Annotated in this window: 43 protein-coding genes and 1 pseudogene (1 of these 44 running past the window's edge); 27 read left to right on the top strand and 17 right to left on the bottom strand. The window is 67.2% G+C overall.

Features of this window, described 5'->3' with window-relative positions; genetic code table 11:
* Positions 1-1676, top strand: the 3' portion of a protein-coding gene (locus E0T84_RS24380; protein WP_138745765.1) for an AfsR/SARP family transcriptional regulator. Its footprint begins 1657 nt before the window's first position; the window shows 1676 of its 3333 coding nt (coding positions 1658-3333); the start codon falls outside the window, past its left edge; it ends in the stop codon at positions 1674-1676.
* A gap of 16 nt (positions 1677-1692) precedes the next feature.
* On the opposite strand, the gene E0T84_RS24375 is transcribed toward E0T84_RS24380, so the two are convergent.
* The gene (locus tag E0T84_RS24375) at positions 1693-2382 is read right to left on the bottom strand and encodes a hemerythrin domain-containing protein (RefSeq protein ID WP_070186649.1); all 690 of its coding nucleotides are present in this window, start codon (positions 2380-2382) and stop codon (positions 1693-1695) included.
* A gap of 125 nt (positions 2383-2507) precedes the next feature.
* On the opposite strand from E0T84_RS24375, the gene E0T84_RS24370 reads away from it, so the two are divergent.
* Positions 2508-3332 (top strand): DUF5718 family protein, encoded by an 825-nt coding sequence (locus E0T84_RS24370; protein WP_070186650.1) that lies wholly within the window; start codon positions 2508-2510, stop codon positions 3330-3332.
* Here the strand turns inward: E0T84_RS24370 and E0T84_RS24365 are convergent.
* Both E0T84_RS24365 and E0T84_RS24360 read right to left on the bottom strand, forming a co-directional pair.
* On the bottom strand, positions 3329-3664 hold the full coding sequence (locus E0T84_RS24365) for a hypothetical protein (protein ID WP_070186651.1): 336 nt from the start codon (positions 3662-3664) through the stop codon (positions 3329-3331). The two genes, E0T84_RS24370 and E0T84_RS24365, sit on opposite strands and share 4 nt — an antisense overlap.
* Positions 3661-5217 carry an MBL fold metallo-hydrolase gene (locus E0T84_RS24360; RefSeq protein WP_138745764.1) on the bottom strand — a complete coding sequence of 519 codons (1557 nt, stop codon included), beginning with the start codon at positions 5215-5217 and terminating at the stop codon, positions 3661-3663. Before E0T84_RS24360 ends, E0T84_RS24365 begins: the two co-directional genes overlap by 4 nt.
* Positions 5218-5307: 90 nt before the next feature.
* Between E0T84_RS24360 and E0T84_RS24355 the strand changes: the two genes are divergently transcribed.
* Genes E0T84_RS24355 through E0T84_RS24345 form a run of 3 tightly spaced genes read left to right on the top strand, consistent with a single transcriptional unit; the run spans position 5308 to position 7689 of the window.
* Positions 5308-6099 (top strand): 1-acyl-sn-glycerol-3-phosphate acyltransferase, encoded by a 792-nt coding sequence (locus E0T84_RS24355; RefSeq protein WP_138745763.1) that lies wholly within the window; start codon positions 5308-5310, stop codon positions 6097-6099.
* A gap of 7 nt (positions 6100-6106) precedes the next feature.
* Positions 6107-6868 carry a 1-acyl-sn-glycerol-3-phosphate acyltransferase gene (locus E0T84_RS24350; RefSeq protein ID WP_138745762.1) on the top strand — a complete coding sequence of 254 codons (762 nt, stop codon included), beginning with the start codon at positions 6107-6109 and terminating at the stop codon, positions 6866-6868.
* Positions 6865-7689, top strand: coding sequence for an HAD family hydrolase (locus tag E0T84_RS24345; RefSeq protein WP_138745761.1), 825 nt, complete (start codon positions 6865-6867; stop codon positions 7687-7689). Before E0T84_RS24350 ends, E0T84_RS24345 begins: the two co-directional genes overlap by 4 nt.
* Before the next feature lie 12 nt (positions 7690-7701).
* Here the strand turns inward: E0T84_RS24345 and E0T84_RS24340 are convergent, their stop codons facing one another.
* Positions 7702-9309 carry an N-acetylmuramoyl-L-alanine amidase gene (locus E0T84_RS24340; protein ID WP_138745760.1) on the bottom strand — a complete coding sequence of 536 codons (1608 nt, stop codon included), beginning with the start codon at positions 9307-9309 and terminating at the stop codon, positions 7702-7704.
* A gap of 110 nt (positions 9310-9419) precedes the next feature.
* Positions 9420-10373: a hypothetical protein gene (locus E0T84_RS24335; RefSeq protein ID WP_138745759.1), complete on the bottom strand. Its 954-nt coding sequence runs from the start codon at positions 10371-10373 to the stop codon at positions 9420-9422.
* Positions 10374-10612: 239 nt separating this feature from the next.
* Between E0T84_RS24335 and glf the strand changes: the two genes are divergently transcribed.
* The 13 genes from glf to E0T84_RS24270 all read left to right on the top strand — a co-directional run bounded on the left by glf (position 10613) and on the right by E0T84_RS24270 (position 32001).
* A complete protein-coding gene (gene glf, locus E0T84_RS24330) occupies positions 10613-11851 on the top strand; it encodes a UDP-galactopyranose mutase (protein WP_138745758.1) in 1239 nt (412 codons plus the stop codon).
* Positions 11848-13785 (top strand): glycosyltransferase, encoded by a 1938-nt coding sequence (locus E0T84_RS24325; RefSeq protein ID WP_138745757.1) that lies wholly within the window; start codon positions 11848-11850, stop codon positions 13783-13785. Before glf ends, E0T84_RS24325 begins: the two co-directional genes overlap by 4 nt.
* A 1-nt stretch (position 13786) precedes the next feature.
* A complete protein-coding gene (locus tag E0T84_RS24320) occupies positions 13787-14320 on the top strand; it encodes a phosphatase PAP2 family protein (RefSeq protein ID WP_138745756.1) in 534 nt (177 codons plus the stop codon).
* On the top strand, positions 14317-15255 hold the full coding sequence (locus E0T84_RS24315; protein ID WP_138745755.1) for a decaprenyl-phosphate phosphoribosyltransferase: 939 nt from the start codon (positions 14317-14319) through the stop codon (positions 15253-15255). Before E0T84_RS24320 ends, E0T84_RS24315 begins: the two co-directional genes overlap by 4 nt.
* Positions 15233-17242, top strand: coding sequence for a flagellar motor control protein ZomB (gene zomB / locus E0T84_RS24310; RefSeq protein ID WP_371726303.1), 2010 nt, complete (start codon positions 15233-15235; stop codon positions 17240-17242). Before E0T84_RS24315 ends, zomB begins: the two co-directional genes overlap by 23 nt.
* A 332-nt stretch (positions 17243-17574) precedes the next feature.
* A complete protein-coding gene (locus E0T84_RS24305) occupies positions 17575-18582 on the top strand; it encodes an esterase family protein (protein ID WP_138745754.1) in 1008 nt (335 codons plus the stop codon).
* A gap of 167 nt (positions 18583-18749) precedes the next feature.
* Complete coding sequence (locus tag E0T84_RS24300) at positions 18750-19661, top strand: alpha/beta hydrolase-fold protein (RefSeq protein ID WP_070186663.1); 912 nt, start codon at positions 18750-18752, stop codon at positions 19659-19661.
* 75 nt (positions 19662-19736) lie between these two features.
* Entirely contained in the window at positions 19737-20186 is a 450-nt protein-coding gene (locus E0T84_RS24295) for a hypothetical protein (protein WP_138745753.1), read from the top strand.
* Between the two features lie 44 nt (positions 20187-20230).
* Positions 20231-21244, top strand: coding sequence for a cutinase family protein (locus E0T84_RS24290; RefSeq protein WP_138745752.1), 1014 nt, complete (start codon positions 20231-20233; stop codon positions 21242-21244).
* 231 nt (positions 21245-21475) lie between these two features.
* Entirely contained in the window at positions 21476-23365 is a 1890-nt protein-coding gene (fadD32, locus tag E0T84_RS24285; protein ID WP_138745751.1) for a long-chain-fatty-acid--AMP ligase FadD32, read from the top strand.
* A 56-nt stretch (positions 23366-23421) separates the two neighbouring features.
* Positions 23422-28866, top strand: coding sequence for a polyketide synthase Pks13 (gene pks13, locus E0T84_RS24280; RefSeq protein ID WP_171055154.1), 5445 nt, complete (start codon positions 23422-23424; stop codon positions 28864-28866).
* A complete protein-coding gene (locus E0T84_RS24275; RefSeq protein ID WP_070186667.1) occupies positions 28863-30416 on the top strand; it encodes an acyl-CoA carboxylase subunit beta in 1554 nt (517 codons plus the stop codon). Before pks13 ends, E0T84_RS24275 begins: the two co-directional genes overlap by 4 nt.
* A 172-nt stretch (positions 30417-30588) precedes the next feature.
* The gene (locus tag E0T84_RS24270) at positions 30589-32001 is read left to right on the top strand and encodes an NAD(P)/FAD-dependent oxidoreductase (RefSeq protein WP_070946584.1); all 1413 of its coding nucleotides are present in this window, start codon (positions 30589-30591) and stop codon (positions 31999-32001) included.
* Positions 32002-32006: 5 nt separating this feature from the next.
* Here E0T84_RS24270 and E0T84_RS24265 read toward each other — a convergent pair whose 3' ends face one another.
* Positions 32007-32615: a TetR family transcriptional regulator gene (locus E0T84_RS24265; protein ID WP_070946585.1), complete on the bottom strand. Its 609-nt coding sequence runs from the start codon at positions 32613-32615 to the stop codon at positions 32007-32009.
* A 40-nt stretch (positions 32616-32655) separates the two neighbouring features.
* On the opposite strand from E0T84_RS24265, the gene E0T84_RS24260 reads away from it, so the two are divergent.
* Entirely contained in the window at positions 32656-33102 is a 447-nt protein-coding gene (locus E0T84_RS24260) for an SRPBCC family protein (protein WP_138745750.1), read from the top strand.
* A gap of 74 nt (positions 33103-33176) precedes the next feature.
* Here the strand turns inward: E0T84_RS24260 and E0T84_RS24255 are convergent, their stop codons facing one another.
* The 5 genes from E0T84_RS24255 to E0T84_RS24235 all read right to left on the bottom strand — a co-directional run bounded on the left by E0T84_RS24255 (position 33177) and on the right by E0T84_RS24235 (position 45659).
* Entirely contained in the window at positions 33177-36371 is a 3195-nt protein-coding gene (locus E0T84_RS24255) for an arabinosyltransferase domain-containing protein (protein ID WP_070946587.1), read from the bottom strand.
* Entirely contained in the window at positions 36368-39664 is a 3297-nt protein-coding gene (locus E0T84_RS24250; RefSeq protein ID WP_070186672.1) for an arabinosyltransferase domain-containing protein, read from the bottom strand. The genes E0T84_RS24255 and E0T84_RS24250 overlap by 4 nt, the downstream gene beginning before the upstream one ends.
* 79 nt (positions 39665-39743) lie before the next feature.
* Positions 39744-43022 (bottom strand): arabinosyltransferase domain-containing protein, encoded by a 3279-nt coding sequence (locus E0T84_RS24245; RefSeq protein ID WP_371726297.1) that lies wholly within the window; start codon positions 43020-43022, stop codon positions 39744-39746.
* A complete protein-coding gene (locus E0T84_RS24240; RefSeq protein WP_070946589.1) occupies positions 43012-44895 on the bottom strand; it encodes a galactan 5-O-arabinofuranosyltransferase in 1884 nt (627 codons plus the stop codon). Before E0T84_RS24240 ends, E0T84_RS24245 begins: the two co-directional genes overlap by 11 nt.
* Complete coding sequence (locus tag E0T84_RS24235) at positions 44895-45659, bottom strand: decaprenylphospho-beta-D-erythro-pentofuranosid-2-ulose 2-reductase (RefSeq protein ID WP_138745748.1); 765 nt, start codon at positions 45657-45659, stop codon at positions 44895-44897. Before E0T84_RS24235 ends, E0T84_RS24240 begins: the two co-directional genes overlap by 1 nt.
* A 136-nt stretch (positions 45660-45795) precedes the next feature.
* On the opposite strand from E0T84_RS24235, the gene E0T84_RS24230 reads away from it, so the two are divergent.
* Positions 45796-46878, top strand: coding sequence for an oxygenase MpaB family protein (locus E0T84_RS24230; protein ID WP_070186676.1), 1083 nt, complete (start codon positions 45796-45798; stop codon positions 46876-46878).
* A gap of 1 nt (position 46879) precedes the next feature.
* The gene (locus tag E0T84_RS24225; protein ID WP_138745747.1) at positions 46880-47509 is read left to right on the top strand and encodes a TetR/AcrR family transcriptional regulator; all 630 of its coding nucleotides are present in this window, start codon (positions 46880-46882) and stop codon (positions 47507-47509) included.
* Positions 47510-47590: 81 nt separating this feature from the next.
* Here the strand turns inward: E0T84_RS24225 and katG are convergent, their stop codons facing one another.
* The 4 genes from katG to E0T84_RS24205 all read right to left on the bottom strand — a co-directional run bounded on the left by katG (position 47591) and on the right by E0T84_RS24205 (position 52251).
* On the bottom strand, positions 47591-49798 hold the full coding sequence (gene katG, locus E0T84_RS24220; RefSeq protein ID WP_138745746.1) for a catalase/peroxidase HPI: 2208 nt from the start codon (positions 49796-49798) through the stop codon (positions 47591-47593).
* A 33-nt stretch (positions 49799-49831) separates the two neighbouring features.
* Complete coding sequence (locus tag E0T84_RS24215) at positions 49832-50236, bottom strand: Fur family transcriptional regulator (protein ID WP_070186686.1); 405 nt, start codon at positions 50234-50236, stop codon at positions 49832-49834.
* Between the two features lie 104 nt (positions 50237-50340).
* A complete protein-coding gene (locus tag E0T84_RS24210; protein ID WP_070186679.1) occupies positions 50341-51723 on the bottom strand; it encodes an FAD-binding oxidoreductase in 1383 nt (460 codons plus the stop codon).
* Between the two features lie 129 nt (positions 51724-51852).
* Positions 51853-52251: a GtrA family protein gene (locus E0T84_RS24205; protein ID WP_070186687.1), complete on the bottom strand. Its 399-nt coding sequence runs from the start codon at positions 52249-52251 to the stop codon at positions 51853-51855.
* Between the two features lie 48 nt (positions 52252-52299).
* Here E0T84_RS24205 and E0T84_RS24200 point away from each other — a divergent pair, with 48 nt between their 5' ends.
* The 3 genes from E0T84_RS24200 (at position 52300) to E0T84_RS24195 (ending at position 53814) form a co-directional block, all read left to right on the top strand.
* Entirely contained in the window at positions 52300-52926 is a 627-nt protein-coding gene (locus E0T84_RS24200; RefSeq protein WP_070186680.1) for a trimeric intracellular cation channel family protein, read from the top strand.
* 65 nt (positions 52927-52991) lie between these two features.
* Entirely contained in the window at positions 52992-53156 is a 165-nt protein-coding gene (locus E0T84_RS32780; protein ID WP_371726294.1) for a DUF5993 family protein, read from the top strand.
* A gap of 4 nt (positions 53157-53160) precedes the next feature.
* Positions 53161-53814: a disulfide bond formation protein B gene (locus E0T84_RS24195; RefSeq protein WP_138745745.1), complete on the top strand. Its 654-nt coding sequence runs from the start codon at positions 53161-53163 to the stop codon at positions 53812-53814.
* 4 nt (positions 53815-53818) lie between these two features.
* Here the strand turns inward: E0T84_RS24195 and E0T84_RS24190 are convergent, their stop codons facing one another.
* Positions 53819-55231 (bottom strand): PLP-dependent aminotransferase family protein, encoded by a 1413-nt coding sequence (locus tag E0T84_RS24190; protein ID WP_110765016.1) that lies wholly within the window; start codon positions 55229-55231, stop codon positions 53819-53821.
* A gap of 49 nt (positions 55232-55280) precedes the next feature.
* On the opposite strand from E0T84_RS24190, the gene E0T84_RS24185 reads away from it, so the two are divergent.
* Together E0T84_RS24185 and E0T84_RS24180 are read left to right on the top strand one after the other, a co-directional pair.
* Entirely contained in the window at positions 55281-55751 is a 471-nt protein-coding gene (locus E0T84_RS24185; RefSeq protein WP_070186682.1) for a carboxymuconolactone decarboxylase family protein, read from the top strand.
* The gene (locus tag E0T84_RS24180; RefSeq protein ID WP_255740846.1) at positions 55703-56551 is read left to right on the top strand and encodes a phosphotransferase family protein; all 849 of its coding nucleotides are present in this window, start codon (positions 55703-55705) and stop codon (positions 56549-56551) included. The genes E0T84_RS24185 and E0T84_RS24180 overlap by 49 nt, the downstream gene beginning before the upstream one ends.
* Here the strand turns inward: E0T84_RS24180 and E0T84_RS24175 are convergent.
* On the bottom strand, positions 56509-56844 hold the full coding sequence (locus tag E0T84_RS24175) for a zf-TFIIB domain-containing protein (RefSeq protein ID WP_083284203.1): 336 nt from the start codon (positions 56842-56844) through the stop codon (positions 56509-56511). The genes E0T84_RS24180 and E0T84_RS24175 overlap by 43 nt on opposite strands.
* Before the next feature lie 631 nt (positions 56845-57475).
* On the opposite strand from E0T84_RS24175, the pseudogene E0T84_RS24170 reads away from it, so the two are divergent.
* Positions 57476-57671: pseudogene (locus E0T84_RS24170) on the top strand (porin); the annotation flags it as partial.

The following is a 57671-nucleotide window of genomic DNA, read 5'->3' as shown; positions in this document are numbered from 1 at the left end:
TGGGCCGCGACATCGACGTCGACCTGCTCTCCGAACTCGGCCGCATCGACCCCGACGACCTGCTCGACGCGCTGGAGCCGGCCGTCCTGCTGGGTCTGCTCGACGAGCCCGAACCCGGCCGGTTACGGTTTGCCCACGCACTGGTCCGCGACACCCTCTACGAGGACACCTCGAAGCTGCGCCGGACCCGTTTGCACGCGGCCGCGTTGGAACTGCTGCGCGCACCGGCGAGGTCGGTCGATCCGGCTGCCCTGGCGCACCACGCTGTTGCCGCCGCGACAGCCGAAACCTCTTTGACCGCTGCCGCTTTCGCCACCGAGGCGGCGCGCGAGGCGGATTCGGTCGGCGCGTACACCGAAGCCGCCCGGCAGTGGCGGGCCGCCGTGCAGATGCTCGAGCTGGCGGCCGGTCGGCGGTTGGCGCCCTTGGCCGACGGCCTCGAGCGCGAGATCGACGCCCGGTGCGGGCTGATCTCCGCGCTCGCGCAGTCCGGTGACGCGGTCGCGGCGCGCATCGAGATGAAGGCCGCGCTGCAACTGCTGACCGGGAAGTCGCGCGACGACCTGATGGTCCGGGTGCTCACCGCCTGGGACACCCCGTTGGTGTGGCGGGACCGCGAATACGACGAATCCGACACCCACATGATCGGGCTGCTGCGCCGGGTGCTGGCCGAGGGAAACGGACAGCCCACCGAACTCGCGGTGGCCGACCGGATCCGGCTGCTCAAGGCGCTGTACGTGGAACTGGAGGGCACCGACCCGGACGGGGCGCTGGCCGCCAGCACCGAACTGCTGGAGCTGGCGCGGCAGGCCTACGCCGCGGACCCGGCAGCGTCGGGCCGGCTGCTGTGCACTGCGCTGAACGTCCGTGCCTATTGCGCGTTGGGACCCGACCTCGACGCCGAACGGGATTCGACCGCAGCTGAACTGCTGCGGACCGCGGAGGCCACCGAGCAGGCCGACTATCAAGCGGTGGCGCACTGGCTGCTGTCACTGGCGGCCGGTCACCGCTGCGATCTGGCGACGGCGAAACGACACGTGGACATCGCGGTGGCCCGCGCCGGCACCGGGCAACTCGTGCACCTTCTCGGCGTGCTCGGGCTGTTCCGGGCCCGGATGCACCTGCTGGCGGGACGCTTGGACGACGCGGTGAGCGCCTACACCGACCTGGCCGCGCGCATGGTGGAGAACGGTGCCGCGAACGGGGCCAAGCTGGCGATGGTCGGACGCGTGACGGGTGAGTTCTGTCTCGGAGATCTGGGCCTGCTGGCCGACGAACTGGTGTTCTTCTACCGGGAGGTGTCGGTCGCCGCGCTGGACGCCGCGGTGCTGGCGCTGATCGCACGCGGTCGTGACGCTGAAGCTCGGGAACTGTGGCAGGCCCGCCAACCGATCGAGCGAGCGTATTTCTGGCTTCCGTTCACCGTGCTGCGCGTCAACGCGGCGGTGGCACTCGGCGACCTCGACGAGGCCCGGGCGCGGGCAGCCGATCTGGGTGCGTACTCCGGCCGGATCGCCGGGCTCGGCGTCGACGGGCTGATGGTGGGCCCGGTGGACGAGGCGCTGGCCGCCGCCGCCGACGCGCTGGGACGTCCTGAGGTGGCGCGAGGCTACCGCCAGGCCGCTGCGGCGTTGCGGGACCGGCTGGCCGAACAGGCCAGGGCCTTCATCGACTGACTCCGGCGGTGCCGGATCATCGGCTCACGCCGAACACTGCCCGTTCCCGCCGCCGGTGCACCAGCTGCAACACCGACAGCAGGATCCGCAGCCCGATCCCGACGTGCTGTGCCAGTGTCGAACGTTCCTCGTCGGTCATCGCCGCCAGTGAGCGTGGACCGTCGAACGACATGCGGCTGCCGTCACGGGCGGCCCGCTCCACCGACTCCCAGTCCGCAACCGAGACGTGCTCGGCGATCAAGGGGAACACCTCCAGCTCCTCGTCGTTGATGTGCTCGGTCAGCGATGCCGAGAGTTCGGCCAGCTCAAGGGCCATCACGCCGGCGATCTGGCGGTCACCCATCGACAGCCGGAACGCCGCGGCGCGGGCCCGCAGCTGGTCCAGCCTCGGGTCGAGGGCGGCATGGTCGTCGGTCAGCTCGCTCAAGTCGACATGACTGCCCACGCTGGCCTGGATCACCGGCCACAACACGGTGTCCTCGACGGTGTGGTGATGGTGAATGGAATCGCACAGCCATTCCAGGTATCGCGAAATCGCCCGGGCACGGCCGGGAGTGCAGATCACATCCCGGTCCCGCACCGCCGTGGCGAGCTCGGTCAGGCGGGTCAGATCGGTCAGCATCGCGCGGTGCGCGAGGGTGATACCCAGCAGGTCGGGCGCGGGATCGCCGGATTTGCGGGGTTCGACTGTGACGGTGGTGGACACGGCGGTGCTCCTCGGGTTCTGCGGATCCGGGGTTGGCGGATCGGATGTCTTGGTGCACAGCCTGGGCGCGCCGACTTAAGTGCGACTTGTTTCCGGCTTGTCGCGGCCACAGTAGGGTTGCAGCCATGATCGATATCGACCTCGGCGAGGTGCGTAATTGGTTCGGCTTCGGTGTGGCCGGAAATTTCGCGGGCCATCTCGAACAGGCCGGAGAGGCCGGGGATTTCGTCAAGGTGGTCACCGAAGGGTATGCCCCCAAGGGCATCTTCCCGTGGTACGCGCCCGGCCGCGACGATTTCCTGGGCGAGTTCCCGCTGTCCAGCGATGCCATCTTGATTCCAGACGTCGGCGAGGACCCAGATTTTCAAGGCCCGCTCAACTTGCAGATCGAGCCCGAGGTCGGGGTGGCCTGCCAGGTGGTGTGGAACGGCGACACCGTGGTGCGGCTGGAGCCGTTCGCACTCGGCGCCTTCAACGACTGCTCGATCCGCCGACCGGGTGCACCGAAGATCAGCCACAAGAAGAACTGGGGCCCCGCGTCCAAAGGTGTTGCGCCGCAATTCTTCGAGATCAGCGATTTGACCCCGGACGGCCCTACCGCGACGATGCGGCTGGTCTGCTACCTGAGCGAGAACGACGGCGAGCAGCACGCATACGGCGTGGATTCACCGCTGGTGGGTTACTCGTACTACGGCGAGGTGCTGCTGGACTGGATCGTCGAGCGGCTGGCCAATCAGAAGGGTTCGGCGGACACACCTTTGGAGGATGTCGGTGCCTTGATGGTGGCCAGCGGGCATCCGGAGAACGTGCTGATCGGTATCGGCGCCACCCGCTACACGCCGCTCGGTGAGTCCACCTTCCTCAAGCCTGGAGATGAGGCGATCGTCCGGGTGTACGACAGTGCGTCCAGTGCGGCTTCTGAACTGCGGCAGGTGGTTTCCGCGCGTTAACTGCCGAGCAGTTCGTCGAGTAGCGCGATCAACTCGGCGGGGCGCTGTGGGGTGAACGCCGGATCGGGGCGAGTCCCGTTGACTTTCAAGGTGATCAGCGTCGACTTGATCGGCCGCCACACGTCCAGTGGCATCCAGCGGCGCAGGTCCGAACTGCCCCAGATGCGGAACCGGTTGAGGGCCAGGCCGAGTGACTCGGCCCGGTACGAGCGGATGTCCCGCAACGGGATCACCTTCGAGGTTCCCGACGGGAAATGGTAGCGCCGCAACGTGATCGCCTCGCGATCCAGCTGGATCAGGCCGTCGTCGTAGTACTGGCGCGGGGCACTCATGCGCGTGAGCACCGCAACTCGTGGCCCTTGGTGGTCAGGCATTTGCCGTTCTCCAGGTTCCACTGCCAGCCGTGCAGATTGCAGGTGAGTGTCTTGCCTTCCACCACACCGAACTTCGACAGATCGGCCTTGAGATGCGGGCACCGGCGCTGGATTTCGAAGCCGTCCAGGGTGATCGACGAAGAATCGTCGTGCGCCTCGGCGAACCAGCCGTCGGCGTAGGCGATGCGCTCGTCGGTCAGGCACTTGAAGAACGTGTAGAGGTACTCGTTGTACCCGCCCACGCGCCAGGCCGCGAAGCGGGTGGACAGGAAGATCGTGTTGACCCAGTCCGGCTCGTTGTCGCGCAGCACGGTGCGCACCAGCGCGGGTGGGATGGCGAAACCGTAGCGGAACTTCTCATCCGCGATAGGTTCGCGCACAAGACGTTTCGGGAAATCCAGCACCACGGTCTCGTTGTGGCCGGGGCCCGACAGGCGCAGTTCCACCGGGTAGCCGATGCCGTCGCAGATCTGGTCGGTCTGGCTCATGATCGGCTCGAACAGTGCCCGCAGCCCGGGCAGTAGGGGCTCTCCGGCTGCCGGGGCCCAGGAGGCCTTTTCCGCGGCCAGCACCGGGGCCATCCGTTGTGCGTAGTCCTCGATGTACGCGGCTTTTCCGGTGGTGAAGATCGTCTCGGGATCCTCGACCGGGTGGGTCAGCGAGTTCAGTTGGGATCCCGCGAAATCCGCGGTGCTGCCGGGGAGCATCAGCAGGCCGCCGTCGTGGCCGTGGCGGCGCATCTGGTCCAGGAACACCACCTGGTCGGGGAAAATGTTCGCCGGATCGCCGTGATCGTCGTTGAGATCGCGCAGCTCGGCATCCAGGAAACAGGGCGGCCCGGCCGAGGGGATCACCCACGTTGCCCCGACCTGTGCGATGTATTGGCGGCACCGGTCCATCTGGCGCTGGCGCTTCTGGATACCGAAGGCTTCCTTGGCGCGCGCGGGCATGTCGTAGACCATCGGGTACCAGATGGCGCCCGAATACTGCAGCATGTGCACGTCGACCTGACCGAAGTCGGCATGCAACATCTCGAGATCCACCGGACGTGCGTCGTTCATGTTGAATGCGACGGTCTCGCCGTCGTCGACCACCAGACCTGAGTCACCGATCGGGCCGTCGGCGGGTGCGCGCAGCGCGATGATCATCACATCGAGGTCGCCCTTGGGGCCGCTGACGGTGTGCTTCACCGAATCGGTGGTCTCGAAGAACCGGTGGAAGCCCAGCGCCTGGAGTTCGCGTTGCAGGTCGGGCACCGGGAAGTCGGGCAGCAACACCACCGCGTCCTTGTTGACGTGGCGGCGCAGGTTCTCCGGGTCGAAGTGGTCCTTGTGCAGGTGCGACACGTAGAGGTAGTCCACGTCGCCAAGCGCTGCCCAGTCCAATTGGCTGTTGTCCGGGAACGGGAACCACGAGGCGAAGTAGGCGGGATTGACCCAGGGGTCGCACAAAATGCTGCCAGCCTTGGTCTCGATCAGGAAGCCGGCATGCCCGACGCTGGTGACCTGCACAAACGGCCTTTCGATGGAGTACTTCGATGCCCGCCCAGCCTAGCCCGAGTTGGGTGACGCGCAGATACGGGCTGGGATTAGGCTGGCTACGTGGAACCGGTGTACGGGACTGTCATACAACTCGCTCGAATGGCCTGGCGGCTGCAGGGGCTGAAGTTCACCGTGACCGGGGTGGAGAACCTCCCGGTCACCGGCGGCGCGGTGGTGGCCATCAACCACACCAGCTACTTCGACTTCACGTTCGCCGGCTTGCCGGCCTACTTGCAGAAGCGGGGCCGCAAGGTGCGGTTCATGGCAAAGAAGGAAGTCTTCGACAACAAGGTCACCGGCCCGATCATGCGCAGCCTGCGGCATATCGAGGTCGACCGGGACAGTGGTGCGGCGTCATTTGAGGCAGCGGTGGACTACCTCAAGGCCGGGGAACTGGTCGGGGTGTACCCGGAGGCGACGATCAGCCGCAGCTTCGAGATCAAGGATTTCAAGTCCGGCGCGGCCCGGATGGCGATCGAAGCCGGGGTGCCGATCGTGCCGCACATCGTGTGGGGTGCCCAGCGCATCTGGACCAAGGGCCATCCGAAGAACCTGTATCGGCCGAAGGTGCCGATCTCGATCGCGGTCGGCGAGCCGATTCAGCCGACCCTGCCCGCAATCGAGCTGACCGCGCTGCTGCATTCACGCATGCAGCACCTGCTGGCTGAGGTTCAGGACACCTATGGTCCGTATCCTCCCGGCGAATTCTGGGTACCGCACCGCCTGGGCGGTTCGGCGCCGACGTTGGCCGAGGCCAATCGGATGGATGCCGAGGAAGCGGCCGCGAAGGCGGCCAGGCGCGCGTTGGACGGCCCTTCTGGGCCTTCTGGACCCACCGGGGCCTCGGGGTAAGACGCGTATGGAACCGGTTTTCCGAAGTTTGGAGATCGCCGCCAGGCTCGCGGTACGGGCCACCGGGACTCGGATCACCTTCGGTGGGTTGGAGAATCTGCCCGCCAAGGGTGGTGCCGTAGTGGCCATCAACCACACGAGCTACGTGGATTTCCTTCCGGCCGGCCTGGCGGCCACCGAGCGTGGCCGGCGGTTGCGGTTCATGATCAAGGCGGAGATGGACCAGGTGAAGGTGGTCCACTATTTGATCAGGCACACCGGGACGATCCCGGTGGACCGTAGGGCAGGCGCCGGGGCCTACGCCGTGGCGGTGGAGGCATTGCGCCGTGGCGAGTTGGTCGGGGTGTATCCGGAGGCGACGATCAGCCGTAGCTTCGAACTCAAGGACTTCAAGACGGGTGCGGCCCGGATGGCGTTGGAAGCCGGCGTGCCGATCGTTCCGCTGATCGTCTGGGGTGCGCACCGCATCTGGACCAAAGATCATCCGAAAGCATTGGGGCGCAAGAAAATTCCTGTCACTGTTCAGATCGGCCCACGTATTGTGCCTACGGGTACCGTTGCCCAGCTCGATGAGTCGCTCCGGGCAGGGATGTCCTCGCTGCTGACCCGGGCCCAGCAGGACTACCCGGCCCCGACCGGGGCGCATTGGGTGCCGCGCCGGCTGGGTGGGACGGCTCCGACGCTCCAGGAGGCCAAGCGGCTCGACGAGGCCGAGTTGGCCGAACGCGCGCGCAAGCGTGCCGAACGTGAAGCGAAGAGCAGCAGGTGAGCGTCGAGTGGGCGCCGGGGTTGATCGCCACCGACGTGGACGGAACGCTGCTCGACGAGGACGAGAAGGTCACGCCGCGCACCCGGGCAGCGGTACAGGCCGCGGTCGAGGCGGGGGCGAATTTCGTGCTGGCCACCGGGCGCCCGCCGCGGTGGATCGCGCCGGTGGTCGACGGTCTGGGGCTGGCGCCGATGGCGGTGTGCGCCAACGGGGCCGTGATCTACGACCCGTCGACCGACCGCATCATCTCGGCCCACACGCTGTCGGCCGAGGTGCTCGGCGAGCTCGCCGAGATCGCCACCCGGGTCATTCCCGGCGCGGGCTTGGCGGTGGAGCGGGTGGGCTCGTCCGCGCATGATGCCGCGACCCCGCAGTTCGTCAGTTCACCGGGCTACGAGCATGCCTGGCTCAACCCGGACAACACCGAGGTGTCGGTCGAGGATCTGCTGAGCGCACCGGCGGTCAAACTGCTCATCCGCAAGGCCGGTGCGCGCAGTGCTGACATGGCCGCTGAACTCCTCGAACACGTTGGGCTCCAAGGTGACATCACCTACTCGACCAACAACGGGCTGATCGAGGTGGTGCCGCTGGGCATCAGCAAGGCCACCGGCGTCGAAGAGCTGGCCGCTCCGCTGGGGCTCACTGCCGCCGACATCGTGACCTTCGGCGACATGCCCAACGACATCCCGATGCTGAGCTGGGCGCAGCGCGGGGTGGCGATGGGCAATGCCCATCCTGCCGCGGTGGACGCGGCCGACGAGGTGACCGTGACCAACCGCGAGGACGGGGTGGCCCGGGTGCTGGAACGCTGGTGGTCCTGACGCCTCGGGCGCTCAGGTGATGGGGGTGAAGCGCTCCAGCTGCACGGGCTGCTGATCGGGTGACGGCGGGGGCAGTTCCACGGGCACACCGTCGACCACGCGGGTCACAGTGCCTTTCTCGCGGTCGAAGTTCAGTGTGCCGTGCTGGAAGTTCTGCACGATCCACTGGGGCTCGGGGATTTCGGCGCTGGTCGGCAGGCCCAGCACACCGCGCTCGAAGCCCAGTGTTCCCCAGGCCTCGTAGATGGCCCCGGTGACGGGTTGGGCGCCGCTGGCGGGTGACCAGTAGACGGCGCCGCGCTCGAATGTCGCGTACCGGGCACCCCCTTTGCCTACGGTCTCGGGTGAGGTCGGGTTGCCCAGCAGGCCGGCCGCCCCGCCTTCGGCCTGCCAGCGGTTGTAGATCGCGCCGCCGCGCATCTGGTCGGCCAGGTCCGCGGGCCCGGGCGGCTGATTGAACCGGGCCGCGATGTCGCGGATGTGGTCCATCTGGGCGTACGCGGCGTTGCCGGGGCAATCGGTGATGCCGACGTCGCGGTGGGTGAAGATCGTCGGCAGGGTCGGGGTGGCTCCGCGTGGGAAGTGGGTGAAAGACCCGCCTGCGGAGGTGAGCACGACGGTGCCGTGCGGATCGACGTGATTGAGCCCGAGCCGCCAGCCCAGGAGGCGGCCGGTGTTGCGCACCTGGATCTCGGTGGGCGGTACGACGTCGAAGTCGCCCATCATCGCCACGCCCCAGGTGTCGATGTTGAAGCCGCCGGTGTGGGACCCTTCGACGGGCTTGTCCATTCCGCCGGCGCGGCCCTCGAAAACCTGCCCGTACTTGTCCACCATGGCGTTGTAGGCGATGTCGCACCAGCCCAGCTCACGGGTGTGGTACTCGTAGATCGACCGGACGATGCCTGCTGAATCCTCGGGGGCATACTCGTTGCTGCCCGCCGTGTGGTGCACGATGCCGGCGCGAATACCCTTGTCGTACACGGTGTTTCCGCACCGCATCGACTCGTTGGCGCCCCACTGGGCGCGGCTGATGATGGTCGGCGGTTGGCCGGGGTTGATGGCGGCGGTCGGCAGTGGCCGGACGTCGGCGGGTGCCTGCGGCGGGGTGATCAGTACCGCGGTCACGTTCTGACCGATGGGTGCCTGGACGTTGGCGGGGATATAGCCGAGTGCGGGTTGTGCCGCGCCGGGTTTCCCGGGCGGTGCCGCGGGTGCCCGCGGTGCGCGGGTGACGGCGATCTGCACGGTGTTGGTGCGGCCGACGAACACCGGTTCGGTGCCGCGTGGGCCTGCGGTGTCGGCGCCGACGCCGTCGAGATTCTCGGCCTGGTACCAGGGGCCCCAGCCGCCGTCGTCCTTGCGGGCACGGACCCGGGCGGACGTGCCGCGCAGGTCCGGCGAGGTGAGCGCGACCATCGAGAACGGGGTGTCCTGATGGATCTCGCGGATGCTCTCGCCGACGGCAAGGTTTTCGAGAGATTGCTGTGTGAGTATTGGTGCAGTGTCAGCGGCGGTGGACTGTTTGCCGGAATCGGTGCCGCTGATCGCCCATGGCACGATCACGACCGTCGCCGCAAGGGCGGTGAAGAGTATCGACGGAGCGGAACGGCGGGACTGCACGGACTGATGTTACGTATGAGCCTGGTGTTACGGATGGTTCGACACGCTCCACGCAACGGCACCGCAGAGCCAGATGGCTTCTGCGGTGCCGTTCTTCTAACCGGGTCCTGTTATGCGGGCGGCGGCACGGGCGCCGGGGCGGGTGCCGGCACCGGCGGCTTCATCGCCGAGGTGATCGCCGGCATCACCATGCCCTTGAGCAGGTCGATCGCCTGGCCTGCGCCGAGCTGATTGGCGGCGCTCGACAGGTCGCCGAACAGGCCGCCGCCACCGCTGCTGGTGGCGGGCATCGCCGACAGCGACGGATCGGCGCCCAGTAGCGGGTAGGTGCCCGCGGCTGGGTCGAGCCCGATCGGGGCCGAGATCGGCACCTCACCCGGGGCGGGCAGGCCGCCCGAAAGTGACGGGTCGAGGCCCACCGGGGAGGTGGTCAGGCCGGTGCCGCCCAATGAGGTGGGCGACGTCGTCAGCCCGCCGGTGGCCGGCGGGGTGAGCGCCGGGTTGGTCAGCGAGCCTGCCGGGTCGGTCAGCCCGCCGGTGGCCGGCGGGGTGAGCGCCGGGTCGGTCAGTGACCCTGCGCCCGCCGGGGTGAGCGCGGGATCGGTGAGGGACCCGGTTGCCGAGGGCAATGCCCCTGTCGGCGAGCCCGCGGTAGGGGCGAGTCCGTTGGGGCTGGTCAGTGCCGCGTCGGGGGACGCCAGTCCGGGCGCGGTCAAGCCCTGGCTCGGCATACCCGGCGCGGTCAGGCCCGGCGCGGTCAAGCCTGGGGAGGCCAGGCCCGGCGAGGTCAGGGTGGGTGAGCCCAGCGTCGGCGTCGGCGACGAGCCGGTCAGCAGACCGGTCGGCATCGGCGGCAGGTTGATGCCGAACTGGGACAGCCCCTGTGACAGGGCGGACATCAGCTCGCCGGGGAGGTCGGTGACCAGTGCGGCCTGGGTGAACTCGCGTTCTTGGGGCGCGGGGGAAAGCTGCGATACGGCAACTAGGGCGACTGGACTTGCGACTGCCACTGCGGCGACTGCGCTCATGGCTGTCGAGAGCTTGCGTCGACGACGGTTCGGCACGGAAGTCTCCTCAATATGTTTACTGCAAGGACTGCACTTCGGGTTGCAGGGTGGTGCTTTCCTCTTGCTGCGTCGGCATCCGGAATCCGATGCGGTGAAGTCCATGAGTGCCAACGAGATCGATGTTAAAGCTGTGACTCATGGGTCTAAAGTGACGATATTGAATCGTGAGCGAATTGCGACCTGGCTCCTTCGCCGAATTCGGGGCAGGGGGGCGCGGTCGGATACCCTGGCTGCCGATGACGTCCTTATCTCCCCGGGTCGCTGCAGACCAGTCCAGCGGACATTTCGACTTATTCGTCGTCGGCTCCGGTTTCTTCGGTCTGACGATCGCTGAGCGCGTGGCGACGCAACTCGGCAAGCGCGTGCTCGTTATAGAACGCCGCCCGCATATCGGTGGTAACGCCTTCTCGGAAGCCGAACCGCAGACGGGTATCGAAGTCCACAAGTACGGCGCCCACCTGTTCCACACCTCCAATCAGCGGGTGTGGGATTACGTGCGGCAGTTCACCGACTTCACGGGCTATCAGCACCGGGTCTTCGCGATGCACAACGGCCAGGCCTACCAGTTCCCGATGGGCCTCGGTCTGGTCGCTCAGTTCTTCGGCCGTTACTTCACCCCGGATGAGGCTCGCGCCCTGATCGCCGACCAGGCCAGCGAGATCGCCGGCCATGAGGCGGCCAACTTCGAGGAGAAGGCCATCTCGCTGATCGGGCGCCCGCTCTACGAGGCGTTCGTGAAGGACTACACGGCCAAGCAGTGGCAGACCGACCCGAAGGAACTGCCCGCTGCCAACATCACCCGGCTGCCGGTGCGCTACACGTTCGACAACCGCTACTTCAACGACACGTACGAGGGCCTGCCGGTCGACGGATACACCGCCTGGCTGGAGAACATGGCCGCCGACGATCGCATCGAGGTGCGGTTGGACACCGATTGGTTCGACGTCCGCGACGGCCTGCGCGCGGCCAATCCGGACGCGCCGGTGGTCTACACCGGCCCGCTCGACCGCTACTTCGACTATTCCGAAGGCAGGTTGGGCTGGCGCACACTGGATTTCGAACTCGAGGTGCTTAGCACCGGAGACTTTCAGGGCACCCCGGTGATGAACTACAACGACGCCGACGTGGACTACACCCGGATCCACGAGTTCCGCCATTTCCACCCGGAGCGGGAATACCCGGCCGACAAGACCGTGATCATGCGGGAATACTCGCGGTTCGCCAAAGAGGACGACGAGCCGTACTACCCGATCAACACCGAAGCCGATCGCGCCCTGCTGGCCTCCTACCGGGCCCGCGCCAAGGCCGAGACCGCCACGGCGAAGGTGCTTTTCGGTGGCAGGCTGGGCACCTACCAGTACCTTGACATGCACATGGCCATCGCCAGCGCACTCAACATGTACGACAACACCCTGGCACCGCACCTGTCCGACGGTGCGCCGCTGGCTACCGAAGAGGAAAGCAGCAAAGCATGAGTGACATCCCATCCGGCGCACTCGACGCCGGAGAGTCGCGGGCCGTCAGTCTGCTGGCCCGCGTCATCCTGCCGCGACCGGGCGAGCCGCTCGACGTCCGCAAGCTCTACCTCGTCGACGACCCGACCAATGCCCGCCGGGCACATGCGCCCACCCGCACCACCCTTGAGATCGCCACCGAGTCCGCGATCTCGTTTGCCACCTACTTCAACGCGTTCCCGGCCAGCTACTGGCGCCGGTGGTCGACATTGAAGTCGGTGGTCCTGCGCGTCGAGCTGACGGGCACGGCCCGCGTCGACGTCTACCGCTCCAAGGCCACGGGTGCGCGCATCACCGTCGGCGGCGCCCCCGTCTCCAGCGGTGACTCCTCCGAACCCGCTGTGGTCGAATTCGAGATCGACCTGACCCCCTTCGAAGACGGCGGCTGGATCTGGTTCGACATCACCTCCGACACCGCAGTGCGGGTGCACAGCGCCGGTTGGTACGCCCCGACGCCCGCGCCGGGCCGGGCCAATGTGGCCGTCGGCATCCCGACCTTCAACCGGCCCTCCGACTGTGTCAACGCCCTGGCCGCGCTGACCTCGGATCCGCTGGTAGACGAGGTGGTCAGCGCGGTCATCGTCTCCGACCAGGGCACGAGCAAGGCGAAGGACCATCCCGGTTTCCAGGCCGCCGCGGCGGGCTTGGGCGACCGCCTCTCCATTCACAACCAGCCCAACCTCGGCGGTTCCGGCGGCTACAGCCGGGTGATGTACGAGGCGCTGAAGAACACCGACTGTGAACAGATCCTGTTCATGGACGACGACATCCGCATCGAACCCGATTCGATCCTGCGCGCCCTGGCTATGAACCGGTTCGCCAAGGAACCGATCCTGGTGGGTGGCCAGATGCTCAACCTGCAGGAACCCTCGCACCTGCACATCATGGGCGAGATGGTCGACCGCACGAACTTCATGTGGTCGGCCGCCCCCAACGCCGAGTACGACCACGACTTCGCCAAGCACGCCCTCGATGACACCGATTCGGACCGCAGCAAGCTGCTGCACCGCCGTATCGACGTGGACTTCAACGGCTGGTGGATGTGCATGATCCCCCGTCAGGTGGCCGAGGAACTCGGCCAGCCGCTGCCGCTGTTCATCAAGTGGGACGACGTCGAATACGGCTTGCGCGCCGCCGAGCACGGCTATCGCACGGTCACCCTGCCCGGTGCGGCGATCTGGCACATGGCCTGGAGCGACAAGGACGACGCCATCGACTGGCAGGCCTACTTCCACCTGCGCAACCGGCTGGTGGTCTCTGCTGTGCACTGGGACGGCGACGCGCGCGGACTGCTGGCCAGCCACCTCAAGGCCACGTTCAAACACCTGCTGTGCCTTGAATATTCGACGGTCGCCATCCAGAACCGGGCCATGGAGGACTTCCTGGCCGGCCCGGAACACATCTTCTCCATCCTGGAATCGGCGCTGCCCGACATCCGCGCGATGCGCCAGCAGTTCCCTGACGCCGTGGTGTTGGGCGGCGCCACCGAGCTGCCGCCGGCCTCGGATCTCAAGCGCAAGAGGATCCGCATCCCGGTGTCCAAGCCGGCCATCTTGGTGAACCTGGCCCGCGGCGTCGTCCATCAGATGCGCCGGCACGATCCGGAAACCCATGTCCGGCCACAGATCAACGTGGCGACCCAGGACGCGCGCTGGTTCTCGCTGTGCCGGGCCGACGGGGTCACCGTCACCACCGCGGATGGCCGAGGTGTGGTGTACCGGCAGCGCGACCGCGCCAAGATGTTCGCGCTGTTGCGCGCCTCGCTGCGCCAGCAATTACGTGTGGTCCGTCAGTTCGACCGGATGCGCAAGGTCTATCGTGAGGCGCTGCCGGTGCTGACCAGCACCCAGAAGTGGGAGACGGTGTTGCTGACAGAGTCGGCGGAGAAAAACTGACATGACCGATGCCCCGCGCGGCGAGGACGCCGTGTTGGTTGCCGTGCAGGCTGCTCTGGCCACCCGGCCGGGCGTGCTGACCGGTGCGCGTGCACTGTCGCATTTCGGCGAGCACAGTTTGGGTTGGCTGGGGCTCGCGGCCGCCGGCGCGCTGGCCCAGCCGGCCAAGCGCAAGTCATGGTTGGCGGTTGGCATCGGTGCCTTTGCCGCTCATGCCGCCGCGGTTCTGATCAAACGGGTGGTGCGCCGGGAGCGGCCACATCATCCCGACATCGCCGTGAACGTCGGGACGCCGAGCCGGCTGAGTTTCCCGTCGGCGCATGCCACCTCGACCGCCGCGGCCGCCGTGTTGCTGGCCCGGACGACGGGGCTGCCGGTGCGGGCGGCGCTGGTGGTGCCGATGGCGCTGTCACGCCTGGTGTTGGGTGTGCACTATCCCTCCGACGTGCTGACCGGCGTGGCCGTCGGGACGGTGGTGGGTTCTGTGGTCGGAAAAACTGCCGGTGTTGGGCCGAAGGAGACCGTGGCCAAATGAGTGAGGAAGCGCAGCCGGAGGGTGCTCCGCCGAAGAACCTGGCCGTCGGGCTGGTCAAGGCAGTTCGGCCACGGCAGTGGATCAAGAACCTGCTGGTGCTCACGGCCCCGGTGGCCGCGGTCGGCAGCGGGATCCAGTACGACTACGCCGATCTCGCGTTCAAGGTGTCGATCGCGTTCGTGGTGTTCTGTCTGGCCGCGTCGTCGATCTACCTGGTCAACGACGCGCGTGACGTCGAGGCCGACCGGGCGCACCCCACGAAGCGGTTCCGGCCCATCGCCGCCGGAGTGGTCCCGGAATCGCTGGCCTACGCGCTGGCGGTCGTGCTCGGGGTGGCCTCGATCGGCATCTCGTGGTTGCTGACCCCGAATCTCGCGCTGGTGATGATTGTGTACATCGCCATGCAGCTGGCGTACTGCTTCGGGCTCAAACACCAGGCCGTGCTGGACATCTGCATCGTGTCGCTGGGGTTCTTGATCCGGGCGATCGCCGGTGGTGTGGCCGCCGACATCCCGTTGTCGCAATGGTTCCTGCTGGTGATGGCGTTCGGCGCGCTGTTCATGGCGGCCGGAAAACGTTATGCCGAGCTGCAATTGGCCGAGCGCACCGGCGCCAAGATCCGCAAGTCGCTGGAGCGGTACACGAGTAGCTACCTGCGGTTCGTGTGGACGTTGTCGGCCACCGCGGTGGTGGTCTGCTACGGCCTGTGGGCCTTCGGACGCGACAGCGCCAGCGGCGGCTACGGCGCGGACGGGAATGCCTCGTGGTACGCGATCACGATCGTTCCCTGGACGGTCGCGATCCTCCGCTATGCGGTGGACATCGATGGTGGCATCGCCGGTGAGCCAGAGGAGATCGCACTGAAAGACCGAGTTCTGCAGATCCTGTTCCTGGCGTGGATCGGAACCATCGGTGCTGCCATCTACTTCAGCTGACCGGATCACGCTGCGCCGCCTGGCAGGTGGCGTGGGTGACCGGTTGGCGGCGCGCTGGCCGGTGTTTCCGTACGACGCCACGGTGCGGATCAGCCTGTGGGTGAGCGTGGTGGTGACGGCCGCGCTGTTCGGCTGGGGCGCCTGGCAGCGCCGCTGGATTGCCGACGACGGACTCATCGTGCTGCGGACGGTGCGAAACCTGTTGGCGGGCAACGGCCCGGTCTTCAATGCGGGTGAGCGGATCGAAGCCAACACCTCCACGGTGTGGACCTACCTGGTGACACTGGGCGCCTGGCTGGGCGGCCCGGTCCGGATGGAGTACGTGGCCCTGGCACTGGCGCTGACGCTGAGCGTGCTCGGCATCGTGCTGGCGATGCTCGGCACCGGCCGGTTGTACGCACCGAGCCTGCAGGGCCGCCGCGCCCTGCTGCTGCCCGCAGGCGCACTGGTCTACATCGCGGTCCCCCCGGCGCGCGACTTCGCCACCTCGGGACTTGAAAACGGTTTGGTGCTGGCCTATTTGGGCTTGCTGTGGTGGATGATGGTGTGCTGGTCGCAGGCTCTGCGGCGACCGAAACCCGTGTCCGGCAGGTACTTCGAAGGGGCTCTGGCCGCCGTCGCCGGGCTCAGCGTGCTGGTCCGGCCCGAGCTCGCGCTGATCGGTGTGGGCGCGCTGGTGATGATGCTGGTCGCGGCACGTGGGTGGCGCCGCCGGGTCCTGATCGTGGTGGCCGGTGGGCTGCTGCCGGTCGCCTACCAGATCTTCCGGATGGGTTACTACGGACTGCTGGTGCCGGGCACCGCGGTGGCCAAGGACGCCTCGGGCTCCAAGTGGGCCCAGGGCCTGACCTACCTGACCAATTTCAACCAGCCGTACCTGCTGTGGGTGCCGGTGATGCTGCTGGCCGCACTCGGGGTGGTCCTGCTGGCCACCAGGACCCGGCCGTGGTGGGTGCGCCACCAGGTGCCCCGCGGCTACGGCTGGCTGGCCCGGACTGTCCAAAGTCCGGCTGCCGTGGTGCTTTTCATGTTCGTCAGCGGGGTGCTGCAAGCGCTCTACTGGGTGCGCCAGGGCGGCGATTTCATGCACGGCCGGGTGTTGCTGACGCCGCTGTTCTGCATGCTGATGCCCGTCGCGGTGATCCCCGTGGTGCTGCCCGACGGTACGAAGTTCACCAGGGAGACGGGTTATCTGCTGGCCGCGGCCACCAGCGTGCTGTGGGCCGCGGTGGTGGGTTGGTCGATCTGGGCCGCGAACTCGCCCGGTCTGGGTGCCGACGGGACGCGGGTCACCTACTCGGGCATCGTCGACGAACGGCGGTTCTACTCGCAGGCCACGGGACACGCGCACCCGTTGACCGCCGCCGACTACCTGGATTACCCGCGCATGCGGGCGGTGCTGACCGCGATCGAGAACACCCCTGACGGGGCACTGCTGCTGCCGTCGGGCAACTACGACGTATGGGACGTCGTACCGGCCTACCCGCCGCCTCCCGGTCTGTCCGAGTCGGAGCGTCGGGCACTGAAAACTCCGCACACCGTGTTCTTCACCAACATGGGCATGCTGGGCATGAACGTCGGGTTGGACGTCCGGGTCATCGACCAGATCGGCTTGACGAATCCGCTGGCCATGCACACCCAGCGGTTGACCGATGGCCGAATCGGCCACGACAAGAACCTTTTTCCGGATTGGGCGGTGGCCGAGGGGCCGTTCCTCAAGACCCGGCCCTACATCCCGGCCTATCTGGACGAGGAATGGATCGCCCAGGCGGAGGCCGCGCTGGAGTGCCCGGCCACCGAGTCGATGCTCAACTCGGTGCGCGGCGAGATGACCCCGCGGCGGTTCCTGTCCAACCTGGTCCACGCGTATGACTTCACGAAGTACCGGATCGATCGGGTGCCGCTCTACGACCTCAAGCGCTGCGGCCTGCCGGTTCCCGAGCCGAAGAAGCCGCCGTACACCGGGATGCCGGCCACCGGACCCTGATCGTTCGCGAAGTTGTCACAGCCGAATCTGTGTGTTTGGTAACGCTGGGCGCGGCTGGGCCGATACGCAGACGGGCCTGTGTACAGATCTTGATTGGACGGTACGAAGAAACCGATGCTGACCTCTGGTGTTCATCTCACGCGCCGCCGGGGGTGGCAGGGCTTCGAACCGTGCCTGATCGCGACCGTCAACGGTGCACGGGCGACCGGGGACGACAACTGCTGCAGAGAAGCACCACGCGTTCGTGTGGTTGACTACACGGGCACGTGAGCCGCTTACGTCGGTGTGAATCGATGTGCGGAATACGAAGAAGAGATCAGATAGGGAGCGGTATGAAGTTCGTTGGGAAGATGCGCGGCGCAGCGGCAGGTCTGTCGCGCCGGCTGACGGTTGCGGTCGCCGCAGCGGCCGTACTGCCTGGCCTGGTTGGCGTCGTCGGCGGCTCGGCGACCGCAGGAGCCTGGTCTCGACCTGGCCTGCCGGTGGAGTATCTCGACGTTCCGTCAGCTGGGATGGGGCGCAATATCCGGGTTGAGTTCCAGAGCGGTGGGGCGGGCGCACCCGCGCTGTATCTGCTCGACGGCATGCGCGCCCGTGAGGACAACAACGGTTGGGACATCGAACTCCCGACGTTCGAGTGGTTCCTGAACTCCGGCATCTCGGTTGTGATGCCGGTCGGTGGCCAGTCCAGCTTCTACACCGACTGGTACAAGCCGGCGTGTGGCAGCAAGGACGGCGGCTGCAAGACCTACAAGTGGGAGACCTTCCTGACCCAGGAGCTGCCGCAGTGGCTGGCAGCCAACCGGGACGTCAAGCCGACCGGCAGCGCCGTGGTGGGTCTGTCGATGGCCGGTTCGTCGGCGCTGATCCTGGCGGCCCGCCACCCGGACCAGTTCATCTACGCGGCCTCGCTGTCGGGCACGTTGAACCCGTCCGAGGGCTGGTGGCCGATGCTGATCGGTATCTCGATGGGTGACGCCGGTGGCTACAAGGCCGACGACATGTGGGGCAAGACCGGTGACCCGGGCAACGCCTGGAAGGCCAACGACCCCACCGAGCAGGTCGCCACGCTCGCGAACAACGGCACCCGCATCTGGGTGTACTGCGGTAACGGCAAGCCGGGCGAGCTCGGTGGCACCGACATGCCGGCCAAGTTCCTCGAGGGCTTCGTCTGCCGGACGAACTCCACCTTCCAGGAGAAGTACATCGCGGCCGGTGGCAGGAACGGTGTGTTCAACTTCCCGCAGAGCGGTACGCACGCCTGGGCCTATTGGGGTCAGCAGCTGCAGGCCATGAAGCCTGACCTGCAGCGGGTCCTGGGCGCCACCCCGACCGCCTGAGCGGACGCGGGTAACACCAGGTAAGACAACGGAAGACGGCGGCGATCCCCACGGGGTCGCCGCCGTCAGCCGTTTGCGGCCCCTCCTGCGGGGGCGATGTGGTTCACTACAACGCGGGTTACGTGTGCGGGGGCACTTCGAGCGACCGGCAGCAGGAGAGGTTGATGATGAGGCGTGCGTTGAGTCTGATGCGGGCGATGCTGCTGGCCCTGTTGGCTCCGGTGCTCGGTGCCGGCCTGTGGGCCGTATCGGCGGCGACGGACACTCCCGCCCGCGCCGACGGTGTCGAGTATCTGATGGTCCCGTCAGCGGCGATGGGCCGCGATATTCCGGTGGCGTTCCAGGGCGGTGGGCCGCATGCGGTGGTCCTGCTCGACGCGTTCAACGCCGCCCCTGACGTCAGCAACTGGGTCAACGCCGGCCACGCGATGTCGACACTGGCCGGCCGCGGTATCTCGGTGGCGGCCCCGGCGGGCGGCGCCTGGAGCATGTACACGAACTGGGAGCAGGACGGCAGCAAGCAGTGGGAGACGTTCCTGTCCGCTGAGCTGCCCGACTGGCTGGCCGCGAACAAGGGTCTGGCCCCGGGCGGGCACGGGGTCGTGGGCGCCTCGCAGGGCGGTACCGCCGCGCTGACCCTGGCCGCATTCCACCCCGATCGGTACCGCTTCGCCGGCTCGCTGTCGGGCTTCCTGACCCCGTCGGCCACCACCCTCAACGGCGCGATCACGGCCGGGATGGCCGAGTTCGGCGGGGTGGACAGCTACGGCATGTGGGGTGCCCCACAGCTGGGCCGCTGGAAGTGGCATGACCCCGACGTGCACGTGCAATTGCTGGCCGATGCCAACACCCGGCTGTGGGTGTACAGCCCGGCCACGCTGACATGTAGCGACCCGGCCGCGATGATCGGTGTCTGCGATCAGGCGCAGGGCAGCAACCGGTCGTTCTACCAGCACTACCGCTCCGTCGGTGGCAGCAACGGGCACTTCGACATGCCGGCCGGAGGTCAGCATGACTGGGGTAGCTGGGCCCCGCAGCTGGCGCATATGTCGGGCGAATTGGTCGCGACCATCAAGTAGCGGTCCGGGCGACCTGCCGGAATGACCAGAATCGGCTGCGCCGGGGCACTTTTCACCAGCCGGTACGGTGGAGGCGTGCAGCACACACTACGGTCGGCCACCTTGGTGGCAGCGGTGTCCGTTGCGTCGTTGCTCACGGCATGCGATGCGGGCGACGACATCATGGCGCCACTGGTGTTGCCCACCTCACAGGTCAGCGGTGCCCAGCCGCAGGCGGTGTCGGCTCAGCCGCTGCCACGCCGCAGCGGTGAGCTGGATATCACCTCGCAGCAGCACACGTACCTCGACGAGCTCAAGGCTGTCGGGATCACCCCGTCCAGTGAGCTGTTGGCGCTGTCGATCGGGTCCTATGTGTGCCAGGCCCGCGCCGCCAGGCAGAATGAGCAGGCCGTGCGCGCGTTTGTCCTGCCGCTGGTGCGTAGCGACGTCCGGGCGTCGCGGTCCGGGCAGAAAAGCCCGACATCGGCCGAGATCGACGCCGCCGCCACCGACTACATCCGCACCGCCACCGAACATCTCTGCTAGCCGCAGACCTACACCGCACCGCACGCGAGGAGCCCGAGTAACCCATGGCCAAAAATGCCAGCCGCCGGAAGCGTCACCGCATCCTGGCCCTGATCGCCGCCGCGGCGATGGCACTCGTCGTGGTGCTCGTGGTGACGATCGTGGTGATCGTGATGCGTCGTCCCGAGACTCCGTCGGCGCCGCCGACGGCCCAGCCTCCCGCCGGGGTGCCCGGCCCGTCGACGCCGCGGAAGCCGCGCCCGGAGTTCCAGTCCGCCGACTGCCCCGATGTGATGATGGTTTCGATCCCGGGCACCTGGGAGTCCTCGCCGCAGGACGACCCGTTCAATCCGACGCAGTTCCCGCTGTCTCTCATGACCAACATCAGCCGGCCGATGGCCGAGCAGTTCGGGAAGGACCGCCTCGAGGTCTACACGGTGCCCTACACCGCGCAGTTCCATAACCCGTTCTCGGCAGACAACCAGATGTCGTACAACGACAGCCGCGCAGAGGGGAAGCGCACCGCGGTCAAGGCCATGACGGACATGAACGACCGCTGCCCGCTGACCAGTTATGTGATCGCCGGGTTCTCGCAGGGCGCGGTGATCGGCGGTGACCTCGCCAGCGATATCGGCAACGGCCGCGGCCCGGTCGATGAAGACCTGGTTCTGGGTGTGACGTTGATCGCCGACGGCCGCCGCCAGTTCGGTGTCGGGCAGGACGTCGGACCCAACCCGCCCGGTCAGGGCGCCGAGATCACGTTGCACGAGGTGCCGGTGCTGTCCGAGATGGGTCTGACGATGACCGGCCCGCGGCAGGGCGGTTTCGGTGCCCTCGACGGCCGGACCAACCAGATCTGCGGCAAGGGCGACTTGATCTGCTCGGCGCCGGAAGAGGCTTTCTCGATCTTCAACCTGCCCAAGACTTTGGAGACGCTGTCCGGCAGCGCGGCCGGGCCGGTGCACGCCTTGTACAACACCCCGCAGTTCTGGGTGGAGAACGGGCAGACGGCCACCCAGTGGACGCTGAACTGGGCGAAGGACCTGGTGGAGAATGCGCCTCATCCCAAGCACGGATGAGCGGCGCGGCGGATTTGGTCGGGACCGTCACGGTCCCTTAACATTAAGAGAAAAATAAGAGCTTCGCGCGTGCGTGGTTGGTTGACTAGAGCCGTCAGCTGACTCGTAGGCGTGGTCGCCGCGCCCGGTACGATCGTCCGGGTTTGGGTACGTACGGCCGCCGAGTGGCTGCAACGCACCGCCAATGACGTGCGACAACGCGACGAGTACGGCTCTGACAGGAGAAGTTAAATGCCGTTCATCAATCCGTTCATCAAGGACGGTCAGATCAAGTTCCCGGACGGAGCCAGCGTCGTCGAGCACGTCGAGCGCTGGGCCAAGGTTCGCAGCGACAAGCTGGCGTACCGCTTCCTGGACTTCTCCACCGAACGTGACGGCGTGGCCCGTGATTTGACCTGGGCCCAGTTCAGCGCCCGCAACAAGGCTGTCGCCGCCCGGCTGCAGCAGGTCACCCAGCCTGGTGATCGCGTCGCCATCCTGTGCCCGCAGAACCTGGACTATCTGGTCGCGTTCTTCGGCGCGATCTACGCCGGACGCATCGCGGTGCCGCTGTTCGACCCGTCCGAGCCCGGCCACGTGGGCCGCCTGCACGCCGTGCTGGACAACTGCCACCCGTCGGCGATCCTGACCACCACGGAGGCCGCCGAGGGCGTACGCAAGTTCTTCCGCAGCCGCCCGGCCAACCAGCGTCCCCGCGTCATCGCGGTGGATGCGGTGCCCGACGACGTCGCCGCCACCTGGGTCCACCCCGAGGGGCCTGACGAGACCACCATCGCGTACCTGCAGTACACCTCGGGGTCGACCCGAATCCCCACCGGTGTGCAGATCACCCACCTCAACATGGCGACCAACATCGTGCAGATCGTCGAGGCGCTGGAAGGCGAGGAGGGCGACCGCGGTCTGTCCTGGCTCCCGTTCTTCCACGACATGGGTCTGATCACCGCGCTGATCGCCCCGATGATCGGCCACTACTTCACCTTCATGACCCCGGCCGCCTTCGTGCGCCGGCCGGAACGGTGGATCCGTGAGATGGCCCGCAAGGAAGGCGACACCGGCGGTGTCATCTCGGTGGCCCCGAACTTCGCGTTCGACCATGCCGCCGCCCGCGGCGTCCCCAAGGACGGCACGCCGCTGGACCTCTCCAACGTCAAGGCCGTGCTCAACGGCAGTGAGCCGATCTCGGCTGCCACCGTGCGCCGGTTCAACGAGGCCTTCAGCCCGTTCGGCTTCCCGGCCAAGGCGATCAAGCCGTCCTACGGCCTGGCCGAGGCCACGCTGATGGTGTCGACCACGCCGTCCGCCGAAGAGCCCAAGATCATCTACGTCGACCGCGACGAACTGAACACCGGTCGCATCGTCGAGGTGGACGGCGACTCGCCCAAGGCGGTCGCCCAGGCCTCGGCCGGCAAGGTCGGTGTCTCCGAGTGGGCCGTCATCGTCGACGCGGACAGCGCGACCGAGCTGCCCGACGGCCAGGTCGGCGAGATCTGGATGAGCGGTCAGAACATGGGCACCGGCTACTGGGGGAAGCCCGAAGAAACCGTCAACATCTTCCAGAACACCCTCAAGTCGCGGACCAGCCCGTCGCACGCCGAGGGCGCGGAGGACGACGCCACCTGGGTCCGTACCGGCGACTACGGCGCCTTCTACAACGGCGACCTGTACATCACCGGCCGCGTCAAGGACCTGGTGATCATCGACGGCCGCAACCACTACCCGCAGGACCTGGAGTACTCGGCGCAGGAGGCCAGCAAGGCGCTGCGTACCGGCTACGTCGCGGCGTTCTCGGTGCCGGCCAACCAGCTGCCCGACGAGGTGTTCGAGAACGCGCACGCGGGCCTGCACCGTGACGACGACGACAGCTCCGAGCAACTGGTGATCGTCGCCGAGCGGGCGCCCGGCGCCCACAAGCTCGAAGTCGGGCCGATCACCGACGACATCCGCGCGGCGATCGCGGTGCGGCACGGCGTCACCGTGCGCGACGTGCTGCTGACCGCGGCCGGTGCCATCCCGCGTACCTCCAGCGGCAAGATCGGCCGGCGGGCCTGCCGCTCGGCCTACCTCGACGGGTCGCTGCGCAGCGGGAAGATCGCCAACGATTTCCCCGACGAGACCGACTGAGCTGAGCTGACCCACACCGCCGACTGCCGGCCGGTTGAGACAAAGGTGACCTGAACATGGATGAAACACAAAGCAATTCGAATCTTCCAGACGGCACCGAGCCCGCCGCGGCACCGTCGTCGCGTCCGGATCTGACCGTCGCGGAGATGCGCGAATGGCTGCGCAAGGCGGTGGCCAACGCCACCGGGCAGTCGGCCGACGCGATCGACGAGACCACCCCGCTGATCGAGCTGGGTCTGTCTTCTCGTGATGCGGTGGCGATGGCCAGCGACATCGAGGACCTCACCGGCGTCACGCTGACGGCCACGGTGCTGTTCCGGCACCCCACCATCGAGTCGCTGGCGACGGTCATCATCGAGGGCGAGCCCGAGCCTCCGAGCACCGACGACGAGGACTGGTCGCGGGAACGCGATGTGGAAGACATCGCCATCGTCGGCGTTGCCACCCGCTTCCCGGGTGACCTGAACACCCCCGACCAGATGTGGGAGGCCCTGCTCGCCGGCAAGGACTGCATCACCGACCTGCCCGAGGGCCGCTGGGAAGAGTTCCTCTCCGAGCCGCGGATCGCCGAGCGCGTGGCCAAGGCCCGCACCCGTGGCGGCTATCTTTCGGACATCAAGGGCTTCGACTCCGAGTTCTTCGCGTTGTCGAAGATGGAGGCCGACAACATCGACCCGCAGCAGCGCATGGCGCTGGAGCTGACCTGGGAGGCCCTGGAGCACGCCCGCATCCCGGCGTCGAGCCTGCGCGGCACCAGTGTCGGTGTGTTCGTGGGTAATTCGACCAACGACTACCAGTTCCTGGCGGTCTCGGATCCGTCGGTCACGCACCCGTACGCCATCACCGGCACCGCGAGTTCGATCATCGCCAACCGGGTTTCGTACTTCTATGACTTCCGCGGCCCGTCGGTCGCCGTCGACACCGCATGCTCCAGTTCGCTGGTGGCAGCGCATCAGGGTGTGCAGGCGTTGCGTTCCGGTGAGGCCGACGTGGCCATCGTCGGCGGTGTCAACGCGTTGATCACCCCCATGGTCACCGTCGGCTTCGACGAGGTGGGTGGCGTGCTGGCCCCGGACGGCCGGATCAAGTCGTTCTCCTCGGACGCCGACGGCTACGCCCGGTCCGAGGGTGGCGGCATGCTGGTGCTCAAGCGGGTGTCCGACGCCCGTCGTGGCGGCGACCAGATCCTGGCCGTCATCGCCGGCAGCGCGATCAACCACGACGGCCGGTCCAACGGTCTGCTCGCCCCCAATCCCGATGCGCAGGAAGCGGTTCTGCGGAAGGCCTACAAGGACGCCGGGATCAACCCGCGGACCGTCGACTACATCGAGGCGCACGGCACCGGCACCATCCTCGGCGACCCCATCGAGGCCGACGCCCTCGGCCGCGTGGTCGGGCGCGGTCGTGAGGCGGACAAGCCGGCCCTGCTGGGCGCGGTGAAATCCAATGTGGGCCACCTCGAATCGGCCGCGGGCGCGGCGAGCCTGGCCAAGATGACGCTGTCGCTGGCCAACGACAAGCTGCCGCCGTCGATCAACTACGCCGGGCCCAACCCGTACATCGACTTCGACAAAGAACACCTCAAGGTCAACGACACCGTCTCGGAATGGCCGCGCTACAGCGGACACGCGATCGCCGGTGTGTCCGGATTCGGCTTCGGCGGCGCCAATGCCCACCTGGTGCTGCGCGAAGTGCTGTCCTCGGATCTTGTGGAACCGCAGCCGGAACCTGAAGCGGCTGAAGAGAAGTCGGATGCTGACGAGGCCAACGCCGTGTACGTCGGCGGTGTGCGGATGGACGAGTACGGCGAGTTCATTCACGACGATGATGAATCCGGGGCCGACGAGTACCCGGCGTACGACGAGGCGAACCACGAACTGCCCGGGCTGACCGACGAGGCCAAGCGCCTGATCGAGGCCGCCCGCGAGGAGCTGGCCGCAGCTGACGCCGCCGAACCTGTCAAGAAGGTTGTCCCGCTTGCTGTCTCGGCCTTCCTGACCTCGCGCAAGAAAGTCGCTGCCGCTGAGTTGGCGGACTGGATGGACAGCGAAGAGGGCCGGGCGTCCTCGCTGGAATCCATCGGACGCTCGCTGTCACGCCGCAACCACGGCCGTTCGCGTGCCATCGTGCTGGCCCACGACCACGACGAGGCGATCAAGGGTCTGCGCGCCGTCGCCGAGGGCAAGCAGCACCCGAGCGTGATCTCGGCCGACGGTCCGGTCACCAACGGTCCGGTGTGGGTGTTGGCGGGTTTCGGGGCGCAGCACCGCAAGATGGGCAAGAGCCTGTACCTGCGCGAGCCGGTTTTCGCGGAGTGGATCGACAAGGTCGATGCCCACATCCAGGATGAGCGCGGGTACTCCGTTGTCGAGCTGATCCTCGACGACTCGATCGACTACACGAACGAGACGTGCGAATACCCCATCGAAGTGGTCCAGACGGTGATCTTCGCCATCCAGATCGCGCTCGGCGAGTTCCTCAAGGCCCACGGTGCCAAACCGGGTGCGGTAGTGGGGCAGTCGCTCGGTGAGGCGGCCGCCGCATACTTCTCCGGCGGCCTGAGCCTGGCCGATGCCACCCGGACCATCTGCTCGCGTGCCCACCTGATGGGTGAGGGCGAGGCGATGCTGTTCGGCGAGTACATCCGCCTGATGGCGCTGGTCGAGTACTCGGCCGACGAGATCAAGACGGTCTTCGCCGACTACCCGGGCCTTGAGGTGTGTGTCTACGCGGCCCCGACCCAGACCGTCATCGGCGGCCCGCCCGAGCAGATCGACGCGATCATCGCCAGGGCGGAATCCGAGGGCAAGTTCGCCCGCAAGCTGCAGACCAAGGGCGCCAGCCACACTCAGCAGATGGACCCGCTGCTCGGTGAACTGTCCGCCGAGATCCAGGGCATCGAGCCGCATCCGCTGAGCACCGGTTACTTCTCGACCGTGCACGAGGGCAAGTTCATCCGTGCCGGCGCCGAGCCGATCCATGACGTGGAGTACTGGAAGAAGGGTCTGCGCCACAGCGTCTACTTCACCCACGGCATCCGCAATGCGGTGGACAACGGCCACACCACGTTCCTTGAGCTGGCGCCGAACCCGGTGGCGCTCATGCAGGTCGGGCTGACGACGGCGTCGGCCGGGCTGCACGATGCCCAACTGATCGCGACCCTGGCCCGTAAGCAGGACGAGGTCGAGTCCATGGTGACCGCCATGGCCCACCTGTTCGTGCACGGACATGACCTGGACTTGCGGACCTTGTTCCCGCGCAAGTCCACCGGCCTGGCCGGCGCGCTGGACTTCGCCAACATCCCGCCGACGAAGTTCAAGCGCAAGCAGCACTGGCTGGACGCGCACTTCACCGGTGACAGCTCCGCGGTGATGCCCGGCAACCATGTCGCGACGCCGGACGGCAAGCATGTCTGGGAGTTTGTGTCGAAGGGCACCGCCGATCTGGCTGCCCTGGTGAAAGCCGCTGCCGCGCAGGTGCTTCCGGATGCCAGGTTGACGGCTTCCGAGCAGCGTGCGGTGCCTGCCGAGGGGTCCCGCCTGGTCACCACGCTGACCCGGCACCCGGGCGGCGCCTCGGTGCAGGTGCATGCCCGGTTGGACAACGGAGGTGAGTCTTCCTTCTGTTTGGTCTACGACGCGATCGTGACCCGGGGTGGCGCAGCGACCACGCTGCCCACTGCGGTAGGTGCCGGTGTTGTCGCAGAACAGGTTTCGGCCGCGCCGGCATTGGCCGAGCCCGAGCCCGAGGATGACGCGGAGATCCTGTCCGACAACCTCACCAAGGGTGCAGGCATGGGCGCCGGCTTCGAGAAGTGGTCGCCGGATTCCGGGGAGACCATCGGCCAGCGGCTGGGCACCATCGTCGGTGCGGCCATGGGTTATGAGCCCGAGGACCTGCCGTGGGAGGTGCCGCTGATCGAGCTGGGCCTGGATTCCCTGATGGCGGTGCGGATCAAGAACCGCGTCGAGTACGACTTCGACCTGCCGCCCATTCAGCTGACCGCGGTGCGCGACGCCAACCTGTACAACGTCGAGGACCTCATCAAGTACGCGATCGAGCACCGCGACGAGGTCGATCAGATCGCCGAGTCCCAGAAGGGCAAGACGGCCGAGGAGATCGCCGCCGAGCAGTCCGAACTGCTGGGTGGTGCCTCCACGGTCGCCGAGCTCGAAGCCAAGCTGGCCGAGGCCGGACATCCGTCGGGTGACAAGCCCGCCGAGGACAGCGAGCCGGACAAGCCCGCCGAGGCCGCGGCCACCGAAGGCTTGGAGATCCCGCCGCCGCCCACCGATCCGGGTGGCCCGGCCATCCCGGCTCCGCCGTCGGATCCGTCGGGACCGAGTAAGGCGACCGCGGCTGCGGCGGCAGCCAAGGTGCTGACCCAGGAGGCGGTCACCGAGGCACTGGGCGCCGACGTGCCCCCGCGTGATGCCGCGGAGCGGGTCACGTTCGCCACGTGGGCGATCGTCACCGGCAAGTCGCCGGGTGGCATCTTCAACGAGCTGCCGTTCGTCGATGTCGAGATGGCGACGAAGCTGTCCGAGCGGCTCTCCGAGCGCGCCGAGGGCACCGTCACGGTTGAGCAGGTGCGGTCGTCGAAGACCATCGAAGAGCTGGCCACGATCGTGCGCGATCAGCTCGAAGAGGGTGTGGTCGACGGGTTCGTGCGCACCCTGCGGCCCGCGCCGAAAGGCACTGCGGGCGGGTCCTCGAAGATTCCGGTGTTCGTGTTCCATCCGGCCGGCGGATCGACGGTCGTCTACGAGCCGTTGCTGAAGCGCTTGCCGGCCGATACGCCGGTGTACGGCATCGAGCGGGTCGAGGGCTCCATCGAGGAGCGCGCCGCCGAATACGTGCCCAAACTCCTTGAGATGCATCAGGGTCCGTTCATCCTGGCCGGCTGGTCGCTGGGCGGGGCGCTGGCTTACGCCTGTGCGATCGGCCTGAAGCAGGCCGGTGCCGACGTCCGGTTCGTGGGCCTGATCGACTGTGTTCGCCCCGGCGAGCCGATCGACCAGAGCCAGGCGGGGATGCGGGCTCGCTGGGACCGCTACGCCCGGTTCGCCGAGCGCACCTTCAACGTCGAGGTTCCCGAGATCCCTTACGAAGAGCTGGAGAAGCTCGACGACGAGGGCCAGGTGAAGTTCGTCCTGGAGGTCGTCGCGCAGAGCGGTGTGCAGATCCCGGGCGGGATCATCGAGCACCAGCGGACGTCCTACCTGGACAACCGGGCCCTGGACACCATCGAGATCCAGCCCTACGACGGGCACGTCACGCTCTACATGGCCGACCGCTACCACGATGACGCGATCGTGTTCGAGCCCGCGTACGCCACCCGTCAGCCCGACGGCGGCTGGGGCGAAGCTGCCTCGGACCTGGAGGTCGTACACATCGGGGGCGAGCACATTCAGGCCATCGATGAGCCGTACATTGCCAAGGTCGGTGCTCATATGAGCGAGGCGATCAACCGTATCGAAGCGGAGAGCGAGAGCAAGTGACGAACAAGACGACGGCTGAACTGCTGGCCGAGCTCCGCGAGAAGCTGGAACTGGCATCCGATCCGGGCGACGAGAAGGCCAGGGCCCGCCGGGACAAGAAGGGAATCCCGTCCGCACGGGCCAGGATTCACGCCCTGCTCGATCCGGGCAGCTTCCTGGAGATCGGTGCGCTGGCCAAGACGCCGGGCGATCCGAGTGCCTTCTTCGGCGACGGCGTGGTGACCGGGCACGGCACCATCAACGGCCGTCCGGTCGGCGTGTTCAGTCACGACCAGACGGTGTTCCAGGGGTCGGTCGGGGAGATGTTCGGCCGCAAGGTGGCCCGGTTGATGGAATGGGTGGCCATGGTCGGTTGCCCGATCATCGGTATCAACGACTCCGCGGGGGCCCGTATCCAGGACACCGCGACCTCGCTGGCCTGGTACGCCGAACTCGGCCGCCGGCACGAGATGTTGCGCGGCCTGGTTCCCGAGATTTCGCTGATCTTCGGCAAATGCGCCGGCGGAGCGGTGTATTCGCCGATCCAGACCGACCTGCTGGTGGCGGTGCGTGACCAGGGCTACATGTTCATCACCGGCCCGGACGTGATCAAGGATGTCACCGGCGAGGATGTCACCTTCGATGAGCTCGGCGGCGCGGATGTGCAGGCGCAGCGCGGCAACATCCACAAGGTGGTCGAGTCGGAGGCCGCCGCCTACCAGTACGTGCGCGACTACCTGAGCTTCCTGCCGTCGAACCACTTCGACAACCCGCCCATCATCAATCCCGGCTTGGAGCCGGAGATCACGCCGCATGACCTGGAGCTGGATTCCATCGTGCCGGACGCCGACAACATGGCCTACGACATGCAGGAGATCCTGCTGCGGATCTTCGACGACGGTGACGTGTTCGAGATCGCCGACCAGCGGTCCCCGGAGCTGATCACCGCGTTCGCCCGGGTCGACGGACATCCGGTCGGCGTCGTCGCCAACCAACCGATGTTCATGTCGGGCGCGATCGGCAACGAGGCTTCGGACAAGGCCGCCAGCTTCATCCGGTTCTGCGATTCCTACAACCTGCCTTTGGTTTTCGTGGTCGACACCCCGGGCGCGATGCCGGGTGTTGCCGAGGAGACGGGCGGCATCATCAAGCGCGGTGGCCGGTTCTTCAACGCCATCGTCGAGGCCGACGTGCCGAAGGTGACGGTCATCATCCGCAAGGCTTACGGCGGCGGGTACGCGGTGATGGGTTCCAAGCAGCTGACGGCCGATCTGAACTACGCCTGGCCTACTGCCCGGATCGCGGTGATCGGTGCCGAGGGCGCGGCCCAGCTGCTGGTCAAGCGGTTCCCGGATCCGACCGCACCTGAGGTGCAGAAGATCCGCGCCGACTTCATCAAGGGCTACAACGACAACATGGCCACGCCGTGGATCGCTGCCGAGCGCGGCTACATCGACGGTGTCATCCAGCCGCACGAAACCCGGTTGCTGCTGCGTAAGTCCCTGAAGCTGTTGCGGGACAAGCAGAACGGCCCCAAGGTGCAGCGCAAGCACGGTTTGCTTCCGCTGTAGCTTGCGGTGAGCGGCCGGCACACAGTCTTACTCACAAGCGTGTAATTCAGAACTACCGCCTGTGAGCAGTGGCGACACTGGGCCCCTGCAAAACCATCCACAAGTTATCCACAGGGCACTGGAGTTCGCTGGATGCTCGGCTGGTTAGGCTGAGGGCGGAAGGGGATCGCCTATGAGCACCGCCGTCGTCGTGGGGAGTGGGCCCAACGGGCTCGCGGCCGCCATCGTGTTGGCCCGGGCCGGGCACGAGGTCACCGTGCTGGAGGCGTCCGACGAAATCGGTGGCGGGGTGCGCTCGGGGACTCTCGGCGGTGTCGTGGTGGACCACTGCTCGGCGATTCACCCGATGGCCGTGGGCTCGGCGTTTCTCGCCGGTCTCGGCCTTGAGCGGCACGGATTGCGCTGGCGCTGGCCTGAAATCGACTGTGCGCACCCGCTCGACAACGGTGAGGCCGGTCTGCTGTATCGCAGTGTCGAGCAGACCGCAGCCGGACTCGGTGCCGACGGCCGGCGTTGGCGGGCACTGTTCGGCGGCCCCGCTGCCCGTTTCGACACGCTTGCCGACGACATCATGGGCCCGCTGGTGCGCATCCCTGCCCATCCCTTGATGCTGGCCCGGTTCGGGTTGCCCACGGTGCTGCCGGCCGCGGTGCTGGCCCGGGTCTTTAAGACCCCGGCGGCCCGGGCGTTGTTCGGAGGCGTTGCGGCCCATACCTTCCGGCCGTTGCACTATCCGATGACCTCGGCGATCGGGCTGGGAATCCTCACGGCCGGACATCGGCACGGCTGGGCCGTCGCCGAAGGCGGGTCGCAGGCGATCACCGATGCGTTGGCCTCGGCCCTGGCCGAACTCGGCGGCAAGGTGCAAACGGGTGTCCGGATCACCACGGCGGCTCAACTGCCGCCGTCGGACATCACCATGTTCGATCTGACGCCGACGGCTGTCGCCGGCATCCTGGGGGCCCGCCTGCCCCGGCTGGCGGCGCATGCTTACCGTCGATTCCGTTATGGCCCAGGCGCCTTCAAGGTCGACTTCGCGGTTCGCGGGCCGGTGCCGTGGACCAATCCCGAGGTGGGGCGGGCCGGTACGGTGCACCTGGCCGGCGACTTCGACGAGATCGCGGCCACCGAGCGGGACATCCATGCCGGACGTATGCCGCGCCGGCCGTTTGTTCTGGTAGGTCAGCAGTACCTGGCGGACCCGGGCCGCTCGGCCGGAAAGATCAATCCGATCTATGCCTATGCTCATGTGCCGCATGGCTATACCGGTGATGCCACCGACGCCATCATCGCGCAGTTCGAGCGGTTCGCGCCGGGATTCGCCGACCGGGTCGTCGAGTCCGCGGTGCGCTCGACCACCGAGATGTCGGTCTACAACCCGAACTACGTCGGCGGCGACATCTGCACCGGTGCCAAGGACATCCGGCAGCTGGTGTTCGGGCCACGGCCCACCCTGGCTCCCTATGACGTCGGGATTCCGGGCATGTACATCTGCTCGGGTGCCACGCCGCCGGGCCCGGGTGCCCATGGCATGTGTGGCGCCAATGCCGCGGTGCGAGCGCTGGAGTATTTGCGCCACCGCTGAGGGGTTCAGGACTGCAGGCCGGCGATGAAGACGCCCAGCAGCCCGCGCACGGTGCCCTCGAAATCGGTGACCATGGCGTCGTGGCCGGCCGCACCCGGTCGGGTCCATGCCCACGCCGTCCCGGTGAAGGCGTGGATGGCCGCTGTCAGCGAGGCCAGCTGCGCGTCGGACAACGGCAGCGCCGGTCGCAATGCCGCACCCAACCGCTGCTGGGCGTCATGTGCCTGGGCCGGCAGTTCCGGGAGGTCTTCGGGGCCGAGCCGGTTGATGAGGACTGGGGAAGCCGCGATCAGATCGCACAGCAGTGGACGCTCGGCCAGGGTGCGAGCCAGGGCGGTCGCGGGTGTGACGGTGCGCAACTCGCCGGCCAGCGTCTCGATCCAGTCGAGGTGTTCGTCGTACATGACCCGTAGCAGCAGCGCTTCGCGTGAGCGCACGTACCGCAGGATGCCCGATTTCGCCAGGCCGGCCGCCGCGGCCACGTCACCCAAGGTGAGCGTGGCGGCTCCGGTGTGCCGGAGGCACTCCCGCGTGGCGGCGAGCAACTGGGTCAACCGGTCCTGGCGCTGGACGGCGTTGCGGGCGCGCTGGAAAGGCGGCGCGGATTCGGGCACCCCTACATAATAGAACGTTGTTCTGTTAAAGTCCCGATCCGTGCACCGCTATGAATGCGTGATCCGCCGCCACACCACGGCGCCGCCGCCGATACTGTTCGCCCTCGTGTCCGACGGGTCCCGGTGGTCGGAGTGGGCCCGGCCCCTGATTCCCTACTCGGCGTGGGAGACCCGAGGCCCTGCCGACGATGGCGGAGTCGGGGCGATCCGGGCCGTGGGCACCAGGAAGAAGCCGGCCCGCGAGATGACCACAATTCACGAGCCCGGCCGCAGACACGGCTACACCATGCTCGCCGACGGACCGATCCGGGATTACCAGGCCGAAGTGACGTTCGCCGAGTCCGCGGGCGGCACCGAGGTGACCTGGCGGGGGCGCTACCAGACTCGTTGGCGTGTCGTTGGATTGGGCTACCGGCTGGTCCTGCGCGTGGTGCTCGGAACACTGTCGCGCAAGCTCGTCACCGCCGCTGAAAAAGGGATCGGATAGCGCGAGTGACCAGTTATGGCACAACTTTTCGTTGAACGCGTGTCATAACTGGCCACTCGATGCACCGCAACGGGCTACGGCTTGATCCGGATCCGGCCAGGCTTGTAGAGGCCTGAATGGGTCTCTGTCCCAAGCTCGATCGTCGCCGGAGCCGCATCGACGATGGTGTCGAATCTGCGCAGCGAGCCCCAGTCGCGGCCCCAGTCCTTGTCCAGGTAGGTGGCCATCACGTGCTGGCGCAACAACAGGTCACTGATCCCCAGCAGGCCGCCATTGATGCCGTCCTCCCAGGTGTCGGTGTCTTTCATCTTGGCGTTGTAGTCCGGGGTGATGCGGAACTTCGGCACCTCGGTGACGCCGTTGGCGTGCAGCATCGGCTGCTGGCACGGGAAGGCCATGCCCACCGCCCAGTCCATCAGCACCGGCTGCTGTGATCCGACATACTCCTGCACGGTCTTGACCTCGGGCACCCGCGGCGGGGTGACCGCGACCCAGTCGCCGGGGCTCAGCGACAGGTCGTCGGCGATCACCCGGACGTAGGTGGCGTCGGCCGGAATCTCACTGCGGTCGAAGCGCAGGTTGCGCCAGGACGGGATCGGCCCCAGGTCATACGGCACCACCCGGCCGGCCGGCACCGCGGTGCCATCGGGCCCGGTCCGTCCGTATTCCAGTTCGACGGTCTGCCCCTCGGTACGGCCGTTGAAAATGCTGTTGCCGGTGATGGTTCCGGCCGCGGTCACGACGACCAGCGGGTGGGCGTCGTCGCGGGCGGGCAGCTCATACCAGGCCGAGGCCAGCTTGCTCACCTGCTGCGCCGGGCCCTCGGCGAAGCTGCCGGCCAACGGAACCCGGTTGGGATCCAAGCCGTACGGCAGTGGCACGGTCGATCCGTTGACACCGGGGGTGTCCAGCTTGACCGCGGCGTTCCAGTCGGCGTCGATGCCCGGCATCGGCACGGTGATCCGGATCGCCTCGGCAACAATATGATCCGGCACTCCGTTGGGGGTGAACCCGGTCGGCGCGGTGCCGCCCAGCGGCCCCAGCGGGCCGTAGTCGCCTGGCACCGGGGTGAGGAAGCCGTCATTGGTGTCGGGTTCGACGAGCACGTCGTCGGCCAGGCCACAGCCGCCGGCGAACGCTCGCAGGTTCGACGAGGCGTTGGAGTAGGTGCCGTCCTGACGCACCACTCCGTAGAGCATCGAACCGACGAACACCACCACCATGAACCCGGCCGCGACCGGCACCGGAGCGGTGGTCAGTGCCCGCGTCATCCGGCCCTCGGCCGATGGCCGCAGATGCAGCCAGTAAGCCCACAGTGCGGTGATCACGAACAGCGCAAAGAAGATGGCGCTCACCGTGATTCCGCCGATGTTGGGCTTGTCGTTGTTGAAGGGCACGCCGTAGCTGGACACGTACCACCAGCCGTTGGTGCTGGCGAAGCACAGCGCGAGCACGAACAGCACGGCAGACGTGAACGCCATCCGATTGCGCGCCGAGCGCAGCACTGCGGGTCCGGCCAGCACCGTCACCACCGCGGCCATCGCCGCACCCACGGCGGCGAACAGGCCGAAGTGGTGCACCCACTTGGTGGGGGCGAACTGCAGGAAGAAGATCGTGGCGAAGATGATGCCCATCAGCCGCCACACCGGTCCCCGGGCTACACCGGGAATCCGTTTGCGCCGCAACATGATGAACAGCGAGGCGAACAGGCTCAGCGCGGTGACGATGAAGCCGAACCGCCGTGACAGCGAGCCGTCCACGGTCGGCAGGATCAGGTAGTAGTAGCGCAGGTTCTCGGTGTACCACTCCTGCGCCGGCCCGATCGCGGTGCGAATTCTGGTGGCTTCCAACACCGTGGCGAACGTTTGGTCGGCGAACACCACGGTCAGGATCACTGTGCCGGCGGCCAGCAGCGGCAACACCAGCGGCCACACGCCAAGGACGCGGCGCCGGCGCACCAGGATGCGCAGCAGCGGACGTCCACCGGCCACCAGGGCGGCCACGGCGATGATGCCGGTCGGCTGGATGCCGAGGGTGAAGGCCGCCGAGATGATCGCCAGGGCGGCCGGGGTCAGCCTCCCGGAGATGATGGCCCGCTCGATCAGCACGTAGGTGATCAGGGCGCCGGTGGCGATCTGGCCCTCGGGGCGCAGGCCGTTGTTGAACGGCATCCAGGCCGCCAGCAGCACCATGCCGGCTGCCCACAGTGCGGGCCTGGACGCGATCACCGCGGGCCCGAGCCGGGGCAGCACCTCGCGTGACAGCAACAGCCAGCACACGATTCCGCACAGCAGGTCAGGCAGCCGCATCCAGATGCTGGCGTCGCTGATGTGGGTCATCAGGGCCAGCAGGTTGTAGTACCAGCCGAAGGGGTCTTCGGGGCTGCCGAACCAGCGGAAGTAGTTCGACATGTAGCCGGCGTGGTCGGCGACTCGCGCCATCTGGAGTTGGTAGCCGTCGTCGGACGAGTTGGCGCCGATGATGTGCCACAGCAGGAACGCGCCGACCACCACCACGTCCAGGGCGCTGAACGTGCGCCAGCGCGACGGGATCACGCGGTGCATACGCCGGCCGTCGAGCCGGTCGAGGCGCCACAGCGCGAGCACCGCGATCACCGTGGCGGCGATGCCGATCAGGATCGCCGCGAGCTTGAGCGCAGTGGGCTTGGAGGTGAATCGGGTGTCGATCGTGGCCGAGAGCGAAAGTCCTTGCGGCGCGGGTCCGCTGAGCTCGGTGAAGACGCCGACGATCTGGGGTCGCAGGTTCGGATCGGCGAAGCCGGTGCGCAGCTCCTTGCCGTCCTTGTCGGTCAACCCGACGAACGTGGCGAAAGTGCCCGCCTCCGACGACGTGATCTCGATACGTGAGCAGCCCGCGGCCTTCTCGCGCGGCACGCTGGCGATCACCACGTTGCGGTCGGTGATGTCGACGCGCTTGGCGTTGACGTTGACGAACAACGCGTTGAGCGCGGCTTGCCTGCCCTCCTTGGGGGCGGTGCCGAGCACCATCGCACCCTCGGGCGGCGTCGACCGGATCACCTCACACGGCACCGTCACCGACATGGTGACGGGCGTCTGGCTGATCAGCGGTGCGGTGACGCTGTTCATCTGTCCGGCTTGCGGCCAGTTCAGGGTGGCGGTGGTCTGCACCACCGGCAGCAGCGGCGTGGCCACCGCGCACAGGAAGCCGATCAGGCCGGCGATCATCGCGACCCAGCGGGTCAGCTGAACGTTCTTGTCAGCGCTGTGTTCGCGCAAGGTCACGCTCATGGCAGGGCTCGGATCGGTCCGGGCCGGCTGAAGCCGAACACTCGTTGGGTTCCTTGATCAATCGAGGCCACAGGCGCCTGCCCGGCCGGTACCACCGGGTCGTATTTCTCGATGGAGCCCCAGTCCCGGTACCAGTCGTCGCGCAGGTACGTCGGAATGGTCGACGTGCGCAGCAGCGCCTGGATGAAAAGGAAGGGACCACCCTTCTGGGCGGACTGCCACATGTTCGACGACACCACCACTTGCTTGACGTTGGGAAGGATGCGGTACTGCGGCAACTCGGCCACACCGAGTCGTTCGGAGAACGGGCGCTGGCACGGGAAGTTCGCAGCGGTCGCGATGTCCATCAGCACCGGGGTCTGCTTGCCGAGGAACTCCTGCGCGGTCTGCAGGGTCGGCACCCGCGGCGGGGTGAAACCGAACCACTGATCGTCGGACAGGTTCGGGTCGTCGGCGACGATCCGCGCCACGTTGGCCTCCGGCGGTGCCCAGGCCAACGGGAAACGCAGGTTGCGCCAGGCGTATTGGGCGAACACGTCGATCGGCTGGACGGCGTCGAGGGCCTGGAAGCTGCCGTCGGGGCGGTGCACACCCCACTGCAGTTTCAGTGACTGGCCGTAGTGGAATTCGTGTTCTTCGTCGTAGTACCAGATGGCGCCTGCGGCGGCGACGGTCACCAGCGGCCGGTCCGGGGTGCGTGGCGGCAGTTGGTACCAGGCCGAGGTGGCCTTGGCGGCGACGGTATTTTCCTTGTAACTGCCCATCACCGGGGTGCGCGCGGGGTCCAGGCCGAACGGCAGATACACCCGCGAGCCGTTGACGCCTTCGGGGCCGTAGCCGCCGCCGGTGCCCGCGGCGTAGGCGATGCCGACGTTGGGCTTGTTGGGGGAACCGTCGGAGTTCACCGTGCCAGGGTTGGCGACGACAGGCTTCGGCGGTTCGAGCGTGTCGCTGATCCCGTTGGGGGTGAAGCCGACGGGGTTCTGTCCGCCCAGCGGGCCGTACTCGCCCCAGGTCTGCCCTTCCGCCGGTTGCAGCATGCCTGCGTTGGTGTCGGCTTCGACCAGCACGTCGTCGGCCATGGCGCAACTGTCCGAGGACAGACCGGAGGTGAGCGCCGAGAGGTTGGCCTTGGCGGTGGTGTAGACGGGGTAGCGCTGGACGAAGCCCTTGGTCATCGAGCCGACTTCGAGCACCACCATGATGACGGCGACCACGAGCAGCGGCGTGGAGGCGAGCACGCGGTTGCGGCGGGTGTTGGCGACTTCGGTGTGTCCGGCGTAGTCGATCCGGAAGTGCAGCCAGCCGGCCAGCACCGCGGTGACGATCGCCAGGGCCAAGAACATGGTGGTCACCGGGTAGCCGGCGATCACCGGCTGACGGTCGAACCAGGGCACGCCGTAATTGCCGACGTAGAACCAGCCGTTGATGCCGGAGGTGGCCCAGGCGAGCACGAACAGCAGAGCGGTGACGTAGAGCGCGAGGTTGCGTCGGCTGTGCAGACCCACCCGGGCGAAGGCGAACGCGGTCACCGCACCAAGGGCGGCAGCCAGTCCGGCGAAGGCACCGAACTGCACGGCCCATTTGGTCGGGGTGAAGTGCAGCAGGAGCAGGCCGATGGCGGTGGTGCCGAGCAGTCTCCAGACCGGGCCGCTGGCGATCCCGGGCACGTGCCCCTTGCGCAGCAGCAGCGCGATCATGCCGAACAGGCACAGCATCATGGCCAGCACCGCAAACCGTCGGGTCAGGGAGCTGTCGACGGAATCCTCGACGGTCAGGAAGTAATAGCGCAGGAATTCCTGATACCAGGAGATGGTCGGGCCGACCGTGTACTTGATCCGGGCCGACTCGGCGACGGTGGCCAGGGTCTGGTCACGGAACACGACGACGAATATCAGTGCCGCCGAGCCGGCGAGCGCGGCGAGCGCGGGCAGGGCGATGCGGCGGCTGCGGATGATGCCGACCACGCGGCGCGCACCGACCAGCAGCGGGGCGGCGGCGATGATGCCCTGCGGGGCCAGCGTGACGCTGAGGGCGGCGACGATGATCGCCAGGGCCGTGGGCCACAGACGCCGTGTTCCGATGGTGGTCTCGACGAGCGCCCACACCGCGAGCACACCGAAGGCGATCAGCGGTTCGGGGCGCAGTCCGTTGTTGAACGGGAACCAGGCGGCCAGGAACACCGCGCCCGCGGTCCACATCGTGACCCGGTTGAGTGCGACGCGCCGGCCGAGCCGCGGCAGCACCCAGCGGCTCAGCAGCAGCCACGTGCCGATGGCGGCCAGGGTGGCGGGCACCCGCATCCAGACGCCCGCCGTGCTGATCGCTGCGAAGTGGGCCAGCACCGACTGGTACCAGTCGAACGGGGCCTCGGTGGCGCCGAAGTAGCGGAAGTAATTGGCCGAATATCCGGCGTCGGCCGATACCCGCGCGATGGTCAGGTTGTAGCCGTCGTCCGATGAGATGGCGCCGATGACGTGCCACAGCAAGAGTCCGCCGATGACGCCGATGTCGGCGATCCAGGTGGCAAACGGGACCTTCACGAAACGGCGCCAGGCGTGACGAATGCGGTGGCCGCCACTGACCTGAATGTCGCCGCCGGGGCGGCTCCGCCGGTCCAGCACGGCGAGCGCGACGATCGAGGCCACCACGCACACCACGCCGAGCGCCATCACCAGCAGCTTGAGCGCGGTCGGTGAGGTGATGAACCGGGTGTCGATGTCGACGCGGGCGCTCAGCCCGGGCTGCGGCGCCATCTTCAGGTCGGTGAACAGGCCGGCGACCTGAGGCTTCTTCTCCACGGCCGCGGTGCCGGCGGCGCCGGGGATGCCGACGAAGTCAGCGCCCACCCCGCCGAGGTTCGCCCACAGGTGCAGCGCGCTGCAGCCGCCGGCGTTGACCGCCGCGCGGGGAGCGACGGCTGCCACCGAATCTCGGAATGCCACCACCACGGTTTCGGTGTTGGCGCGCACGAACAGCCCGTTGCGGCTGGCGTCGATGCCACCCGAGGGGATTGTCGAGAACACCAGGCCGCCCTCGGCGGGCAGCGTCGCGATCGCCGAGCACGGGATGGACACGTCGAGGGTCTGCGGGGCGCCCGAGACCAGCGGCGCCGTCACCGCGGTGACGTTTCCCGCGGCATCGGTGCCCTGCGGCCACAGGATGGTCGCAGTGGTCTGTTTGACGGGCAGCAGTGGCACCAGGGCGCACAACACCACACCCGCGATGCCCGCGACGATGGCGATCAGGCGTGCGATGCCCACAACACGGTCGGTTGGCTCATCGGAAGGCACGAGGCTCGATGTTATGCGACCCGTATGTGAGACCCGGTTTCACCTGCCGCGTGCTGGAGAGACTTGTCCGAGCTGTGTCTTAGCTGTGCCGCAGCGGGGCCGGGCTCCACAGTCCGCTGCGGATCGCGGTGCCCAGGTCCAGGCGAGCCGGTTCGGCGTCCGGGTACCACGGTGTGAGCCGTTGCAGCGAGCCCCAGTCCCGGAACCAGTCGTCTTTCAGATATGTCGGCACGCTCGACGGGCGCAGCAGTAGTTCGGAGATGCCCAGCGGGCCGCCGCCCAGGTAGTCCATCACCGGCGAGTTGGCCTCGGCGCCGAAGCGGTCCGGCAGGATCCGCCACTTGGGCACCTCGGTGACGCCGTACCGATGGGCGAAGGGGCGCTGGCACGGGAACGCCAGGCCCACGAGCCAGTCCAGCAGCACCGGGTCCTGCGATCCGACCACGTCCTGCAGGGTGCGCAGCTGCGGGATGCGCGGCGGGGTCACCGCGATCCAGTGCTGCGGGGCCAGGTCGTCGTCGGAGGCGACCAGGCGGATCTGGGTGGCCTCGCGCGGGATGGCGTCCATCGGGGCGCGCAGGTTGCGCCAGGCCGGAGCGGCGCCCACGTCGGCGAATCCGACGCCGCCGCCGGGCTTGTTCTCGGCGGCCTGGGCATCGGTGGCCCACTGCACCACGACCTCACCCGGATCGAACCGGCCTGCTGCCGAGACCACGAGCAGCGGGCCGGCCTGATCACGATCGGGCAGCCGGTACCAGGCCGACCGCATGATCGCCGGCTGCTGGGTTCCCGCCCGCCAGCTGCCCAGCACGGGGGTGGTGGCCGGGTCCAGGCCGTACGGCAGCCGGGCCCTGGAGCCGTTGATTCCGGCGGCGGCGGTGGTGCCGCCCTCGGTGCCCACCTCGCTGCCGGTCACGGTGCCGGAGTCGGTGTCGGCGAAGTTGCCGGAGCCGGGTTGTTCCATGACCGGGTCGGCCGAGATGTCCGACGGGATGCCGTTGGGGCCGAATCCCTGCGCAATGATCGCGCCGAGCGCCTGCCCGGGCGGTTCGCTGATCGGTTCGAGGGCACCGGTGTTCGCGTTCTCCTCGACCATCACGTCGTTGGCCAGTCCGCAGGTCTTGCCGGTGAGCGCCTCCAGATTGGAGCGGCCGACCGACCAGGCCGGGTACTGGTTGGTCATCGCCAGCGTCAGTGAGACCACCTCGAACATCACCAGCAGCCACGCGGCGATCGCCAGCGGCGATTGCACGATCCGTTGCCATCGGCGCTGTGGCCCGTCCGGGGATTCGTCGCGGTCGCTGAAGTGGTACCAGGCGGCCAGCAGCAGGGCCAGCACCGACAAGCCGAGCAGCATGGTGGTGAACCCGAAATGCCACTCGGGGAACGAGTTGGACCAGGGCACACCGAAGTTGGAGACGTACCACCAGCCGTTGACGGTCGCGAACGACAGCGCCATCACGAACAGCACGAGTGCGGCGAACATCGAGCGGTTGCGTCGGGAGCGCATCGCGGCGGCCGTCACAGCGACCGCAGCCAGCGCGCCCAGCGATCCGGCCAGCCCGGCGAACACACCGAAGTGGTGGGTCCACTTGGTCGGGGTGAACATCATCGCCAGGAACGAGATGATCGTGATGCCGACGATGCGCCGGCTCGGTCCCGCGGCGGTACCTGGTATGCGGCCCTTGCGCAGCGTCATCGCCACCGAAACCACCAGCGCCACAAGCAGGGTCAGCACCGCGAAGCGTCGCGCCACCGAACCGTCCGGGCTTGAGGTGAACAACCGCGAGTAGCGGATGTGCTCGTCGAACCAGGCCAGGCTGGGGCCGACGGTGGATTTGAAGGTGCTGGCCTGGATCTCCCCAGCCAGGGTCTGGTCGCGGAAGATCAGGATGATCGTGACGGTGCAGGCAGCCAGGATCGGGGCCAGTAGCGCAAGGTGGCCGAAGCGTGAGGTATGCCGGGCCACAATGGTTTTCAGCGGCCCGACCGCCACCAGTAGGGCGCCGACGGCGGCGATACCGGTGGGGCCCGAGAACAACGTCAAGGCGCCGATGATGATGGCGATGGCCACCGGCAACATTCGGTTGGTGGCTACTCCGCGCTCCACCGAACACCAGGTCAGCAGGATGCCGAGGGCGATGATCGGCTCGGGACGCAGTCCGTTGTTCAGCGGCAGCCAGAACGCCAGGAACATGCCGGCCGCGGTCCAGGCGGCCGCCCGGTTGGTCTTGACGGCGCGACCCAGCCGCGGCAGCACCTCACGGCTGATCACCCACCAGCACGCGAGCGCCATCACCAGGGTGGGAAGCCGCAGCCAGATGCTGGAGGTGGAGACGTGGGCCCACAGGGCCAGCAGGTCGTAGTACCAGCCGAACGGGGCCTCTGGTGTGCCGAACCAGCGGTAGTAGTTGGCCATGTAACCGGCGTGCTCGGACACCCGGGCCATGGTGAGGATGTAACCGTCGTCGGAGGTGTTGGCGCCGACGAAGTGCCACCACACCAGCACGGCGGTGACGAGTCCGTCCAGCGGTTTCATCGACCACCAGCGGGGCGGCAGGAAGCGCCGGTGCCGGACACCGTCGGCGGTGTCGAGACGGTGCAGCGCGCCCAGTGCGATGACGGTCATCGCGACGCCGACGATCATCGCGAGCAGCTTGAGCAATGTCGGGGCGCTGCTGTAGCGGGAGTCGATGGTGGCCGAGAACTTCAGGCCCTCGGGCGTGGGCCCGGACAGGTCGGTGAAGACACCGACGATCTGCGGCCGGAAGTCGTAGCCGCCCCGTTCACCGCGCAGGGGCGCGTCGGGATGGTCGGCGGTCGCACTGGCGTCACGCTGGGTGAGCCCGACGAACTCCCCGGTCACCTTGTCGGCGTGCGCGGTGAAGGTCAGGGACTGGCATGCCGGGCTGAGTACCGCGTCCAGCGGTGCGCTGATCACCGGGGTGTTGCGCACGATGACCAGCACGTCGTTGTTGACTCGCTCGATCAGCAGGCCGCGGTCGACGGCTTTGGGCGCCTGCTTGGGCACAGTGGACAGCAGGACGGTGCGGGCTCGGTTCTCCGGCCCGGCCAGTCCCGCGGCGGCCTGGCACGGCACCGTGATGGTCAGGTCGGTGGCCACGTACCCGATCAGCGGGGCGTTGATGCTCTGCCATGTGCCGTTCTGCGGCCAGTTCAGCTCGGCGGTGGTCTGCTTGACCGGAAGCAGCGGTGTCGCCACCGCCATCAGTACGCCGAGCAGACCGGCGACGATCGCGATGAGCCGCGCCGTCCGGTGATTGCTGCCGGCGGTTCCCTGCGGTCCCGTCACGGGCTCTGATGCTATCGGCGTGTCAGCGCCGGGATTAATGGCCATCGGGGGTTGGCTTTCTGATCGCCAGGACGAATGGACCGATGTCGGTCACCTCGAAACGTGGATCTTTGAACAGGGCCGTGTCGAGCGCCACGTGGTAGCGGCGCACGTTGGGCTGGTTGGGGTAGACGTCGGATGCCAGGCGCAGCGTGTAGGTGTCGTTGGCGCCATGGCGCATCAAGAACACCGTCGGTGCCTTCCAGGGCATTTCGTCGAGGGCCTTCACGAACTCGTCGGCCTTGGTCATGGTGGCCCAGGCTTCGATGGCCTTGGCGCGTTTGTCGAATTCGGCCAGCGGGTTGGCGTAGTGCGACGTCAGACCTTGGAACCCGTAGTAGGGGTAGTACGACAGGAAGCTGTAGTCGGCGGTCAGCACCACGGTCTGGTTGCGCGGAACCCCGGTGACCTCGGCGATCTTGGCGTCGATCTCGCGGTAGTAGCGTTCGGCGCCCGGTGGCCGGCGGTCGGCTCGCTGACCGGTGCCGTCGGTGTCGGTGTAGGCCACGTTGATGTCGGGGCGCAGCACGTCGGGGATGTCCTGGCTGAACGTGAGGGCGCCGATGGCGCCGACCGTGGCGGCCGCGGTGATGACCCGCCGTGCGGTTTCCGGTTGATAGCGCCGCGCTGCGAGACGGGCCAGGCCCTGCGCCGATTCAATGAACCCGAACGCGCCTGCGGTGGTGAGCAACACGGTCAGCGTCGGCTGCAGCCGGAAGGACAGCAGCGTGGTGCCGACCAGGGTGGTCAGCATCGACAGCAGGGACCAGGCGTAGACGGCGAGCACCGCGATGGCCAGCGCGCCCGCCCGCGTCGAGGTGCGTGCCCGGACCACCAGCCACAGCGTGCCGAGCATGCACAGCGCGCCCAGCAGCGTGAAGCTCAGCATCGGGAAGGTCAGCTGGGCGCCGGCGTCGGGCAGGTAGTGCTGGGCGGTGCCCTTCTCTGCGGGCTCGCCGCCCAGCCACGCCAAAAGGTACGGGGCCCAGGTGATCAGGGCGATGGCCCCGGATATCACGGCGATGACCGCCAGGCGCAGCAGCGGGTCGATGCTGCGCCGCGCGACCGCCAGCACCAGCGCCATCAGTGCCAGCGTGAACGCGCAGTAGGCCAGCAGCAGGGTGTAGAAGAGGGCGGCGAGGCCGAGGAAGATGCCGACACCGATGACTGCCGCCCAGCCGCCGTTGCGGGTTTTGCCCCGAAGCCCGGACCAGGCCAGCACGAACACCGGCGGCAACAGCACGGTGATGATCGCGGCGTAGGGCTCGGTGGAGGAGTAGGCCAGCATCGCCGCGGTGCTCGCGGTGGTGACGATCAGTGCGTGCTCGAACCGAATCATGGTCGACCACAACACGAATGCGACGGCGACCGCGATGGTGATCGAGACGATCGACCACGGCTTGAACATCTCCCATGCCGGGGTGTCGGTGGCCGCGGCGATGCGCCCGCCCATCCAGAACCAGCCGGCCGGGTAGTACGGCGGCAGCCCGAAGTAGGTCATGTCGTGCAGGCCGGGGGTGTCGGTCAGCCGGGTCAGGTATTCGGTGCGGAACTGCTGGTCGACCGAGACCCCGAACAGGTACAGCTTGGTGGCGCCCAACGGCATCGCCAGGGTGACCACCGAGAAAGCCGACAGGAAGATCAGTGCGGTCAGCCGGGCCAGCGTGCGCCGGCCGCGGCGCCAGAACAGGCCGGCGGCCAGTATGCCCGCCAGGGCACCGACCTGGCCCACCGTGGTGAGCGCGTGCAGCTGGTTGGACGTGTTGTAGGCCGGCCATTGGACCTGGGCGATCGCGGCGATCGAAACCCCGGCCACCGCCGAGGCGAGCATCAGGGCGATCACCATGTGTCCGATGACCCTGGCCGGACGCTGCTGCATCAGATGGGAAGCTTGCGGAAGATGGGCCGCGGGACGTGCCGCAGAACCATCATCACGTAGCGGAACGCGCCCGGCGCCCAGACCAGCTCCTTGCCCTTGGCCGAGGCGGTGACGGCCAGTTCGGCCACATACTCCTTGTCGACCGTCAGCGGGGCTTCCTTGACGTGCGCGCTCATCCGGGTGCGCACCTGCCCGGGCCGGATCACCAGCACCCGCACACCGAATTCGCGCAGCGCCTCTCCGAGACCGAGGTAGAACCCGTCGAGCCCGGCCTTGGTGGAGCCGTAGACGAAGTTGGAGCGGCGCACCCGCTCGCCGGCTGCGGAGCTCATCGCGATGATCCGGCCGTAGCCCTGTGCCCGCATCTTCTCGCCGACCAGCACGCCGACGGAAACGGCTGCGGTGTAGTTGATTTCGGCGATCTGCACGGCTTTACGCTGGTTCTGCCACAGTTCTTCGGCATCGCCGAGCAGGCCGAACGCGACGATCGCGACGTCCACGTCACCGGAGGAAAATGCCTTGTCGATCACGTCGGGGTGGCTTGCGGTGTCGACGGCGTCGAAGTCGATGACCTCGACCGAACTGGCGCCGGCCTTGCGCAGCTGGGCCACCGCGCCGTCGCGGCCCGGGTCGCCGGGCAGGGCGGCCAGCACGATGCGGGCCGACGCGTCGCGCAGATAGCGCTCACAGATCGCCAGCCCGATCTCTGAAGTGCCGCCGAGCAGCAGAATCGTCTGGGGGTTACCTACGGCGTCGAACACCATCTAGCGCAGCTCCAAGCCTCGGGGGACATCGTGACGAGGGTACCGTGCGGTTTCTCCTGAAAATCCGAGCAATCCGAGCGCAGGGCCTTGACCCCACTTCCTACGCGACGTAGCTTTTTTCTACACCGTGTAGGAAATGGGGGAGATCATGACGATCCGTGACTGGCTGACGTTGCCCGCGACGGAACCGGGGGAGGACTACGGTTTCTTCGGTCCCGACTCGATGACATGGAAGGTGTGGAGCTATCCCACCTCGCTGTCGATCGGGTTCCAGCGCGCTGTCGTCATCGAAGAACTCGACCCCGCGCTCGTCGCGGCGGTCGACAAGACCCACGAGATCTACTCACGCCCGCGCACCCGGTACGACCGCACGCTGCGGTACTTCGCGATGGTGGCGTTCGACGACAGCCGCTCCACCACCAAGGCCGCCGACGTCCTGGTCAAGGTCCACTCCAAAGCGATCGGCACCGATCCGGTCACCGGAAAGACCTACGACGCCAACGATCCCGCTTCGCAGCTGTGGATCCACCTGACCGCGTGGCATTCGATCCTGGTGGCCTACGAGAAGTACGGTCCCGGCCCGTTGTCACCCGAAGAGGAGCTGCAGTACTGGCGCGAATGCGCGATCGCGGCCGAACTGCAGACTTGCGATCGCTCCGATGTTCCCCTGACCCGCGACGGCATCCGGGAGTACTTCGAGCAGATGCGGCCCCAATTGATCGGCTCGGACATCGCCCGGCAGGCTATGCACCACCTGCTGGGTGCCGAGGTGATGTTGCCCGAGATGCCGCTGCTGCTGCGGCCGGGCACCAGGGTCATCACCGCGTTCCTGCGCCGCGGCACCCTGGCGACGATGCCGCGCTGGATGCGAGAGATGGCCGGGCTCAGCACTTCCCGGGTGCTCGACGCGTTGGCGGTGCTGCCGCTGCGGATCGGGTTCCGGCTGATTGCGACGAGCACCCGGCTGCAGCTGATCCTGCTGCGACTCCTGTCCCCGGCGACCTTGCCGATCGGCGCGCGGGTGCTGCTGGCGGTTCCGCCGAAGGACCCGGTCACCACCACACCCCGTGAGGCGCAGCGCCGCTTCGGCTACGACGCGCCCAGCCAGGCGCACTTCTCACTTCGTGACCGGCAGGCGGTCCGGGTGTTCGGCGAGGGCCGCGCACCCAGTGACGAGGGGATCGTGGAATCACAGCCGATCCTTGGCACCATCGGTTGACATGGAAGATGCCGCACTAGCCAACCGGGCCCGCGCCGAACACCTGGGCCCGGACCGGCGCCGGCCGCAAGTGCTGGACACCGCGTTGGATATCGCAGCACACCAGGGCTTGGCCGACGTCACGATGGGAACCATCGCGAGACGTCTGGGTGTCACCAGGCCGGTGGTGTACGCCTGCTACCCGGGCCGTGGGGAAGTGCTTGCCGCACTGCTGGATCGGGAAACCGACGTGGTGCTGTCCAGCCTGCTCGAACTGCTGCCGCCGCAGCGCACCGGCTCCATCGAGCAGTTGTTCGTCGACGGTTTTCGCGCGCTGGGAAGCACGGTCCGTGAACGCCCGGCCTCCTGGCGCATCATCTTCGCCGCCGACCCCGATCCGGTGTTGACCGCGGCCATCGTCGCCGGCCGTGAGCGCATCAGAGGGCAGCTCGCCACCGCGATGCGTCCGTTGCTGCAACGGTGGCAGGTCGCCGATGTCGACGTCACACTGCCCATGCTGGTCGAGGTGTTCCTGGCGATCTGTGAAGCCGCCGTCCGCAAGATGCTCGACGACGGGGACGATGCCCAGCCCGAGCTGGTGGCCGAAATCTTCGGCAGGGCGGCTTATCGGGCGATGCGCGCAAAAGCCTAGCGCGACAACAACACCCCGCGATCCGGAACTCGCGGGGTGTTGCGTTACTCGTCAGATCAGGCCGTCGAAGCAGCCGACCGATCAGACCTCCAGGTCGAACCGGTCGGCGTTCATCACCTTGGTCCAGGCCGCGACGAAGTCCTTGACGAACTTCTCCTTGGAATCGTCCTCGGCGTAGACCTCGGCCAGCGCCCGCAGCTGCGAGTTCGAGCCGAACAGCAGGTCGACCCGGCTGGCGGTCCACTTCGGCGAACCGCTGGCGCGGTCGGTGCCGACATAGGTGCCGTCGTCGGCCGGTGCCGGGGCCCACTTGGTGCCCATGTCGGTCAGGTTGACGAAGTAGTCGTTGGTCAGCTGACCCTTCTTGTCCGTCAACACGCCGAGGTCCGAGCCGCCGTGGTTGGCGCCCAGCACCCGCAGACCTCCGATCAGCACGGTCATCTCCGGAGCCGACAGACCGAGCAGGTTGGCCCGGTCGATCAGGCGGTACTCGGGCGGCAGGCTGTCGCCCTTGGCCACGAAGTTGCGGAAACCGTCGCCCTTGGGCTCCAGGTAGGCGAACGAGTCGGGGTCGGTCTGCTCCTGCGAGGCGTCGCCCCGGCCGGAGGTGAACGGCACCTCGACGTCGAAACCGGCGTCCTTGATGGCCTTTTCGAGACCGACGACACCACCGAGGACCACCAGGTCGGCGAAGGACACACCAGTGTCGGAAGCGGCCTGGATCTCCTCGAGCTTGGCGATCACCGGGGCCAGCTCGTCGGGCTCGTTGGCCTCCCAGCCCAGCTGCGGCTGCAGCCGGATCCGGCCGCCGTTGGCGCCGCCACGCATGTCGCTGGAGCGGTACGAGGCCGCGGCCTTCCACGCGGTGTCGATCAGCTGCTGGGTGGTCAGACCGGAGCCGGCGATGGCCGCCTTGAGGGTGGCGACGTCCGCGTCGGACAGCGGCTTACCGGCCGGGATGATGTCCTGCCACACCCAGGTCTGCTTGGGCACCAGCGGACCGAGGTAGCGCGTCACCGGACCCATGTCGCGGTGGATCAGCTTGAACCAGGCCTTGGCGTACTCCTCGGCCAGCTCCTCGGGGTGATCCAGCCAGCGGCGGGTGATCTCGCCGTAGATCGGGTCGAACCGCATCGACAGGTCGGTGGTGAGCATCGACGGGTGGGTCTTGCCGTTGCCCTGCGCCATCGGCACCGAGTTGGCCCAACCGTTGTCCTTCGGCTTCCACTGGTTGGCGCCCTGCGGGCTCTTGGTCAGCTCCCACTCGTTGCCGTAGAGGATCTCCAGGAAGCTGTTGTCCCACTTGGTCGGAGTGTGCGTCCAGGTCACCTCGATACCGCTGCTGACGGTGTCGTTGCCGACGCCGGGGTTGGCCCAGCCCAGACCCATCTGCTCCAGTGGTGCGGCCTCGGGCTCGACACCGTTCTCGATGTCGGTGGCGCCGTGGGTCTTGCCGAAGGTGTGGCCACCGACGATCAGGGCGGCGGTCTCGACGTCGTTCATCGCCATCCGGCCGAACGTCTCGCGGATGTCGATGGCTGCCGCCAGATAATCCGGATTGCCTTCGGGCCCTTCGGGGTTCACGTAGATCAGGCCCATGTGGCTGGCGCCGAGCGGGTTCTCCAGCTTGGTCCGGTCACCGTCGGCGCCGGCGTAGCGCTCCTGCGAGCCCAGCCACTCGTGCTCGGCGCCCCAGTAGATGTCCTCCTCGGGCTCCCAGTAGTCCGGGCGGCCGAACGCGAAGCCGGCGGTCTTGAAGCCCATGTGCTCCATCGCGCGGTTGCCTGCGTAGACGAGCAGGTCGGACCACGAGATCTGCTTGCCGTACTTCTTCTTCAGCGGCCACAGCAGGCGGCGGGCCTTGTCCAGGCTGACGTTGTCGGGCCAGCTGTTCAGCGGGGCGAAGCGCTGCATACCGCGCCCGCCACCTCCGCGGCCGTCCTCGACGCGGTAGGTGCCTGCGGCATGCCAGGACATGCGGACGAACAGCGGACCGTAGTGCCCGAAGTCGGCCGGCCACCAGTCCTGTGAATTCGTCAGCAGCTCATCGAAATCGCGCTGGAAGGCCTCGACATCGAGAGACTTGACGGCCTCGCGGTAGTCGTAGCCCTCGTCCGACGGATCGATGGCAGGCGGGTTCTTCTGCAGGATCTTCAGGTTGACCGCGTTGGGCCACCAATCGCGGTTGCTGCCGCCCTCCACGGGCGGCTTGATCCGCATGGGACAACCGCTTTCGGCGGGTTCGGTCTGTGCTTCACCGATCGGGGGATGGGTTTCGGCGTCTGCCATGACAATCCTTTCCGGGGCTGGCGGGTTAAGGGGTTATCTCTTTGGAGAAACGGAACATTCGGGGCAGGTGCCCCAATAGATGACCTCGGCCTCATCGATCTCGTAGCCGTGGTCTTCTGACGCGGACAGGCATGGGGCGGACCCGGCCGCGCAGTCCACGTCGGCGATTGCGCCACACGATCGGCACACGACGTGATGGTGGTTGTCGCCGATGCGCGATTCGTACCGGGCGACCGAACCGGATGGTTGGATGCGACGCACCAGAGAGGCTGCGGTCAGCGCGTGCAACGAGTCGTACACAGCTTGGTGTGAAACGTCGGGCAGTTCGTCACGCACGGCACGGATGATCGTGTCGGTGTCGGCGTGCGGGTGTGTGCTGACTGCGTGCAGCACCGCCACACGGGGGCGCGTCACACGCAGGTCGGCGCTTCGCAGCATCTGCTGGAAGTCCGCGGTTGTCGCCACGAACGGAAGTCTGGCCCCTTTTCTGGAATTAGTCAAGAATAAAATTCTCGGCGAACGCGAGGGGAACAGAAGAGGGGCTAGACGAGCTCCAGCCGGCGCGCCATGTCCGAGATGAACAGGCCGTCGGGATCGACCTTGCGACGTACCGACAGCCACTCGTCGATGCGTGGATACATCGCGTGGAAGGTCTCGGCCGTCGTGCGGGAGTCCTTGGCGGTGTAGAGCCTGCCACCGAATTCCAGTACGCGGCGGTCGAGTTCGGTGACGAACTCGTTCAGTCCGGCCTTGATCGGGAAGTCCACGCACACGTTCCAGCCGGGGATCGGGAAGCTCAATGGCGCCTGGTTGCCCGGGCCGAACAGCTTGAATACGTTGAGGAACGAGTAGTGCCCGGAGCGCTGGATGTCGACGATGATGGCCTTGAACTCCTCGACGGCCTCGGTGGGCACCACGAACTGGTACTGCAGGAAACCCGCAGGGCCGTAGGCGCGGTTCCACTCCCCGAACATGTCCAGGGGGTGATAGAACTGCGTCAGGTTCTGCACCTTGTTGCGGTAGGTGCCCGACTTGCGGTACCAGAGTTCGCCGATCGGTCCGAAGGTCAGCTTGTTGGCCAGCCCGTTGGGGAACACATCCGGCAACGTAAGTAGTTGTGGCGCATCGAATTTCAGCGGGTTCTTGCGGAGTTTCGGCGGCAGCTGATCCAGCGTTGCCAGTGAACCTCGCGAGATCGCGGCCCGGCCGAGTTTCGGTGGCTTGCTGATCGCGTCGAACCACGCAGATGAATAGGTGTAGTTGGATTCGCTACCGTCGCTGTGGAATTCGATGGTCTCGTCGAGGCTGTGGGTGACATCGCCGTCGGCGATGAAGTACGCGGTCTCCGTCGGGGTCATCTCGATGGTGGCCCGCAGGATGACGCCGGTCAGGCCGTTACCGCCGACCGTGGCCCAGAACAGTTCGGATTCGGGACCGTCCGGGGTGAGTTTGCGGATCTCGCCGCCCGCGGTCAGCAGGTCCATCGAGCGCACGTGGTTGCCGAAACTTCCGGCGCTGTGGTGGTTCTTGCCATGGATGTCGCAACCGATGGCACCACCGATGGTCACCTGCCGGGTGCCCGGCAGCACCGGGACCCACAACCCGTGGGGGAGCGCGGCCCGCATCAGCTGGTCGAGGTTCACCCCGCCGTCCACGTCGACCAGCTTGGTGTCGGCATCGATCGAGTGGATCTGGTTCAGCGCCGACATGTCGATGACGAGTCCGCCGCCGTTTTGGGCGTTGTCACCGTAGGAGCGACCCAGGCCGCGGGCGATGACGCCCCGGCCCTTGTGCTCGGCGGCCTGCGTGACGGCCTTGACGATGACTTCGGGATCGCTGGTCGAGAGCACCTGTGCCACGGTCGGTGCGGTCCGGCCCCAGCCCGTCAGGCGCTTGGGAGTGGTCGGCAATTCGGTAGTCGACATCGCTAAGGAGAGTACCCGGCAGTAGCCACGGACCGGCCCGACTGCGCGCCGAGAGTGACGCAACGGTCGTCGGACGCCGCGCAGAACAACCCTGGCGTCCCTTTCGCGACAGCGTCTGCGGCGCGCAGCTCAGTGCAGTTTGAAGATCACCGCGCGCTGCACGATGAAGTTGATCACCGTCGCCGTGCCCTGGGCGATCACGAAGGCCACCGGCACCGCCCACGATTGGTAATCGGCCAGGTGGAGCACCAGGTGGTTCAGCCCGACCTGCACTGCGAAAGTGACCAGGTAGAGCGCCCACACCGCGATGAACCGGGCCGTGCTCGGCGGAGCCTGGAAGGTCCAGCGCCGGTTGATCAGGTAGGCGGTCGTGGTCCCGGCGATGAAGCCGATCGTTTTGGCCAGGTCGACCTGCAACCCGAAGGCCTTGTAGAGCAGTACGTACAGCCCGAAGTCCACGATCGCCGAGAGCCCACCGGTCACGACGAACCGGAACGCCTGCGTTTTGAGGTCCAGGGTCGGCGACATGACGGGTTCGGCCACCCAGGCAGCTTAGCGAGGGCCTAACGTTCAGTCGTGTTGCAGACGGTGCTCAACGACCTCGGGATAGCGGTGTTCGCGTCCTCGGGGGTCATCGTGGCGATCCGCAAGGGCTTCGATCTGTTCGGTATCGCGGCACTGGGCGTGTTGACCGGTGTGAGCGGCGGGGTGATCCGTGACGTGTTCCTCGGTGTTCATCCGCCTACTTCCATTCAGCACTGGCCGAACATCACCGTTGCCCTGGCGGCGACGGCCGTGGCCACTCTCACCGCCAAGCACCTCATCCGGTTCCACCACATCGTGCTTCCGCTGGATGCGATCGGCATGGGCTTCTTCGCGACCTCGGGCGCGGCGTTCGCCGTCGACAACGGGGCCAGTTGGTTCGCGGCCGTGCTGATCGGCATGACCACGGCGATCGGCGGCGGCATCATCCGCGACGTACTGGTCCGGGAGATCCCGATGTTGATGCGGCCGGACGATCTCTACGCCGTCCCGGCGTTGATGGGCGCGACGGCCTATGCGGTCATCGACTACTTCGGCCCGCAGTGGATAGGCCTCGTGGTCGGCACGGTACTCGCCACGACGCTGCGCCTTGCCGGGTTGATTTTCGGTTGGCGGTTACCCACCGGCCCCGCGGACCTAATCGCCGGGGACGATCATTGAATTTCAGGCACAGTTATGACGAAAACGTGTTGGTGAAATAGGAAACCGCCCTACCATTTGCGGCCGTGGATACTCTCATATTCGCCGGAATGCTGGGTGTATTGATCCTCATGTACAGACAGCGGTCGCGCCGGGCCATTGTGGCCTCGTGGTGGATTATCACCATTGTTTGCTGCCTATTCTTGAAGGTGCATATCACCAGCGGCCTCGGCCTCGGATTGACGTGGTGACGTGATGACCGATACCACGAGTGTTCCGGTGACTGAGAACGGCGGCGGCTTCGCCGGCACGATTCAATATTGGCTGGCATTGATATTCATCGTCGGCTGGACGGGCGTCATCGGCGGTGGGCTCGCCTTCCAGTTCCTGGCCTGGGAGTACCCCTGCCCGCTGTGCATGTTGCAGCGCATGTTCATGACGTTGGCGGCCCTCGGTGGCGTTTACATCGTCCGCAAGGGCATGGACGGGGTGATCGAGGCGCGCGACTACATGGTCGGCTGGGGCATGGCAATTGTCGCCAGTATTTGTGGCGGATTTGCGGCCTGGCGCCAGACGATGCTGCACATTCTTCCGGGTGACCCCGGATATGCCGGAGCATTTCTGGGGATGCACCTATACGTTTGGTCGTGGGTGTTGTTCACCGCGTCGGTGGCCGTAATCGGCATCGTGTTCACGTTCTCGCATTCGACTGCGGCAACGGCTATTCCGGCGTCGTACCGCACCGTCGGGAAGCTCGCGATCTGGTTGTGCGGTGCGGTGATCGTCATCAATTTGGTGGCTGTTTTCCTGTTGGAGGGCTTCCATTGGAAATTGCCCGACGACCCGGCCTGCTATCAGATCTTCCACGATCTGGGAATCCTGGAGGGCGGCTGCGAACTTCCCGGCTGACGAGCTACATCCCGGTGGCCGACAACACCGCGCACAGCGCATCGACCGCCGGGCCGAAGGCGTGCTCGGCGGGCGCCCCGAATCCGATGATCACCCCGTCGGGGTCCGCGGTATCCGGACCGGCCTGCGGATGCCGCATGATCGACAGCCCGGACAGTGCGATTCCGGCCTCGCCGGCTCGGCGCAGCACCTCGGGTTCGGCCCCGTCGGGCAGGGTGAGCAGCATGTTCACCCCAGCCGCCAGCCCGCCGATGCCGAGGCCGAATCCGCTCACGGCGTCGACGAGGGCGTCGCGTCGCCGGCGGTAGCGGTTGCGCATCCGCCGGATGTGCCGGTCGTAGCCGCCGCTGTGGATGAAGTCGGCCAAGGTCAGCGCGGTGAGGGCATCGACGTGGTACTGAGCCCCGCCCGCGGCGGCGATGACGGGATCGATCAGTGCGTCGGGCAGAACCATCCAGCCCACCCGCATCACCTGGGCCATGGCCTTGCTGGCCGATCCCAGATAGACGACACGTTCGGGGTTCAGTGCCTGCAGGGCGCCGATGGGTTGCCGGTCATAGCGGAACTCGCCGTCATAGTCGTCGTCTACGACGTATCCGCCGGTGCGTTGTGCCCAGTCGATGACCGCGGTGCGCCGGGCCGGGTGCAGGGCCATGCCGAACGGGCTCTGATGCGCGGGGGTCAGGAGTACTGCCGGGGTGTCGAGGATCTCCAGATCACTGATCACCGCGCCGTGCTCGTCCAGGCCGATGGGTGTGGTCAATACCCCCAGTGCTGCGAGCGCGTCACGAAAGATGTAGAGGCCGTGCGCCTCCACGGCGATCGGCCGCCGGGCGCCCAGCACCCGCCCCAGTAGGTCGACGCCGTCGCGGACGCCGGAGCAGATCACGATGGAGTCAGGCGTGGTGCGCACCCCGCGCACCCGGCCCAGATATTCGGCGAGTGCCTCGCGCAGCGGAAGCGGGCCGCGTGGATCACCCATCCGCAGGGCTGCGACCGGCGCGTTCGTCACGGCCCGACGTGCCGACGCCAGCCAGGCCGATCGTGGGAACTCCGATACGTCGGGGGAGCCGGGCATCAGGTTGTGCCGCGGTACGGCAGGTATACGACGCGGTCGGGGCGCGGTCCGCGAGGAAGCAGTGCGCGTGACCCAGGTGCCGGCCCCCTGGCGTGACGCGAGCCAGCCTTCGGCGACGAGTTCGGCGTACGCCTCGGCGACGGTGTTGCGGGCCAGTCCCAGATCGGCGGCCAGCGCCCGGGACGGGGGCAGCCGCGTGCCGGTGCTCAAGCTGCCGCCGCGAATGCCGTCTCGAAGTGCGGTGATCAGCTGTTCGCGGGCCGTGCGGCTGCCGGGTTCGATCATCGAGCGCAGTTCTAGATGCAGGTCTCGGCTACCCAGATTGGCCCGCGAAGTCACGCGTGAATTGAACCATCTAGGCGGTATTTTCCGGTCTAGCGTTGATCGCATGACTCAGACACTCGAACCCACGAAGACCGTCGACCGGCTCAAGATCTACAAGACGTCGCCCGAGCTGTACGACGCGATGATGACGCTGTCCGCCGCCGCGGCCAAGGACATCGACCCGACCATCGGTGAGTTGGTCAAGATCCGCGCGTCGCAGATCAACCACTGCGCGTTCTGTCTGGACATGCACACCCGTGACGCCCGCGAGCGGGGTGAGACGGAGCAGCGGCTGGCGCTGATCGCGGCGTGGCAGGAGGCCGGCGATCTGTTCACCGAACGTGAGCAGGCGGCGCTGGCCCTGACCGAGGCCATCACCGAGCTCGGCAACGGCCACGTGCCCGATGCCGTGTATGCGCGGGCTGCCGTTGCGTTCACCGAACGCGAACTCGGCCAGGTGATCGCGATGGCCGTCACCATCAACGCATGGAACCGGATCAACGTGACCGTGCGGATGCCGGCCCCGCGGCGCTGATCTCGCGGGAAACTGGGGGTGTGCAGACTCGGTCCGGTGCAGACGTCACGGTGTGCGGCGCGGTTGTACACAAGCTGCACCGGCCGGGCACCGATCCGCGTTCGCTGCGCATGAGGCTGCGCGCTGCCGGCCGGATCGGCGTGCTCCTGAGCCCGCTGTCGAGCGTGGCCGACGCAGTGGACGGACGCTGGCTGACGCGGTGGCCCCTGGTGGAAACCGTTGCGGTGCAACCGGAATGTGTGCCATGGACCGATATCGGTCGGCTGCTGGCAGCGCTGCACACCGAGCCGGTCACTCAGCGATTGCCGGCGCACGGCTGGCCGGCGCGGCTACGGCGAGCGGTCTGCCTGGCCCGGCGGCACCGCGACGATGTGGTGATCCGGGCCGCGGCGGGCCTGCCCGACGAAGCGTGGCGGCCCGGGTCAGCGGACCGCCCTCGCACCCTGGTCCACGGCGACTTCCACTTGGGTCAGGTGGGGCGGCAGGACGGGCACTGGCGACTGATCGATGTCGACGATCTCGGATTGGGCGATCCGGCTTGGGATTTGGCGCGTCCGGCCGGGTTCTGGGCGGCCGGGCTCATTCCTGACACCGATTGGACGCTGTTTCTGGACGCCTACCGGGGCGCCGGCGGTCCGGCATTGCCTGCGGGCGATCCGTGGCCGGTGCTGGAACCGTTCGCGCGGGCCGCCGTCATTCAGTCCGCCGCCACTGATCCCGACGACGAGCTGCTGATGGCGGCCTGCGCGCGGATGCCTCAGCTGGAGAAGAACAGCCGGCCGAAGCCCTGCTTGCGGTAGTGCTTGTTGCCGCGGTGTCCCCAGCCCGGCCCGTAGTTCGAGTAACCCTGGTGGTAGCCCGGGTGCGTCGGCGGCGGAGGCGGTGGCGCCTGGACGAACCGGTTCTCCATCTGAGTCAGCGCCTCGAGCTCGCCGAAATCCAGGAAGATGCCACGGCAGGTGTCGCATTGCTCCAGGTGGACGCCGTTGCGCTCGTAAGTCTTCATGACCCCGGCGCACTTCGGGCACAGCAAGGTGTTGCCGATTCCGGGGGACTGAGGGGACTTTGGGGGCTCATATGGCGGAATGCTCATATCGCGATAACGTCCGACCCGGCTGTGAAGTGCCTGTGACATGGGGCCGACAGCCGAGAATTCACCGGCCGTAGATGTGATGTCAGTCACAAGAAGGAATATCGACTGCGGGTCGCTCGATTCGATCTGCGGCTGTTCAGTTAATCCGAGGGTCCGGCGCTGCGTAACGGAACGTTTACACAGCAAGCGCAAACTCGGTCGGATGGAAGGGTCGGCGCGGGCTGCAGACGGCGGCCGCGGCAATCCTTCGGCTCGGCTCGGTTGCCCGCAGCGACTTCTGCAGAACGGGTAAAACACCAGTTCCTACCCCATGAAACGGCTATCCGCCGGCGCCGCCCTCTCGCCTCGGTGCCGCCGCCGGGGCCAGCGTTCACAGGTAACCGACAGTGACGGTGTGACGCAGTCCGATGTGGGTTTAGCAAACTTTGTATTGACGTTTGTCCGTTGCGGTGGCCAAAACCGTTGCCGTTGCCGCTGAGATGCGGCCCGGTTACGTTTCCTCCTGCCAATCATGAGCAAGGCATGAGAGCCAGGTGTGACGTCCCTAATCGGGCGACGGATCGCGATGGCTGTCTGGATGGGGCCCTGGTTGGTGAAGCACGAATGGATCACCGACACAGCTAGGGAGAACATGTTGGCATTGAGTCGAGTGCTGGTCGCGTTGGTGACCGCATTGGCCGGGATCTTCGCGGGCTTGTTCATAGGCGCGGGCACTTCCCATGCCGGGCTGGACAATGAGCTGAGCCTGGTTGATGGTCAGGACCGGACGCTGACCGTTCAGCAGTGGGACACCTTCCTCAATGGTGTGTTCCCGTTGGACCGCAACC

This window comes from Mycobacterium sp. DBP42, assembly GCF_005924235.1.
Classification (GTDB): domain Bacteria; phylum Actinomycetota; class Actinomycetes; order Mycobacteriales; family Mycobacteriaceae; genus Mycobacterium; species Mycobacterium syngnathidarum.
Note: the sequence above shows the minus strand (reverse complement) of the source record. Positions and strands in the feature narration are given on the sequence as shown.

What these genes read in the sequence shown, in the direction of transcription:
- E0T84_RS24320 (WP_138745756.1), top strand. Translation starts at nt 13,787, where the DNA reads ATGACCGATGCCCCGCGCGGCGAGGACGCCGTGTTGGTTGCCGTGCAG.
- E0T84_RS24215 (WP_070186686.1), bottom strand. Translation starts at nt 50,236, where the DNA reads ATGCTGCGAAGCGCCGACCTGCGTGTGACGCGCCCCCGTGTGGCGGTG.
- E0T84_RS24205 (WP_070186687.1), bottom strand. Translation starts at nt 52,251, where the DNA reads ATGTCGCCGACCCTGGACCTCAAAACGCAGGCGTTCCGGTTCGTCGTG.
- E0T84_RS24370 (WP_070186650.1), top strand. Translation starts at nt 2,508, where the DNA reads ATGATCGATATCGACCTCGGCGAGGTGCGTAATTGGTTCGGCTTCGGT.
- E0T84_RS24305 (WP_138745754.1), top strand. Translation starts at nt 17,575, where the DNA reads ATGAAGTTCGTTGGGAAGATGCGCGGCGCAGCGGCAGGTCTGTCGCGC.
- E0T84_RS24175 (WP_083284203.1), bottom strand. Translation starts at nt 56,844, where the DNA reads ATGAGCATTCCGCCATATGAGCCCCCAAAGTCCCCTCAGTCCCCCGGA.
- E0T84_RS24180 (WP_255740846.1), top strand. Translation starts at nt 55,703, where the DNA reads ATGGAACCGGATCAACGTGACCGTGCGGATGCCGGCCCCGCGGCGCTG.
- fadD32 (WP_138745751.1), top strand. Translation starts at nt 21,476, where the DNA reads ATGCCGTTCATCAATCCGTTCATCAAGGACGGTCAGATCAAGTTCCCG.
- E0T84_RS24300 (WP_070186663.1), top strand. Translation starts at nt 18,750, where the DNA reads ATGAGGCGTGCGTTGAGTCTGATGCGGGCGATGCTGCTGGCCCTGTTG.
- E0T84_RS24365 (WP_070186651.1), bottom strand. Translation starts at nt 3,664, where the DNA reads ATGAGTGCCCCGCGCCAGTACTACGACGACGGCCTGATCCAGCTGGAT.
- katG (WP_138745746.1), bottom strand. Translation starts at nt 49,798, where the DNA reads ATGGCAGACGCCGAAACCCATCCCCCGATCGGTGAAGCACAGACCGAA.
- E0T84_RS24245 (WP_371726297.1), bottom strand. Translation starts at nt 43,022, where the DNA reads ATGGCCATTAATCCCGGCGCTGACACGCCGATAGCATCAGAGCCCGTG.
- E0T84_RS24240 (WP_070946589.1), bottom strand. Translation starts at nt 44,895, where the DNA reads ATGCAGCAGCGTCCGGCCAGGGTCATCGGACACATGGTGATCGCCCTG.
- E0T84_RS24290 (WP_138745752.1), top strand. Translation starts at nt 20,231, where the DNA reads ATGGCCAAAAATGCCAGCCGCCGGAAGCGTCACCGCATCCTGGCCCTG.
- E0T84_RS24255 (WP_070946587.1), bottom strand. Translation starts at nt 36,371, where the DNA reads ATGAGCGTGACCTTGCGCGAACACAGCGCTGACAAGAACGTTCAGCTG.
- E0T84_RS24195 (WP_138745745.1), top strand. Translation starts at nt 53,161, where the DNA reads ATGACCGATACCACGAGTGTTCCGGTGACTGAGAACGGCGGCGGCTTC.
- pks13 (WP_171055154.1), top strand. Translation starts at nt 23,422, where the DNA reads ATGGATGAAACACAAAGCAATTCGAATCTTCCAGACGGCACCGAGCCC.
- E0T84_RS24350 (WP_138745762.1), top strand. Translation starts at nt 6,107, where the DNA reads ATGGAACCGGTTTTCCGAAGTTTGGAGATCGCCGCCAGGCTCGCGGTA.
- glf (WP_138745758.1), top strand. Translation starts at nt 10,613, where the DNA reads ATGACGTCCTTATCTCCCCGGGTCGCTGCAGACCAGTCCAGCGGACAT.
- E0T84_RS24315 (WP_138745755.1), top strand. Translation starts at nt 14,317, where the DNA reads ATGAGTGAGGAAGCGCAGCCGGAGGGTGCTCCGCCGAAGAACCTGGCC.
- E0T84_RS24325 (WP_138745757.1), top strand. Translation starts at nt 11,848, where the DNA reads ATGAGTGACATCCCATCCGGCGCACTCGACGCCGGAGAGTCGCGGGCC.
- E0T84_RS24230 (WP_070186676.1), top strand. Translation starts at nt 45,796, where the DNA reads ATGGGGGAGATCATGACGATCCGTGACTGGCTGACGTTGCCCGCGACG.
- E0T84_RS24235 (WP_138745748.1), bottom strand. Translation starts at nt 45,659, where the DNA reads ATGGTGTTCGACGCCGTAGGTAACCCCCAGACGATTCTGCTGCTCGGC.
- E0T84_RS24270 (WP_070946584.1), top strand. Translation starts at nt 30,589, where the DNA reads ATGAGCACCGCCGTCGTCGTGGGGAGTGGGCCCAACGGGCTCGCGGCC.
- E0T84_RS24210 (WP_070186679.1), bottom strand. Translation starts at nt 51,723, where the DNA reads ATGTCGACTACCGAATTGCCGACCACTCCCAAGCGCCTGACGGGCTGG.
- E0T84_RS24185 (WP_070186682.1), top strand. Translation starts at nt 55,281, where the DNA reads ATGACTCAGACACTCGAACCCACGAAGACCGTCGACCGGCTCAAGATC.
- E0T84_RS24225 (WP_138745747.1), top strand. Translation starts at nt 46,880, where the DNA reads ATGGAAGATGCCGCACTAGCCAACCGGGCCCGCGCCGAACACCTGGGC.